Here is a 55,978-nt window from a genome sequence, read left to right as displayed (position 1 = left end):
GCAGGCGGGCCCCCGCAGGGGCCCGCCGGTAGAGCGGGGCGATCAGAAGCTCAGGCGAACCCCGACCTGGGCGCCACGATCCAGCGTACGGTTACCGTGGCGGTTGTCGAAGTCGGCTGCCGCCTGGCGCAGGCCGACGTAGCCGTCGACGTTGGGCGTGAAGGCATAGCGAGCCCGCACCCCCACCTCGTAGCCATCGTCGAGGTCTCCGCTGGTCACCACGCTGGGCGTATAGAAGCCGTAGCCGCCCAGCGAAACCGCAGGCGCCTGGGGCAGGTAGACATAGCCGTAGCCGCCCAGGCCCAGGCCGCCGCCGTTGCCGTAGTCGGTGTCGAACTGGGTCCAGCGGGCGCCGATACCGACGTCGCGCTCGCGGTTGCGCTGCACACCCAGCAGCTGAGCGTGGTAGATGGTAGCGTCTTCGCGATAGTCGCTGTGGATGACGCCGCCACCCAAGGCCACACCATGGGTGATCTCACCAGCCGCCTCGAACTGCACGGCGTCCGGGCCCAGGTTGAGGTCGAGGCTGCCGGCCGCATGAGCGCCGGCCGCGACCAACAGCGCACCGCCCGCCAGGGCGGTCTTGGCAATGTGACTGATGAGAGACTTCATCGACTTGCTCCTTTTACATGCGTTCACGCATTCACCCTTACGAATCTCGGTCGCTACTCACGCCATAGCGCGCCCGATAGTCACGGATCGCCTCGGCGTGCCGCGCGAAGGCCTCACCGCCCCGCTCCTCGAGATAGGTCAACACCATGTCGAGCGTGACGATGCTGATGACCGGCATGCCGTAGCGGGACTCGACTTCCTGGATGGCGCTCTGGCTTTTCATTTCACCGTCGGCCTGGCCGCGCTCCTGTCGGTCCAGTGCGATCACCACACCCGCCGCCTCGGCGTCGGCGGCCTCGATCAGTGCCATCACTTCGCGAATGGCAGTGCCCGCGGTAATCACGTCATCGATGATCAGGATGCGTCCGGCAAGCTCGGCGCCGACGATATTGCCACCTTCGCCGTGATCCTTCGCCTCCTTGCGGTTGAAGGCGAAGGGCAGGTCGCGCCCGTGGTGGTCGGCCAGCGCCACCGCGGTGGTGGCCGCCAGGGGAATGCCCTTGTAGGCCGGGCCGAACAGCACGTCGAAAGGCAAGCCACTCGCCTCGATGGCATCGGCGTAGAAGCGGCCGAGACGCGCCAGGGCGCTGCCGCTGCGAAACAGGCCGGCATTGAAGAAATAGGGGCTGACCCGACCCGACTTGAGGGTGAACTCGCCGAACTTCAGCACGCCCTGTTCGATTGCGAACTCGATGAATTCCCGCTGATAGGCTTGCATGCTGGCCGTCACGCCGCTCCCCCTGCTATCCATAAGCCCTATGGCATGGAATCCAGGTGTATTAACACGAATATCCATGCGGGCCATTTACCCAAACGTCGAAACGTCGGGTATCATACACGCGCGACGTCAAAGGGACCATGTATGAAAATTGCCACCATCAATGTCAACGGAATCCGCGAGGCCGTCGGGCGAGGTTTTCTCGACTGGCTGGCCGAACAGGACGCCGATGTCATCTGCGTCCAGAATCTCAAGGCCAAGAGCTTCGAGCTGGACGACAGCATTCTTTACCCGGAAGGCTACGAAGCCTACTTCCTGGACGCCGAGGAAGACGGCTTCTCCGGCGTGGGTATCTACTGCCGCAAGATTCCCAAGGCGATCATGTACGGCCTCGGCTTTCCGCAGTGCGACCACGAGGCGCGCTTCCTCCAGGCCGATTACGACCGCTTCAGCATCGCCAGCTTCCTGATGCCCGACGGCAGCGACTACGCCGCCAAGCAGGCGTTCATGGCCCAGTATCAGGAATACCTGAACAAGATGGCCCGCAAGCGTCGCGAGTACATCATCTGCGGCACCTGGCACATCGCCCACAAGACCGTCGACCTGGAGAACTGGGCCGACAACCAGACCACGCCGGGCTTCAAGCCGGAAGAGCGCGCCTGGATGGATCAGGTATTCGGTCCCACCGGCTTCATCGATACCTTCCGCGAGATCAACCGCGACGCCGGCGAGTACACCTGGTGGCCCAAGCTCGACCAGGAAGTACCGCGCTCGCGCCAGGAAGGCTGGCGGATCGACTACCAGATCGTCGGCCCCAACCTGCGCCGCCACGTGGTGGACGCCTGGATCGACTACGACGCCACCTTCAGCGAATTCGCCCCGCTGTTCGTCGAGTACGACCTGACGCTGTAAGCACGCCCCTTATCGTCGCGGCCGGGCTCTGCCCGGAATGCATTGCGTCGGCCATGGAAGGCCGGCGCAATGCGTTAGGAACACTACAGAGTGTCTCAGCGACGAATGCCCAGCGCCTCGCGCTGGTGCTCGAAGAGCTCGGCGCCGGCATTTTCGGCCAGCTCCAGCATGGCGTTGAGCTGCTCCCGCGAGAACACTCCTGCCTCGGCGGTGCCCTGCACCTCGATCAACCCACCCGATTCGGCCATCACCACGTTCATGTCGGTATCGGCGCCGCTGTCTTCCGGGTAGTCGAGATCCACCACGGCAACGCCCTTGTAGAGCCCCACCGAGACCGAGCTGACCAACTGCACGAATGGGTCGCCCTTGATCATCTTCTTGCGCTGCAGGTAGCGGATGGCATCCATCAGTGCCACGCAGCCGCCGGTGATCGAGGCGGTGCGGGTGCCGCCGTCGGCCTGGATCACGTCGCAGTCCACGGTGATGGTGAATTCACCCAGCTTCTTCAGGTTCACCGCGGCGCGCAGCGAACGACCGATCAGGCGCTGGATCTCCAGGGTACGACCGCCTTGCTTGCCGTGGGCCGCCTCACGACCACCGCGGGTATGGGTGGCGCGCGGCAGCATGCCGTACTCGGCGGTGACCCAGCCCTGGCCCTTGCCTCGCAGCCAGCGCGGCACGCCGGCCTCGACGCTGGCGTTGCACAGCACCTTGGTATCGCCGAACTCCACCAGCACCGAGCCTTCGGCATGGCGGGTATAATCGCGGGTCAAGCGAATCTCGCGGGGCTGGTCGGGGCGCCGTCCGCTGGGGCGCTTGAGGTCGGAAGCCATACTACCTCTCGAATGCAGAAACGATCTGAATGACGCCCCGACACCACAAGCCGAGCCGGCCGTGCGCGTCCAGGCGTCGAATGGCTGGCCATTCTACACGGTTGGGCCGGGGAATCGGTTAAACTCCTGTCCTACCTGTCGTCGGACAGTGCCGGCAGCGGCGTCGCCAACCGATCGAGGAGTGACCATGGTCGATCACAGCAAGGTTCACAGCATGACCGCCTTTGCTCGCCAGAGCCGTGAGGGCGACTGGGGCAGCCTGCAACTGGAGCTGCGCTCGGTGAATCAGCGCTACCTGGAACCCTTCTTCCGGCTGCCCGAGGCCCTGCGCGACCTGGAGCCCGCCTTCCGCGAGGCGCTGCGCACGCGCCTGGCACGCGGCAAGGTTGAGTGCCACCTGCGCTTCGAACCCACCGACATCAGCGAAACCCTGGCCGTCAACCACAGCCGGCTGGTCGCCCTGGCCGAGGCGCTGGGCGAGATCCGCGAGGCGCTGCCCCAGGTCGCCATGCCTGATGCCCTCTCGCTGCTCGAACACCCCGGCGTGCTCGAATCCCAGGGCGTCGACCTGGACGCGGTGAAGGCGGAGGCCACGGCGCTGTTCGAAGCCGCCCTCAACGAACTGATCGAAGCCCGCGCCCGCGAGGGCAACAAGCTCGCGGCGCTGATCCGCGAGCGCCTGGCCGGCGTGCGCGAACAGGTCGCCGAGGTGCGCCGCCTGATGCCGGAGATCCTCGAACGCCAGCGCACCCTGCTGCTGGAGCGTCTCGAAGCGGTCAAGGCGGAGCTCGACCCCCAGCGGCTCGAGGCCGAGCTGGTACTGCTCGCCCAGAAGGCCGACGTCGACGAGGAGCTCGACCGCCTCGAGACCCACGTCGGCGAGGTGGCACGCCAGCTCGACCAGAAGGGCCCCATGGGACGCCGGCTCGACTTCCTGATGCAGGAGCTCAACCGCGAGGCCAACACCCTCTCCTCCAAGTCGGCGGTAGCCAGCACCACCCGCTGCGCGGTGGAGCTCAAGGTGCTGATCGAGCAGATGAGGGAACAGATCCAGAATATCGAGTAGCACAGCGATGACGGCAAACCGGACGGAGCCCTCGAACAATCGCCTGACCGCCATGGCGCGGTGGGTGGGCTACCTGATGATGACTGCCTGCCTTGTCGTGCCCCTGCCGGGTTGGGGACAGGTCGAGGGGCCCGAGGGGGCCAGGGAAGTCATCGTCGTCGGTGGCGATCACTACCACCCGCCCTATGAGTTCCTCGACGAGGACGGCGAGCCGGCCGGCTACAACGTGGAGCTGACCCAGGCCATTGCCGAGGTGATGGGCATCGAGGTGCGCATCGAGCTGAGGCCGTGGAGCGAGGTGCGCCGCGGGCTGGAGCAGGGCGAGATCGACATCCTCCAGGGCATGTCCTTCTCCGAGGCGCGTACCGAAAGGTTCGACTTCGCACCGCCCCACGCCATCGTCCATCAGTCGATCTTCGCCCGTCGCGGCGACCCGGCGGTGGAGGTCGAGGCGCTGCGCGGCAAGGAGGTGCTCGTCCAGCGCGGCGACATCATGCACGACTACCTGATCGAGCACGACATCGGCGCGGTGGTGATCCCGGTGGATACCCATGCCGACGCGTTGCGGGCGCTGGCCGCCGGCCAGCACGACTATGCCCTGGTCGCCAACCTGCCGGCGCTCTACCTCAGTCGAGAGCTGGGCCTGACCAACCTGGTGCCGGTGGCACGGCCCTTCTCGCTGCGCTACGGCTACGCGGTGCGCCAGGGTGACGCCAACCTGCTGGCCAAGTTCAGCGAGGGGCTCGCCATCCTGAAGAACACCGGCCGCCACCAGGCGATCTACGATCGCTGGCTGGGGCCGCTGGAGGGCCGCGAGGGCATCCCGTGGCAGAAGGTCGGCCAGGTCGGCGCGGCCCTCTCCGCGCTGCTGTTGCTGGTACTGGGCGCCATCGTGATCTGGAACCGCATGCTCAAGCGCGAGGTGGCGGCACGCACCGCGGAGCTGCGCCAGCATCAGCAGCAGCTGATCCAGGCCGACAAGATGGCCTCCCTCGGCGTGCTCGTCTCCGGCGTGGCCCACGAGATCAACAATCCCAGCAGCCTGCTGCTGCTGAACCTGCCGGTGCTGCGCGACGCCTATGCCGACGCCGAGCCGATCCTCGAGGCGCACTACCGTGCCCACGGCGATTTCTCGTTCGGCGGGCTGCCCTATTCGCGCATGCGCGAGGAGCTCCCCGAGATGATCGACGACATGCAGGAGGGCACTCGCCGCATCAAGCGCATCGTCGGCGATCTCAAGGATTTTGCCCGCCAGGGCGGCGACGAACCGGGCGGAATTTTCGATCTCAATGCGGTGGTGGCCACCGCCGTACGCCTGGTCGACAACTCGATCCGCCAGGCGACGAACCACTTCGAGGCGCACTACGCCGACGACCTGCCGCCCCTCGCGGGCAACGCGCAACGGATTGAGCAGGTGGTGATCAACCTGGTGTTGAATGCCTGCCAGGCGCTACAGGCCCCGACGCAGGGCATCCGCCTGACGACGCGCTATGATCGCGCCGCGGGCAGGGCCGTGCTGGAGGTTCGCGACGAGGGGCGGGGCATCGAGCCCGAAGCGATGAGCCGGCTGACCGACCCCTTCTTCACCACCCGACGCGAATGCGGCGGCACCGGGCTGGGACTCTCCGTCTCCGCCGGCATCGTGCACGAGCACCAGGGCAGCCTGGCCTTCGACTCGCGCCCCGGCCAGGGCACCCGCGTGACCCTGGCGCTGCCGGCGGCCGTGAAAGCCGCCGAGACGCCACCGGGCGACGGGCGCCTCGAGAGCGGTACGCACCGGCACAAGGAACAGGACACGCCATGAGTCAGAGCCTCTATCCCGCCTTCGGACTGTTGCTGGTCGACGACGAGCCGGCCTTCCTGCGCAGCCTGAGCATTGCCCTGGAGCGCAGCGGCGGCATCAATCACATCCACCGCTGCCAGGACAGCCGTGAGGTGATGGGGATCCTGGCGCGGGAGGAGATCGGCCTGGTGACGCTCGACCTGACCATGCCCCATGTGTCGGGCGAGCAGCTGCTGGCGCGCATCGTCGAGGAGTATCCCGATGTCGGCGTCATCGTGGTGAGCGGCTTGAACCAGGTGGAGACCGCGGTCAACTGCATCAAGCTCGGCGCCTTCGACTACTTCGTCAAGACCGACGAGGAGAGCCGGATGGTGGAGGGCATCCGTCGCGCCATCCGGCTGCAGGAGCTACGCCAGGAGAACCAGGCGCTGCGCAACCGCTTCCTCAACGACACCCTGGAGAATCCCGAAGCCTTCGCCCATATCGTCACCGCCGACAAGGGCATGCGTTCGGTGTTCCAGTACCTGGAGTCGGTGGCGCGGACCCAGCAGCCGATCCTGATCACCGGCGAGAGCGGCGTGGGCAAGGAACTGATCGCACGGGCGGCCCATACCCTGAGCGGCCGGCAGGGCCCGCTGGTATGCGTCAACGTGGCGGGCCTGGACGACAACGTCTTCGCCGATACGCTGTTCGGCCATCAGCGCGGTGCCTTCACCGGCGCCGAGCAACCACGGGCCGGCATGATCGAGCAGGCCGCGGGCGGCACCCTGCTGCTCGACGAGATCGGCGACCTCAGCCTGGCGTCCCAGGTGAAGCTGCTACGCCTGCTTCAGGAGGGCGAGTACTACCCGCTGGGCAGCGACCGGCCCAAGCGCATCCAGGCCCGCGTGGTGGTGGCAACCCACCGAGACCTGGGCGAGAAGCAGCAGGAAGGGAGCTTTCGCAAGGACCTCTATTACCGCCTGCGCACCCACCAGGTACACATTCCCCCTCTGCGCCAGCGCAAGCAGGACATCGCGCTGCTGCTGGACCACTTCCTCGCCGAGGCGGCCGAGGAACTCGGCAAGAGCAAGCCGAGCTATCCTCCCGAGCTGGCAGTGCTGTTGGGTAACTACGCCTTCCCCGGCAACGTGCGCGAACTGCGTGCCATGGCGTTCGATGCCATGAGCCAGCACCGCAGCCGCACGCTTTCCATGGAGGCCTTCAAGCGTGCCATCGACCAGGCAGGCGGTGGCGATCCGCCCTCGTCCCATCATCGCCAGCGCGCCGTGTTCGCACCCGACGAGCCGCTGCCCACGCTGGACGAAGTCGCCGACCTGCTGGTGGAGGAAGCACTGCAGCGCGCCGAGGGCAACCAGTCCATGGCCTCTCGCTGGCTGGGCATCTCGCAGCCGGCCCTGAGCAAGCGGCTGAAGAAGCGGCGCAACGAAGGGCTATAACCTGGGTTATAGCGATAACCCAGGTTATACGCTTAGTAGCCTTTTGAAAAATCTATATTTTTTCTATTCTAACCGTATCGAGGTGTGCCGAGGGTTATACCGCTTGGTTTTTACCAGCTCGAAAAATCCCCTTTAAACTCCTTAAAAACAATAACTTAAATAAAACCTTATACTGGCATGGACCTTGCGTTGATACTCCGACCCGCTCTGCGGGCATGTCGACAAACGCAAGCAAGAGGTTCACCCCCATGCCAAGAACAATGACTCCCGCAGCCACCGTACGGCCTGCACCGCTTACCACCCCGCTCGCCATCGACCGGGGGAACCTGTGATGCTGGAATTGATCAACGACTTCCTCTGGAGCAAGGTGCTCATCGCCCTGTTGATCGCGGTCGGTGTCGGCTTCACCGTGAGATCCCGCTTCGTCCAGTTTCGCTATTTCACCCGCATGTTCCGCATTCTCGGCGCCAGCCAGGCATTCAAGCGCGACAAGCACGGCCACCTGAGCTCCTTCCAGGCCCTGCTGCTCTCGGTGGCAGGTCGTGTCGGCGGCGGCAACATCGCCGGTGTCGCGGTGGCGATCACCCTGGGCGGACCCGGTGCGATCTTCTGGATGTGGGTAGTGGGCCTGATGGGCATGGCCACCAGCTTCCTCGAGTGCACACTGGCCCAGGCCTACAAGACGGCACAGCCGGACGGCACCTATCGCGGCGGCCCGGCCTATTACATCGCCCACGGCCTCGGCCGCCGCTGGAAGTGGCTCGCCGGCGTCTACTCGGTGCTGCTGCTGGTCACCTTCGGCTTCGGCTTCACGGCGCTGCAGTCCTATGCCGTGGCGACCTCCTTCGATGATGCCTTCGGCGTCCCGGTTCTCTACACCGGCCTGGGCATGGCCGTGATCGTCGGCCTGATCATCTTCGGCGGCATCAAGCGCATCGCCCGTGTCACCGAGGTGCTGGTGCCGGTAATGGCCATCGGCTACCTGTTGATCGCCATCGTGGTCCTGGGCATGAACCTGCCGCGTATCCCCGAAGTCATTATGCTGATCGTCAACAGCGCCTTCGGGCTCGAGCAAGCCGTGGGCGGCGGTATCGGCGCCGCCATCATGATGGGCGTCAAGCGCGGGCTGTTCTCCAACGAGGCGGGGCTCGGCAGCGCACCCAACGTGGCCGCGGTGGCCTATGTGCCGCATCCCGCCAACCAAGGCATCGTCCAGGCCTTCTCGGTGTTCATCGACACCCTGATCCTGTGCTCCTGCACGGCCTTCATCATCCTGCTCAGCGGCGCCTGGGACCCGGCCGGAGGTGCCGAGATCGGCGGCGTGGCACTGACCCAGGTCTCCCTGGCCGACCACGTGGGCGAGTGGGGCCGCAGCTTCGTCAGCATCGCACTGCTGCTGTTCGGCTTCAGCACCATCCTCTACAACTACTACCTGGGCGAGAACAGCCTCAACTTCTTCAGCGAAAGCAACCTCACGCTGTTCAACGTCTTCCGCGTCGCTGTCATCGGCCTGTGCGGCTGGGGCGCGATGACCGATCTGGGCACGGTGTTCGCCTTCGCCGACGTGACCATGGGCTTCCTGGCCCTGGCCAACCTGATCGCCCTGCTCATGCTGTTCAAGCCGGGCCTGCGCATCCTGCGCGACTTCGACGACCAGATCCGCGCCGGTATCCGCCACCCCGTGTTCAATGCCGAGAAGTTCGCCGATCTGGATATCGACCCCGCCGCCTGGGAGATCGAGCCCGAGGATCTGCAGCGACTCAAGCAGTACGGCGAGGCATCGGCGGCCTCCGGCCAGCCGGTGAAGTAACGGTGCGACACCCTGTGTCACAGCCTGCGGCCGGCCCCGATGCTTCGGGGCCGGCCGTTGGGGCTCAGGCCGTGCGAACCCTGTCGGCAAGGGAAGACATGCAGAGCTGGGTAGATAGCATCCACGCACGGGCGCGAACACGGCTCGGCAGCGGACGCGTCGCCAGCTACATCCCGGCACTGGCCCAGCAGGATCCCGAACGACTCGGCATTGCCGTGTATACCAACGCCGGCGAGCTGTATTCCGCCGGCGACGCCGGGGTCCCCTTCTCGATTCAGAGCATCGCCAAGGTGCTGCTGCTCACCCTTGCCCTGCGTACCCACGGCGAGGCGCTGTGGCAGCGGGTGGGCCTGAATCCGTCGGGCATGCCGTTCAACTCCCTGGCCCAACTCGAGGCCGAACGTGGCAAGCCGCGCAACCCTTTCATCAACGCCGGCGCCATCGTGGTCACGGATCGCCTGGTCGGCTCATTCGCCACGCCGGACAAGCACCTCCAGGACGTCGCCAGGCGGCTGTCGGGCAACGTCTCGATCCTGATCGACGCCGAGGTACTGGCCTCGGAGTGGCAACATCGCTCACGCAATGCCGCTGCCGCCTACCTGATGAAGGCATTCGGCAACCTCGACAACGAGGTCGACGAAGTGCTGCGCACCTACTTCTCCTGCTGTGCTCTCTCCATGAGCTGCTCGGATCTGTCCGTCGCCCTGAACTTCCTCGCCGCCGACGGCCACGCTCGGGCCACGGGCGAGCGCTTCGTCTCGCCGGGAATGACGCGCCGGATCAACTCGATCATGTCGACCTGTGGCCTATACGACGCTGCCGGCGACTTCGCCTACCGCGTCGGTTTGCCGGCCAAGAGCGGTGTCGGCGGCGGCATCGTCGCGGTCGTACCGGGCAGGATGACGGTCTGCGCCTGGTCGCCGGCGCTCGACGAGAGCGGCAATTCGGTCGCCGCCCAGTATGCCCTGGAGCTGTTCGCCGAGGAGCTCGACGCCCACCCGCAGGAGGCGTGAAGCCCCCAGCCCGCTTCGTCGACCACGGCCCATGACGCACCCACGGCCGGACGGGTATACTAGCCCGCTCGAACGCGCAGCCATGGCGCTCACCCCCTTCCGTTGCATGCGGCCGGGGGTATTTGCGATCCGGAGCCCGATATGTCCCAAGGTACGCTTTTCATCGTTTCCGCGCCCTCCGGCGCCGGCAAGACCACACTGGTGCGCGAGCTGATCGAGAGTCTCGATGGCATTCAGGTCTCGGTGTCGCATACCACCCGGGGCCAGCGCCGTGGCGAGGTGAACGGCGTCAACTACCACTTCGTCGAGATCGCCGAGTTCGAGGCGATGATCGAGCGCGGCGAGTTCTTCGAGTACGCCCGGGTCTTCGACAACTTCTACGGCACCTCGCGGCCGGCGGTGAAGGCTCTGCTCGAAGCCGGCCAGGACGTGATCCTGGAGATCGACTGGCAAGGTGCGCGCCAGGTCCGCGAACGGATGCCCGACGCGGTATCGATCTTCATCCTGCCGCCCTCGCGCGACGAGCTGGAGCGCCGCCTGGCCAGCCGCGGCACCGACGAGCACGCCACCATCGCCCGGCGCATGCGCGATGCGGTCAGCGAGATGTCGCACTACGACGAGTACGACTACCTGGTGATCAACGACGACTTCACCACCGCCCTGCGCGAGCTGCAGTCGCTGGTGATCAGCCGGCGCCTGAGCCTGGCCCGGGTGCAGGAGTCGCATGGCCCGCTGTTGGCGGCGCTTTTGTCTTAACAGCCGCGGCGCTTGTCATGATAGTCGCGGGTGTTCGTCCCGACTCCCGGCCTCAGGCGCTTGTCACAGCCGCCGGGCGTCGAGTAATCTAGTCTGTCCAGTTCCATTTCGGTGCTCCGGCCCTAGGCGGAGCCCTCACTGTTTCGGGAAGTACCCAATTATGGCGCGTGTCACCGTCGAAGATTGTCTGGAAAATGTCGAAAACCGCTTCAAGCTGGTGATGATCTCCACCCAGCGCGCGCGTCAGCTGTCGCGCGGTTCGCGCGACGCCCAGCTGCCGTGGGAGAACGACAAGCCTACCGTGATGGCGCTGCGCGAGATTGCCGCCGGCCTGGTCGATCACACCGTGCTTGACGAGCCGATCGAGGCACCTGTCAGGATTCGTCGCGAAAGCGATTCTGGCATGTCCTTCGAGGAGTAAGGCTGTCACCCAAGGCGCGCTAATGTTCACCATCGACGACCTGGCCGACAGACTCGGCGGCTACCTTCCTCCCGACGAGATCCAGCAGGTCAAGCGCGCCTTCTACTACGCCGAGCAGGCCCATGACGGCCAGCGCCGGCGCTCCGGCGAACCCTATGTGACCCATCCGCTCGCCGTGGCCAACATCCTCGCCAACATGCACATGGACCATCAGAGCCTGATGTCGGCCATGCTGCACGACGTAATCGAGGACACCGGCGTGTCCAAGGAAGCGCTTGCCGAGCAGTTCGGCAAGCCGGTAGCGGAGCTGGTCGACGGCGTCTCGAAGCTGACCCAGATCACCTTCGAGGACAAGGCGGTCGCCCAGGCCGAGAATTTCCAGAAGATGGTGCTGGCAATGTCCAAGGACATTCGCGTCATCATCGTCAAGCTCGCCGATCGCCTGCACAACATGCGCACCCTGGGGGCTCTACGCCCCGAGAAGAAACGCCGCATCGCCCGCGAGACGCTGGAGATCTATGCCCGCATCGCCAGCCGCCTGGGTATCAATACCATTCGCGTGGAACTCGAGGACCTGTCGTTCCAGGCGCTGCACCCGATGCGCGCCGAACGCATCAAGCGCGCCGTCTCCAGCGCCCGCGGCCACCGCCGTTCGGCGATTCGCCAGGTCCAGAGCACGCTGCAGAAGAGCCTCGACGACGACGGCCTGCCCGGCACCGTGGTCGGCCGCCAGAAGCACCTGCTGTCGATCTACAAGAAGATGCGCGACCAGCGCAAGCCGTTCGCCGAGATCATGGACGTGTTCGGCTTTCGCATCATCACCGAGGACGTCGACAGCTGCTATCGCATTCTCGGCGTGGTCCACAACCTCTACAAGCCGGTCCCGGGGCGTTTCAAGGACTACATTGCCATTCCCAAGGCCAACGGCTACCAGAGCCTGCACACCACCCTGTTCGGCAGCGGCGGCATGCCCATCGAGGTACAGATCCGCACCCGTGAGATGGAGGCCATGGCCAACAACGGCATCGCCGCCCACTGGCTCTACAAGGCCGGCCAGACCGACCATCCCATCGCCGAGGGCAGCCACGCCCGCGCCCGGGAGTGGGTCAAGGGCCTGCTCGAGATGCAGCGCCACGCCGGCGACTCGCTGGAGTTCATCGAACACGTCAAGAACGACCTGTTCCCCGACGACATCTATGTGTTCACGCCCCGCGGCGACATCATGGAGCTGCCCCAGGGCGCCACGGTGATCGACTTCGCCTATACGGTGCACACCGACATCGGCAACAGCTGTATCGCCTGTCGCATCGACCGTCACCTGGCGCCGCTCTCCACCCGCCTGGAGAGCGGCCAGACGCTGGAGATCATCACCGCGCCCGGGGCACGCCCCAACCTGGCCTGGCTTAACTTCGTGGTCACCGCCAAGGCGCGCTCGGCGATCCGCCACGCGCTCAAGCACCAGCAGCATACCGAGGCGGTGCAACTCGGCCGGCGCCTGCTCAACAAGGCCCTGGCCGATTTCGAGACCAGCCTGGAGGAGCTGCCGGAGAGCGTGGTACCGGAGTTACTCGAGGAGTTGTCACTGAAGGGTGACGAAAGCCTGCTCGAATCGATCGGACTCGGCACCCGGGTGGCCCACGTGGTGGCGCGGCGCCTGGTCGACCTGATGCACGGAGACATGGCCGATGCCGGCGAGCGGACTCTCGCCCCCCAGGGCGGTCCCATCGTGATCAGCGGCGCCGAGGGTATGGTCATCAAGTTCGCCCGCTGCTGCCACCCGCTACCGGGCGACCCGGTGGTCGGCCACCTGTCGGTGGGCAAGGGCATCGTGGTGCACCGTACCGAATGTCGCAATCTCGACGAACTCCAGGGCGACCCCGACAAGCTGTTCGCCTTGGAGTGGTCCGACGAGATTAGCGAAGACTTCCCGGTGGCCCTGCGCATCGAGATCGAGAGCCGCCGCGGGCTGGTAGCCGAACTCGCCAGCCTGGTCACCGACGCCGATGCCAACATCGAGCGGGTCGGCATCGAGGAGCGCGACGCCAGGCTCTCCATCGTGCACCTGACCCTGGCGGTGCGCGATCGCGTGCACCTGGCACGCATCATCAAACGCATCCGCAATCTGTCACACGTCGGCAAGATCACCCGCGTCGGCAATTGAACCCGTTTTGGCCCGTTCGCCGCCGACCGCGGCGAACGGGCCTTTCATTGACCCTTGCCATGCAGTACATGAACACCACAAGGAGATCCTCATGAGCAACAAGGCCGTCATCAATACCGACAAGGCGCCCGCCGCCATCGGCCCCTACTCCCAGGCCATCAAGGCCGGCAACACCGTCTATCTTTCCGGCCAGATCCCCCTCGACCCGGCTACCATGGAGCTGGTTTCCGACGACTTCGAGGCCCAGGCCCGCCAGGTCTTCACCAACCTCAAGGCGGTATGCGAGGAAGCGGCCGGCTCGCTCGGCGAGATCGTCAAGCTCAACCTCTACCTGGTCGACCTGGGCAATTTCGCCATCGTCAACCAGGTCATGGAGGAGTTCTTCGATAAGCCCTATCCGGCCCGCGCCGCGGTGGGCGTCAAGGCGCTGCCCAAGGGTGCCCAGTTTGAGGCCGAAGCTGTAATGGTCATCGGCGACTAAGAGCCATGAGGCTCTTCCTGGCACTGACCCCACCGCCCGAGCTGCGAGAGCGGCTCGGCGAGCTGGCGGATGTCGCCCACGCCCGCTGCGGCGGGCGGCGTATGCCCGATGAGAGCCTGCATTTGACCTTGGCCTTCCTCGGCGAAGTGGAGGAGGTCAAAGCGACCGAGCTGGTCGAGTGGGCACAGTGCCTGACCATCGAACCTGGCAGGTGGCACATCGAGCGCTGGGGCAGCTTTCGGCGGCCCGGTATCGTCTGGGTCGGTGGGAGCAAACCCGACCCGGCACTGGAGCGTCTGCAGGGCAGGGTCTGGGGTGACCTCGAATCATTCGGGTTGGGCACTCGCCCTGCCAGCTTCATCCCCCACGTCACCCTGCTGCGACACGCCGTCACACTCGACTTGGCAGGTTTTGCCGCCATCGACCTGGCGTGGTCTTATAATCAGTTAGAGCTGATTGAATCGATCATCGATGAGCGGGGCGCTCACTACCGGTCCCTGGCTGTCTCGCAGGGCTGAGCTTCAAGGACGAAGGCGCACCAAGATGATGACCGCATGAACTTTTGGTGCACAAGCAAGGTGGAGGGCAAGGTGCTTCGTGTAAAGACCGCCATGATCGGCCTACTCGCCTGTGTGGCCATGGCAAGTGGCCAGCCCAGCCTGGCCGACCTTTATCTCGAGGGTGGCATCACCAGTGAGACCGCCGCCGCCGCCCGCATCGAACTCGATACCTTGATTGGCCTCGATCGCCTGCATCCGCAGCTCGACCTGCGTCTGGCTACCGGTCTGTTGCTGCTGCAAGGCCAGCAAGAGGACTACAACGCCGCCTGGCTGGCGACACCGGCGCTGCGCTGGACCTTCGGCGAGAGCGGAAAAGTCTTCGTCGAAGGTGGCATCGGCGCGGCGCTGATGCTTCATACACGACATGAATCACGCGAACTCGGCAGCGCCTTCCAGTTTCAGGATCGCCTGGCACTGGGCACATTGCTGGGAGCGGGCGAGCTGATACTGAGCCTCACCCACTACTCCAACGCCGGTATCAAGCGACCCAACGACGGCTTCGAACTTCTCGGCCTGGGCTATCGCCTGCCGCTCTAGGTGCGCCCGCTGCTCATATCCAACCCAGCTCGATACCGCGTAGTACGGCACGCACGCGGTCGCGCACGCCGAGCTTGGAAAGAATGCTGGAGACCTGGTTCTTCACCGTGCCTTCGGCGGTCCCCAGCGCCTGCGCCACTTCGCGATTGTTGCAGCCGCTGGCCATGAGGCGCAGGATTTCGCTCTCCCGAGAGGTCAATTGGCAAGGTAGGTCGAGGCAGTCGAAACCCGCCCCCGTTTCCTTCACTCCCTGGGTTACTCGCTCCGTGATCGTTGGCCGTATTGCCAGACCGCCATCGGCGACCTGCCGAATATCGGCCGCCAGCCGCTCCAGCGAGACATCCTTGAGCAGGAAGCCGCGGGCACCGGCACGAATGCCGGCAAGAAGTGCGTCGTCATCGTCGAAAGTGGTGAGCAGGATGGTCGGTGGCAAGCGCCCCTCCTCGTGCAAGCGGCTCAGGACCGCAACGCCGCCGAGCCCCGGCATGCGCACGTCGAGCAGCATCACGTCGGGCTCCCGTTCGCCAACCAGGGCGATCGCCTCCTCCCCGCTCGCGGCCTCGCCGACCACCTCGATGTCCGGCGTCAGGCCGAGCAGGCCGGCAATACCGCTGCGTACCAGGTGCTGGTCATCTACCAACAGCACACGAATCATTTTTCCCCCCATGGTCCGGTAACCACAACCCAACCTGATAGCCGCTGCCCGGGCGTGTTTCGATCACCAGGCTACCGCCGGCCTCCTCGATCCGTTCGCGCATACCGGAAAGACCATTGCCGGGCACGACCCTGGCGGCCCCCCTGCCGTCGTCGACGATGGCCACATGAATGCCTCCGGCCTTGCACGCTACGGTAACTTCGACCCTGCTGGCCTGCGCATGACGAATGGCATTGGAGAGCGCCTCCTGTACACCGCGAAAGATGGCATGCGCCGTTGACGGGTCACGTACCCGGCAACGAGGGTCGTAATTGAGCTCGACACGCGGCCCAGGCATGCCCGCACAAAGCGTCTTCAGGGTGTTGAAGAGATCGACCGGCGCTTCGAGGCGCTCACGCTCGACGGCCGTCCTGACTTCCCGGTACAGCTCCTTGGCAATGGTCCGAGCCGTTTCCAACGAAGACGCCGCTCGCTCCGGCTGACGGGCGGCAAGATCCAAATGCAGGTTCAGTGCCGCCAGGTGATGACCGAAGCCGTCGTGCAGGTCACGCGAAATGCGTAGGCGCTCGCTGGCGCGGGCACTGTCCGCCAGCAGTTGGCGTGTGGCCGAGAGTTCGGCGTGGGCCTTGGCCAGCCTGACGCGCTGCCGGCGCTCGGCCATGGCAATGCAGCCGAGACAGAAGGCGAACAGCTGCCAGATGAAGAACATCAGGATCGCCACCACCAGCAGGCTCGCCAGGCTGATCGACGGCAGATCAACGCCCGTCATCTCGGCCGCCGCCATGGCAGCTTCCATCGGGTCTGCCATCAGCAGGATCACGCCCCACACCAGCGACTTGAGGGCCGCCTGGGCCAGCAGCCAGGTGAATGCCTTGGGCAGGGAATAGAGGAAGGGCAACTCGGCGGCCACGATCAGCAGCAGCTCTTCATTGACCAGCAGGCCTATCGCAATCTGGGTGACCAGCAACCAGTGCGTGCGAGCATGGCGATAGGCATGGGGCGCCGTCGCCAGGCAGAACGCTACGGCAAAGACGACGAAACCGGCCATCACCAGCGCCTCGCTGAACAGCAGCGCCGCCACGGCATCACCGAACCACTGGCGCACCAGGGTCTCGCCGCTCAGCACGAGGGTCGTATCGTCTTCCGTGGCCAGCTCTTCGTGTACCCGATGCATCACGTAGATCGCCGCACAAGCGATCAGGCATATGGCCCGAAACAGCCCGGTAGGCGAGACGAAGAAACGCATCAGGGCCTCTCGCCCTCGCAGGATCCCATCCCGCCAGTCCGATACCGATGCTCCGGCCGCCATTCACCAACTCTCCTGAATTCGTGGCATCGCAGCTCACCTGACGGGGCACCAACGATGCTGATGCCCGGCAGCATATCAGGCCCGCCCAACGGCAGCGTATGCGAATCGTCACATGACCGGCGCCTGACCGCGGGGACATGTGGGTAGCTTGTGCCGGGCCTATCGTGGTGCCTCGTCGTGGCCGGTCAAAAGATCGGCCCATCATCGAGGAGACACGCATGAAGAAATTCATGGTTGCAGCGGCCTGGCTAGCCGCCATGGCGTCTGCCGGCGCCATGGCGTCTGCCGGCGCCATGGCGCAGGAGCAAGCCGAGGGATCGGGCGTTTTCGTCTACAGCAAGCTCGGCACCTTCGGACTGGGCGCCGGCATCGGCTATGCCATAGACCGCCAACTGGCCCTGCGTCTGGGCATCAACGGCGAGTCCGAATTCAAGGACGATCGCACGCTGGAGGGCGTCGAGTACGAACTCAAGCGCAAGCAGCGCAACGCCGTCGAGGCGCTGGTCGACTGGTACCCCCTGGCGGGCAGCGGCTTTCGCGTGAGCGGAGGATTGCTGTTCGCCAACCCGGAGACCCGCCTTGAAGGCAAGCGCGACAACCAAGGCGGCTACCTCATCAACGGCACGCGTTACTCCGCAGCGGAAGTGGGCGATCTCAAGGGCAAGGTAGAGCACAACCGCGTCGCGCCCTACGTGGGCCTGGGCTGGGAGTCATCACCGGCCTGGCAGCCAGGCTGGCGCTTCATCAGCGACCTGGGCGTCGCCTACTACGGCAGCCGCAGCCCCTCGCTGGAAGCCTCGCGAAGCAGTGGAAACACCGACCTGCGTGCTGACCTTCGCGCCGAACGCGATCGGCTCTCGCTGAAGAAGCAGGACGAGTTCGGCCTGGGCATGTCGATCGGCGTCGCCTACACCTTCTGAACGGCGCCATCCTGCCAGACGACAACGCGGGCGTGGCCCGCGTTGTCGTTCTGGCCCTCGTCAGACCGTCTCTGGCAGGAAACCACCCTCCTGCATCACGTGGGCGTAACCTTCGCGATAGCTGGGGTAGCGGAAGACATAGCCCGTCTCGCGCAGGCGTGTGTTGTCGCAGCGCTTGCTGGAGCGCTTGCGCAGCGGTGCCTGGATCACCTCGGTGGGCTCCACCTTGAGCTGTGCGGCGAGCCATAGCATGACGTCGTGCAGCGGCTCCGCCGCACAGTCGCTGGCCAGGTAGAGGTCGTCGAGCGGCTTGCCTGCCACATCCAGGCCGATCAGGTGAGCCAGCACGCCGGCGCAGTCGTCGCGATGGATGCGATTGGAGTACATGGGCGGGGTCTTCGGTGCAATGCGACCTTCCTGCACCTGGCGGATCAGGCGATCCCGACCCGGCCCGTAGATGCCGGCAAAACGTACCGTGGTGCCGGCCAGTGAGCTCTCGAGCAGAGCCTGCTCGGCCTCGCGCATCACCGTCCCGGAGAAGCCAGCCGCTTCCGCGGGGCTCTCCTCGTCGACCAGCTCGCCCTCCTTCTGCGCGTATACGCTGGTGGAAGAGACGAAGAACAAGCGTTGCGGTGCCGCCTCGCGCCCCTCGTAGGTGCGCAGCACCGCCTTGAGGCCATCGCAATAGGCAGCCCGGTAGGCGGCCTCGTCGAAGCGGTCGGCGCTGAGGATATAGACCACGTAGTCGGCCTCGGGCAGCTCGGCCAAGGCGGTTTCATCGACCAGGTCGAGCGGCAACGGCTCGATGCCGCTTCCTTCAAGCGCCGCCGCGCTGCGGCGCGCCCCGATCACCCGATGTCCGGCCTCCAGCAGCTGCCTGCCCAGCACCATTCCGATGTCGCCACAACCCAGAATCAGTATCGTCTTCTTCAATTTTCTCTCGCCCCCTGATAAAAAGTCCCTATTGAAAGTCATCTATCGCCCGAGAGGATGCCCATGGGGCACCAGACATGACTCTAACAGAACTTCGGTACATCGTAACCTTGGCGCAGGAACGCCACTTCGGCAGGGCGGCTGAACGCTGCTTCGTCTCCCAGCCCACGCTGTCGGTGGCCGTCAAGAAACTCGAGGAAGAACTTGGCGTGGCGCTGTTCGAGCGCTCCAAGTCGACCGTTCAGGTGACGCCGCTGGGCGAGAAGATCGTCGAGCAGGCCCAGCGCGTGCTGGAGCAGAGCAGCGTGATCAAGGAACTGGCCAACTCCGGCAAGGACCAGTTGGCCAGCCCGCTGCGCATCGGTGCCATCTACACCATCGGCCCCTACCTGTTCCCGCACCTGGTGCCCGCGCTGACGCGCAGTGCCCCACAGATGCCGCTGTACATCGAGGAGGGCTTCACCGCCAACCTGCGGCGCAAGCTGCGCAGCGGCGAGCTGGACGCCATTCTCATCGCGCTGCCGTTCACCGAGACCGACGTGGTCACCAAGCCCCTCTACGAAGAGGAGTTCGAGGTGCTGATGCCGGCCGACCACGCCTGGGCCCAGCGCGAATTCATCAACAAGGAAGATCTGCTCAAGGAGCGCCTGTTGCTGCTCGGTGAGGGCCACTGCTTTCGCGACCAGATCCTCGAGGCCTGCCCCGCCATCAGCCATCAGCTCAACAGCCCGAACAATACCCTGACCGCCGAAGGCGGTTCGCTGGAGACGATTCGTCACATGGTCGCTTCCAAGCTCGGCATCACCGTGTTGCCGCGTTCGGCCATCGGCACCGTGCACTATGAAACCGGGCTGCTGATCAGCCGCCCGTTCAAGTCGCCGGCGCCCTCACGCACCGTGGCAATCGCCTGGCGCGCCAGCTTTCCGCGACCCAAGGCAATCGACGCGGTCACCGACGCCATCCAGCAGTGTCACGAGGCGCTTCCCGAATCAGCATGAGCGCAGACACTGACGTTCTCGACGCGCCGGTCACCTCCCTGAAGGGCGTCGGGGAAGCGGTCGCAGTGAAGCTGGCCAGGCTGCGCGTGGAGAGCGTGGCCGACCTGCTGTTTCATTTGCCGCTGCGCTACCAGGACCGCACCCGGATCACGCCGATCGGCACCCTGCGTGCCGGACACGAGGCGGTGGTGGAGGGGGAGGTCTCGGCCAGCGACGTGGTCAAGGGACGCCGACGCAGCCTGCTGGTGCGCCTGCGCGACGGTTCGGGCATCCTCAGCCTGCGCTTCTTCCACTTCTCCCCGGCCCAACAGCAGCAGTTCCGCCCCGGCACCCGGGTACGCTGCTTCGGCGAGGCCCGCGCCGGCGCTACGGGGCTCGAAATCTATCATCCCGAGTATCGCCTGCTCAGCGCCGATGCACCGCCGGTGGAAGATCACCTGACGCCGATCTACCCCACTACCGAGGGGCTCCACCAGGCGCGGCTGCGTTCACTGATCGAGCAGGCCCTGGCCCGACTCGCCGAGGCCCCCGGGGCGCTGCCCGACTGGATCGGCGAGGCGCTGCGCACGCGCTTCGGCCTGCCGGAGCTGCACCACTGCCTGCACGTACTGCACCAGCCGCCCCCCGATGCCGACCCTGAGCGGCTCTCCGACGGCAAGCATCCCGCCACCCGACGCCTGGCGCTGGAGGAGCTGCTCGCTCATCGCCTGAGCCTGCAGCAGGTACGCCAGCAGATCCAGCAGGACGGTGCCCCGGCGCTGCCCAGCGGGCGCGGCCTGCAGGCACGCTTCCTCACCCAGTTGCCGTTCTCGCTGACCGGTGCCCAGCGCCGCGTGCTCGACGAGATCAGTGCGGATCTGGCCCGCGAGGTGCCCATGCTGCGCCTGGTGCAGGGCGACGTGGGTTCGGGCAAGACGGTGGTGGCCGCCATGGCGGCGCTCTCAGCCATCGCCGGCGACTGCCAGGCGGCCATGATGGCGCCCACCGAGATACTCGCCGAGCAGCACTATCGCACGCTCAAGGCGTGGTTCGCCCCGCTCGGCATCGAAGTGGCGTGGCTGTCCGGCAAGCTCAAGGGCAAGACGCGCCTCGACACCAAGGCGGCTATCCTGGACGGCCGCGCGCGCATGGTGGTGGGCACCCACGCGTTGTTTCAGGGTGACGTGCATTTCCAGCGCCTGGGGCTCGCCATCATCGACGAGCAGCACCGCTTCGGCGTGCACCAGCGCCTGGCGCTGCGCGAAAAGGGCGAAGCCGGCGGCCTGACGCCCCATCAGCTGGTGATGACCGCCACGCCGATACCGCGCACCCTGGCGATGAGCGCCTATGCCGACCTCGACGTCTCGATCATCGACGAGCTGCCGCCCGGGCGCACCCCGGTGAAAACGGTGGTGGTACCCGATGAGCGCCGCCCCGAAGTGGTCGCGCGCATTCGCCACGCCTGTGCCGAGGGCCGCCAGGCCTACTGGGTCTGCACCCTGATCGAAGAGTCCGACGCACTGCAGTGCCAGGCCGCCGAGGCGACCCGCGACGAGCTCACCGAGGCGTTGCCGGAGCTTGCCATCGGCCTGGTGCACGGGCGCATGAAGCCCGCTGAGAAGGCCACGGTAATGGAGAATTTCAAGGCCGGCGAACTCGACCTGCTGGTGGCCACCACGGTGATCGAGGTCGGCGTCGACGTACCCAACGCCAGCCTGATGATCATCGAGAACCCGGAACGCCTGGGGCTTTCGCAGCTGCACCAGCTGCGTGGCCGGGTCGGCCGCGGCAAGAGCGAGAGCTTCTGCGTGCTGCTCTACCATGGGCCACTGTCGGCCCACTCCCGCGAACGCCTGGCGGTGATGCGCGAGACCACCGACGGCTTCCGCATCGCCGAGAAGGATCTTGAGCTGCGTGGCCCCGGTGAAGTGCTGGGAACCCGCCAGACCGGGCTGGCGCAGATGAAGATCGCCGACCTGGAGCGCGACACCGACCTCTTGGAACGGGTCGCGCCCTTGGCCGAGGCGCTGCTGGCCAGCCAACCCGAGGCCAGCCGGCCGCTGATCCGCCGCTGGCTGGGTGAGGAAGCGGGCCGCTACGGGCAGGTGTAGCCAGACTCAGCCGGCGCCCACCGCGGCAGCGGTTTCACCTCGCTCGTCGCGCACCGCAATCAGGCGCTCGGCGGCTTCGGTCAGCGGCTCGAGCTGTTGGGTGATCAACAGCAATTGCGTATGCATGGGCCGGTAGCCCTCCTCCTCCCACTCCGGCGGCTTGCCTTCGAGCCGCGCCACCAATGCCTCTCGCGCTTCCTCCAGCCCGGCGGTCGGTACGCGTCGAGTCAGATGATCCGCCAGCATCGCCAGGTAGTCGGCGATGCGCTGCCCCTCGGGCAGCAGCCGGGCATCGTGCGCCTCCTCGCCGAGCCGATGCCGATGGGATCCCAGCGCCGAAAGGTAGCTCAGCAGCGTATGCGACAGCACCAGGAAGCGGAAGCCGTCATCGGCGACACGCTTGCGGTAGGGCTCGGGCTCCTGCAGCACATTGGCCAGCAGGGTCGACAGCGCCGCATCGGCGTTGTGCGCATTGCGCCGTGCCAGGCGGTAAGCGAGATCATCCTGCTTGCCGCTGGCGTACTGGTGCAGGATCTCTTCCAGATAGCGACGATTGGCCCCGAGCGCGTTGGCCGCCTCGCGATGCAAGCGTCGCCCCTGCCAATCGGGCAGGATGAAGAACACCGCCACGCCGGCGATCAGCGCGCCGATCAGGGTATCGAACAGCCGTGGCCAGATCAGGTCGAAGCCGTCGCCAACCTGATTGAAGCTGCAAAGCACCAGCAGGGTGATGGCGGCGGTGGCAATGACGTAGTGCTTCTCACGGGTGGCGAAGAAGGTCACGCCGGCGATCACCGCGATCAGGATCTGCAACAGGGCACTTGGGAACAGCGTGATCGACGCCCAGCCGACCAGCAGCCCCAGCACGGTACCGGCGATGCGCTGGGTCATGAAGCGCCGGGTGGCGGCGAAGTTTGGGCGGCAGACGAACAGCGTGGTGAGCAGGATCCAGAAACCTTGGGTGGGATGGATCAGCTGGAGCAGGCCGTATCCCGCCAGCAGCGCAACGGGCAAGCGAATGGCATGACGAAAGGTGGGCGAGCCTACCGTCAGGTTGAGGCGCACCCGCTCCCAGGCCTCCGTCACGCTTTCGGGCGATCGGTTGAACAGCGCCGCATCGCTCGGGTCGTCGCCGGCATCGGGGTTGTATCCCGTGGCCAGCCGCTCTTCGAGGGTGGCGAGGTTGTCAGCCAAGGCGTTGAGCGGATACATCAGCTCCCGCCATGCCGGATTGCGCATGGCCCGCAGGTGGTCGATGGAGGCACGCAGGTCGGCGAGTGCCTGCTCGCTCTGGTCGTGCTCGAAGGGCCGGTTGAGCAGCAGTGCCTTGCCCAGCCGCTTGCACGCTTGTCCTTGCTGGTCGAGCAAGCGCTGACAGCGAAACAGCACGTCGTGGTGGAAGAAGGCCTCGGTCAGCCGGGCATAGGGGTAGTGCGTGGAGCTGGCGCGCTCGTGGATCTCCTGGGCAATGAAGTAGATGCGCAGGTAGCGATTGAGCTTACCCTCGCCGCGCTGCCCCTCGAGCCGGCGGAAGATCATCTCCTTGGCCTGGTTGAGCGCCGTCACTACCCTGCCGTTCTGCCGTGCCAGCGCCAGGCGGCGCGCCTCGATATCGATGCCGCGCAGCGGTTCGAACAGCGTCGCCTTGAGGATCAGATACTTACCCAGCTCGCGATAGAGCTGGGCCATGCTCTGCTTGACCGGCTGGCGCGAGAAGAGCGCGCACCAGATCACCGAGATCGCGCCGTACCAGGCCGCCCCCGAAAGGATCAGCAAGGTCTGGCCCCAATCGCCCGCCTGTGGCACGCCGCCGTGGTGCTCGATATTGATCATGGTATAGATCGACAGAATCAAGGTGCCGGAGGCGATGGTGGCGTAGCGCTGCCCTACGGCCCCGAGCATGATCAGCACGAAGGTCGCCACGCCCAGCCCCAGGGCGAACAGCCACGGCCAGGGAAACAGCCAGCGCACCACGAGCGCCGCCGTGGCGAAGCAGACCAGCGTGACAGCGAGCGCCTGCAGGCGGCCCTGCCAGCTGTCATCGGTTTCCGACAGCGCGCTGGCAATGATGCCCAGGAACAGCGGAATCACCAGGGTGATGTCGGCCAGCGCCCAGCTCAGCAGCAGTGCCCCGCTGAAGGCGAGGAAGACCCGCAGGCTGTAGGCGAACTTGTCCAGCGTCCACAGACGCCGCAGTGAAAGCGATAGCGAGGTCGGCATAGGGCTCGTGGGCGTTATTGTTGGTGAAGTGCCATTCTACCTCATTAGACTTTCGTATAAATCAACGATGCCGTGCGGTGCGTGTCGCCTCTTCAGCACTGTAACCGCAGCGTGTAGCAATAATGAGAACATGCAGCGCCTACCATTGGAACACGCTCCTTTTCGATACTCGAAGCGTCCCATACCACGACAAGGACAAACCAATGGACATGAAACTGCTGCTCGACTGGCGCCTGCACCTGACGGTGGTCCTGGCGTCGCTGCTTGCCGAGTGGATCGGCATATTGCGCATACCCCTGGGCCCCGGCACCTTGTTGCTGCTGCCGCTGTTCTACGCCTTCATCGTCGGCGTGCTGTTCAACCCGCACCTGTTCTCCGGCATGCAGCGGATCATTCCCAAACGGGTCAGCAATGCTGCCGGCCCGCTGATCATGATCTCCATCCTGCCCTTCATCGCCAAGTTCGGTTCCACCATCGGCCCGGCCATCGAACAGATCATTGCCGCCGGACCGGCGCTGATCCTGCAGGAGCTCGGCAACCTCGGCACCATGCTGCTGGCGCTGCCTTTCGCCGTGCTGGTACTGCGCATGGGCCGCGAGGCCATCGGTGCCACCTACTCCATCGCCCGCGAACCCAACATCGCCATCATCTCCGACAAGTACGGCCTGAGAAGCCCCGAGGGCATCGGCATCATGGGCGTCTACGTGGTAGGCACCATGTTCGGCACCCTCTACTTCGCGCTGATGGCCGGCTACCTCGCCTCGCTGGATATCCTCGATATCCGTGCCCTGGCCATGGCCTGCGGCGTGGGCAGCGGCAGTATGGTAGCGGCCTGTTCCGGCGCCCTGGCCGAGGCGGCTCCCCACCTGCGCGACGAATTGCTCGCCTTCTCCGGTGCCAGCAACCTGTTGACGTACGCCACCGGCCTCTACGTCTCCCTGTTCATCGCCCTTCCCGTTGCCGAATGGCTCTACAAGCGCCTGGGTGGCGCCATGCTCAAGGAGGCCCGCCATGAAAAGCTCTGATACCGCCACACCGACCGGCGGTTTCGACGCCGCCACACTGCAGGAACTGCGCCCCGAGCAGCAGCTCGGCAAGACCGCCCTGCTGCTGGCCGTGGTATGCGTGGCCGCCTGGATTGCCAACATGGTCAATGGCGCCCCGCTGCTTCAGGCGCTGCCCGGTATGGTCATCCTCTACGGCATGGTCATCATCGGCATGGTCATTGGCCGCTTCGCGCCGTTCTACCTGCCCAGCGTAGCCTGGGTCTCGCTGGTCAGCATCATCATGACGCTGCCCTTCTTCCCCGGCAGCGCCTGGGTCGTCGAGCGCCTCGCCCACGTCAACTTCCTGGCCGTGGTGACCCCGGTGCTGGCCTATGCCGGCCTGGCGCTGACCGGACGCGAATTCACCATGTTCCGGCAGACCGGCTGGAAGCTGGTCATCGTCTCGCTGCTGGTGTTCACCGGCACCTTCGTCTCTTCGGCGTTCATCGCCCACCTGATCCTCTGAGGAGCCCATTCATGGATGACAACCTGCTGCCGACCCAGGAGCGCCTCACGGCCTGGCGCCACGATTTCCATCGCCACCCGGAAACCGCCTTCGAGGAGCATCGCACCGCCGGGCGCATCACCGATCTCCTGCGCCAAGCCGGCCTCGAAGTCGTCACCGGCCTGGCTGGCGGCACGGGTGTCGTGGCGATGCTCGACGGCAGGCGCGGCCCCGGACGCGCCATCGGCCTACGCGCCGATATCGATGCCCTCGACGTCGAGGAGGCCAACGATTTCGCCCATGCCTCCAACACGCCGGGCAAGATGCACGCCTGCGGCCACGACGGCCACACCACCATGCTGCTGGGAGCGGCCTGTGCGCTGGCCGCCGACCCCGATTTCGCCGGGCGGGTCTACTTCATCTTCCAACCGGCTGAAGAGAGCGAGGGTGGCGGCCGCGTGATGGTCGAGGAAGGGCTCTTCGAGCGCTTCCCCATGGACGCCGTGTATGGCCTGCACAACTGGCCGGGGCTGGCCGTGGGCGAGGCGGCAGTACACGACGGTGCGGTGATGGCGGCCTTCGATGTCTTCACCCTTCGGCTCAGCGGGCACGGCTGCCATGCCGCCATGCCACACCTGGGCAGCGACACCCTCCTGGCCGCCTGCCAGCTCGTCACCCAACTGCAGGGGCTGATCAGCCGCGAGACACCGCCGCACCAGAGTGCGGTGCTCAGCGTCACCCAGTTCCACGCCGGCGACGCCTTCAACGTGATCCCGGAAACGGTGGAGCTGCGCGGCACCCTGCGCTGCTTCGATGCCGAGCTGCGCGCCCATCTGCAGCAACGCTTCCGCGAGGCCGTAGAGGCGGTGGCCGGCTTCCACGGCCTCAGGGTCGAGCTCGCCTACGAGCCGCGCTATCCCGCCACGATCAACGCGCCAGAGCATGCGGCGCGCTGCGCCGAGGTGCTCGAGGCGCTGCCGGGCATCACCCGCGTGCATCGCGACCTGCCGCCGAGCATGGCCTCGGAGGACTTCGCCTTCATGCTGGAAGCGTGCCCCGGCGCCTACATCTGGCTCGGCAACGGCGTATGGAGCGCGGCACTGCACAACCCGCACTACGACTTCAACGACGCCATCGCCCCGCTCGGCGTGGCCTATTGGCAGGCCCTGGTCAGGACTCTGCTCAACGACTGACGGCGGTACTCCCCGCCCTGTTCGAGTAGGCCGCTGCCCCGCTGCGGCCCGGACACGCGCACGCGCCAAACGACACCTACCGTCTTCAGAGGAACGGCAATGAAAATCTGTGTTATCGGCCTCGGCCAGATGGGCGGCAACATGGCCCTCACCCTCAAAGCCGCCGGCTTCGATGTCACCGGCAGCGATCTGTTCGAGAGTACCCGCCAGGGTCTGGCCGCTCGGGGGCTTGCCGTGGCCGCACCTGACGAACTCCCGTCCAGCGACGTCTACCTGCTGTCGCTGCCCACCTCGGCCCAGGTCAGGGAGGTGATCGAGACCGCCCCGGGGCTGCTCGGCCTGGCGCCAAAGGGCAGCGTGATCGTCGATACCTCCACCTCCGACCCGGCGGTCAGCCGAGAGCTGGCCGCCAAGGTGCAGGCCGCCGGCCTCGAGTGGCTCGATGCCCCGGTCAGCGGTGGCCCCAAGGGGGCAGCCAACGGCAAGCTAGGCATGCTGCTCGGCGGCGAAGCGGACACCATCGAGCGCCTGGCGCCGATGCTCGAGGCGATGTCGGCCAGATATACCCACGTCGGCGGGCCAGGCAGCGGCCATGTGGTCAAGCTGGCCAACAACTACCTCTGCGCCGCGCACCTGCTGACCACCGCCGAGGCGGTGGCTATGGCCGCCCGCGCAGGGGTCGACCCCACGGCCTGCCTGGCCGGGCTCAACAGCGGTTCGGGGCGCAGCGCGGTCAGCGAGGTCAACTTCCCCGAGTGGATTCTCTCGGGCCGCTTCGACTCCGGCTTCACCACCGGCCTGATGCGCAAGGACCTGCGCCTGGCTCGTGACGCCGCCGAGCGCCTGGGCATGGCGCCTGGGTTGCTCGCCGCCGTGGTCGAGGCGTGGCACACCAACCCGGAGCGTCCCGCCGACGGCGACGACTTCAATCGTATCGTCAGTGCACTGCTGGACACCGTCAGCCCAACCGAGGAGGCCGAACAATGAACCGACTCACACGCCAGGCCCGCGAACGCCTCGACGCCCTGCTCGATCGCTTCGGCTTGAACGGCAAGGTACCGCTCTCCAACTGGATCGACGCCGCACCCTGCCCGGGCGAGGGCGAGACGATCACGCTGATCGACCCCGCCACCGGCGAGGCGCTGCTCGATTATCTCGATGCCGCCCCCGCCCTGGTCGAGCAAGCCATCGAGGCTGCCACCCGGGCGCAAGCGGCATGGATGACCCTAACCGCCAGTGAGCGCGGCCGGCGCATGAACGCGGCCGTGAGCGGCCTGATGGGCCATGAGGAGGCCCTGGCCCAGCTCGAGAGCGTCATCGCCGGCAAGCCGATCCGCGACTGTCGCGGCGAGGTGGGCAAAGTCCGCGAGATGTTCGAGTACTACGCCGGCTGGTGCGACAAGCAGCACGGCGAGGTGATTCCGGTGCCCACCACGCACCTCAACTACGTGCGCCATGTGCCCTACGGCGTGGTCGGCCAGATCACGCCGTGGAACGCGCCGATGTTCACCTGCGCCTGGCAGCTCGCCCCGGCCATCGCCGCCGGCAACGGCGTGGTGCTCAAGCCCTCCGAACTCACGCCATTCACCTCGGTGGTGATCGCCAGGCTGCTGGAACGGGGCGGCTTGCCCCGCGGCTTGATCAACATCGTCAACGGGCTGGGCCCGACTACCGGTGCGGCGCTCACCGGCAACGAAGGCATCGGCAAGCTGGTGTTCGTCGGCTCGCCCCAGAGCGGGCGGCTGATCGCCGAGGCCGGCGCGCGCCGCCTGGTGCCAAGCGTCCTGGAGCTGGGTGGCAAATCGGCCAACATCGTCTTCGCCGATGCCAGGCTCGACGCCGCCGTGGCCGGCGCCCAGGCGGCGATCTTCGCCGCGGCGGGGCAGAGCTGCGTGGCCGGTTCGCGGCTTCTCATCCAGCGAGAGGTATTCGAAGAGGTAACCGAGCGGCTAGCTCGCGCCGCCGCCGAGATCGAAGTCGGGCTGCCCGACGACGAGGCGACGCGCATGGGGCCGCTGCAGAATGCCCGCCAGTATGCCCACGTGATGCGCATGATTGAAGATGCCGTGGCCGCCGGAGCGCGGGTGATAGTCGGCGGCGGCCGCCCCGCGAGCCTGCCCGAGGAGGCACGGGGCTACTTCCTGGCCCCCACCGTGCTGGTCGACGTCACGCCCGAGATGGAGATCGCCCGTGAGGAGGTGTTCGGCCCAGTGCTGGTGGCGATGCCGTTCGATGACGAGGAGGATGCCGTACGCCTGGCCAACGACACCCGCTTCGGCCTCGCCGGCGCAGTGTGGACCCAGGACCCTGCTCGCGCTCACCGCGTGGCCGCCCGCCTGCGTGCCGGCACGGTGTGGATCAACGGCTACAAGGCGATCAGCGTGATGTCACCCTTCGGCGGCTTCGGCGACAGCGGCTTCGGCCGCTCCAGCGGCATCGATGGCCTGCGCGAGTACACGCTACCCCAGAGCGTCTGGGTAGAAACCGGCGCCGAGGCCAGCGTGGCGATGGGTTACGGCAGCGGCATAGGCTAGAACCCGCCGCGTCAGGGCGCCTTGGTAGATGCCCCGACGCCCTGAAACGCCTGCATCCAGTGTTGCAGATGGCGCAGCAGCAGCACGCTGGCCTTGGGCTGCTGGCGCCCGATGCGAGTGACCATGTGCGCCTGGGAGCGCTGGAACAAGGGGTCGTCGACACTGCGTGCCACCAGGCGCCCCTCGGCCAGGTCTCCAGCGACGGCGAAGGCCGGCAGCAGGGTGATGCCCATGCCGCTGCGCACGTATTGGGCGAGAATCGCCATGGAGTTGGTGTTCATGGCCATGCGCGGCCGCAGCCGCGCCTGCTGGAACGCCTCATCCACCATCTGGCGCACTTGGTGGCTGGGATCCCACATCGCCATCGGCTCTTCGCTCAGTTGGGCCAGGGTGAGGGGCTCGGCCTGTGAGGCCAGCGCATGGTTGGGCGGCAGGATGGCCATCAACGGCTGCGGGCTCGACACCCAGAAGCGCAGCTGGTGGTGAGTGCGCTCATGGAACATCAGGCCGATATGGGCCTGCTCGTCGACGATTGCCTCGATGATGCCCGAGGTACCGGCCAGGTGGATGTCGATCTGGATCCCGGTATAGCGTTCGGTGAACTCGCGCAGCGGCTTGGCCACCAGATCACCGACGAAGCCCTCTCCCACCACCAGCGACACGGTGCCGGTCTCCAGCCGCTGGTAGGCTTCGAGCGAGGCAATGAAGCTCTCGTCCAGGGCGCCGCGGCGCTCGCAGTACTCCAGCAGCATCTCGCCGACTGGCGTGGGCCGGATGCCGGTGCGATTGCGCTCCAGCAGCGTGGCTCCCAGCGCGTCTTCCAGCAGATTGAGCTGTCGGCTCACCGCCGACGGTGCAATGTCGAGACGGGCGGCGGCCTGACGCACCGAGCCCGATTCCAGGGTGACTCTGAAGTAGACCAGCCGCTGGTGAGGGATATCCACGTCGTGTCATGCCATCAAGAAAGGCTTGGGTCGAAGGTTGGTGCGAGGCGGAGAATCAAAGCTGCTTGAGCAGTTTCTGCAGCTTCTTCAGGTCGCCCGAGTCACCGACCAGGCGCACCTTGCCGGCCATCATGCCGTCGAGAAAGGCCTGTTGGGTCGGCTTGCGCAGTACACGAATGGCAGTGGTTTCATCGTCGAAGCGCAGCTCCAGGTCGAGGTCCACCGGTAGCCCTGGGCCAACCTCGATGCCCTCGGGCGACATGCGGAAATGACGCGCGATGGATAGGTCCTCGGTGGCGATGCCCCAATCGAGGCGGTGCGTCTCGGAGAGCGCCTGGCGGAAACCCGGCTTGCGGCGCAGGGCACGCTTGAGCATCAAACCCAGCAGCCACAGCATCAGTCGCAGCTTCATGTCGAGTCCGATTCGAGCGAGGAGAAGAGGTACCGCGGCCTGACTGACAGGCCGCGCCACGAGAGGATCCGTCGTTCCGAATCAGCCCTTGCCGACGGCGTCCTTGAGACCCTTGCCCGGCTTGAAGGCAACGGTCTTGCTGGCCGGAATGGCCAGCGGCTGGCCGGTCTGGGGGTTCTTGCCGGTGCGGGCGGCACGCTCACGCACGGTGAAGGTACCAAACCCGATCAGTGATACATCCTGCCCTTGGGCCACGCTGCCGGTGATCTCGTCGAGGATGACGTTGAGCACCTGGCTGGCCTTGTCTTTCGAAAGTTCCGCACGCTCGGCAATCGCCGCAGCTAGTTCTGGCTTACGCATACTACAGCCCTCCTGGTATTGGCTATTTCCCCGGCAACGTTGCCGGTAAGTTGTTATTCATCAATGGTGAAGCTCGAGCCGCCTGCCACTTCCCCGGGAGAGCCCGTTCCCCTTGCGTGGGTTCGTCCCTTGCTCTTGAAGCGTCAAGCACGATGACCGCCGAAACCGAATCGATAAACCGGCCGGAACGGTGACGTCACTAGCCTAGCAACGGCGGCGCCGCTCGCGCCAGCTCAACTTTCCGCTTCACGCAGGCTCCTGTCAACGCAAAGCCGATCAAACGTTCGTCTTGATCTTCGGCGAAAGCGGCCAGATCGGAGCCTTCGCCCTCGATTCGCCAGCGGGCCGGTACCGACAGCGGCGGTAGCGCTACCACCGGCAGCAGCGGTGTTTTCACCAGGACCGGCCAGGCGCCGTAGCTCACTTCGGTGGGCATTCCGTGGAGCGTGCGTGCCAGTGCCTTGGCGCTGGCCTGCAGCGGCTGGACGTACATGGCGTTGACCCCGGCCACGCAGGCCACGTCGCCCAGGGCATGGATGCCGGGAGCCGACGTGGCCAGGTAGCGATCGACCTGGATCCCCGCGGCATCCACCTCCAGCCCTGCCGTCAAGGCCAGCTCGCTACGCGGGCGCAAGCCCGTGGCCACCAGGACCAGATCGGCCTCGATCCTCTCGCCGTCATCGAGCGTCACGCCGATATCGCTGCCAGCCGCCTCCAGTCGCTTCAGGCCACGCCCCAGGTACAGAACCATACCCGCCTCGCTGAATGCCTCGCCCAGCGCCCGACCCAGCGGCTCCGGCAGCAGCCGCGGCAAGGGCGCATGCTCCGGCGCCACCAGGCTTACCGCATGGCCACCCGCTATCAGATCATTGGCGAATTCGCAGCCCACCAGGCCCGCACCGACGATCACCACCCGGGCCCGCCGACCGAGCGCTTCCAAGGCAGCATGAAAGGCGCGGTAGTCGTCGAGATCGTTGATGGTGAAGACGCGGCCGGCAAGCGCTTCGGGAATTGCAAAAGGCACGGCGGGGGCAGCACCGGTGGCCAGCACCAGCTCTCCCCATGCCAGGCGCTCCTCGCCGATGTGCAGGCAGCGTCCAGCCGGGTCGATGGCATCGACTCGGGTATGGGTGCGCACCACCGCACCCAACTGGTCGGCCACTTCCAGTGCCGAACGTGCCGCCAGCCGCTCCGGGGGGAGGTGCTTGGCAAAGCCGGTGGAAAGCAGCGGCTTGGAGTAGTCGTCACCGCTATCGCCAGTGATCAAGGTGATGGGGCGTTCGGCATCCAGCCCACGCAGTTGCTTGAGCAGGCCGATGCCCGCCATGCCGGAGCCGATGATGGTAAGAGGTGCGGTCATGGAACTCCTCGCCGATGGCTGGGCCGTGACCAAATGGCGCGACCCAGCACGGGGAATCGTGTCAGAACCGCATGTTACACTATGCGCCCCTAGTTCGACCCGGAGAGTGCCGGTGGCCCGGAACCACGCGGAGCGCCATGCCAATACCTGTCTTTCTGCCCCTTGGCGCCCCCTGGCTGCGGGCCGACCGGCGATGAGTCCGGCCTGGTGGGCCTGGGTAGCCACGCAGGATTCACTCACTGCGCGACTGATCGAGGCCGGTGCCGGCCGCTCTTTCCGCGTGCGCCTGCTCGACCAGCGCCTGGGCAAACCGCAACGCGACGAAGCCCAGGCCTTGGGGCTTCCCTTCGACCGCCTCGCCTGGCTGCGGGAAGTGGCGCTGTGCCTCGGCGAGCGGCCCTGGGTGGTGGCCCGTTCGGTGGCACCGCTGGCGCAGATGCGCGGCCAGCGGCTCGAGCGGCTCGGCGAGCGTTCACTGGGCAGTTGGCTGTTCCGCCAGCCCGACCTGGTGCGCAGCCCCATCGAGGTCACGGCCGCCCCTGCGCCCTTCCATTGCCTAACCGGCCCCTGGGGGCGGCGTTCGGTGTTCCGCCACGGCCGCTTCGCCGTGCTGGTGCAGGAATTCTTCCTTGATGAGATGGCGGATGAATTGGGTTTGCCATCGCGCTAGGATGATCGCCATCGAATGAGGAGACACCGATGGATCGCTCTCTGATGCGCCCCAAGGGGCTCGCCCGCCTGCCTGACTTCCTGCACCTGATGCGGCTGGACCGCCCCATCGGTACCTGGCTGTTGATGTGGCCGACGCTATGGGCGCTGTGGGTGGCCTCGGCGGGGCTTCCCGAGCGACACCTACTGCTGATCTTCGTGGCCGGGGTCTACCTGATGCGCGCGGCGGGCTGCGTGATCAACGACTACGCCGACCGCCACTTCGACGGCCATGTCGAACGTACCAGGAATCGACCGCTGGCGACCGGGCGCATCAGCGAGTACGAGGCCAAGTTCCTGTTCGCCAGCCTGGTCGCGGCGGCCTTCGTGCTGGTGCTGTTCACCAACCTGTTCACCATCCTGCTCTCCCTGGTGGGCGTGGTCTTGGCCTTCATCTATCCGTTCATGAAGCGCTACACCCACCTGCCGCAAGCCTTCCTCGGCGCGGCCTTCTCGTGGGCGATCCCCATGGCCTTCGGTGCCGTGCTCGGCCATGTGCCGCTGGAGGCCTGGCTGCTGTTCGCCGCCAACGTGGCCTGGACGGTGGCCTACGATACCGAGTACGCCATGGTCGACCGCGACGACGATCTCAAGATCGGCATCAAGTCCACCGCGGTGCTGCTGGGCCGCGCCGACCGCGCCGCCATCGGCCTGCTGCAACTGGTCACGCTAGGGCTGCTGGGCTGGGTCGGGCTTCGCCTGGGGCTCGGCGTGTTCTTCTGGCTGGGCCTGACGGGCATGGCCGCCACCTTCGTTCATCAGCAGTTCCTGATACGTGAGCGCAAGCGCGAACGCTGCTTCCAGGCCTTCCTCAACAACCACTGGTCGGGGCTGCTGGTGTTCGCCGGCATCGCCCTGAACCTGTGGCCCGTCACCAGCGCCTGAAGCCGCTGGCGACGGTGTCATCCAACTGTCATGATGGCGTGGTGAGATCGTCACCGACCCGTCACTGACCGCGAGGCTTCGGGATGACCGCCAAGACCGTACTGATCGTCGATGACGAAGCGCCGATCCGCGAGATGATCGCGGTGGCGTTGGAGATGGCCGACTATCGCGTGCTGGAGGCTGCCAACGCGCAGAGCGCCCACAGCATGATCGTCGACAACCAACCCGACCTGCTGCTGCTCGACTGGATGATGCCCGGCACCAGCGGCATCGAGCTGGCGCGCCGGCTGAAGCGCGAGGAAGCCACTCGTGAGCTGCCGATCATCATGCTCACCGCCAAGAGCGAGGAGGACAACAAGATCCAGGGCCTCGAGGCGGGTGCCGACGACTATATCACCAAGCCCTTCTCGCCCCGCGAGCTGGTGGCCCGGCTCAAGGCGGTGCTGCGCCGCACGACCCCCAGGGGTGTCGAGGAGCCGGTGGAAGTGGATGGCTTGATGCTCGACCCGGTCAGCCATCGCGTCAGCGCCGATGGCAAGGCCTTGGAGATGGGTCCCACCGAGTACCGCCTGCTGCAATTCTTCATGACCCATCAGGAGCGCGCCTACACCCGCAGCCAGTTGCTCGATCAGGTGTGGGGCGGCAACGTCTACGTCGAGGAACGCACCGTGGATGTGCACATCCGCCGCCTGCGCAAGGCGCTGGGCGACGCCCACCAGCACCTGGTCCAGACCGTGCGCGGCACCGGCTACCGCTTCTCCAACAAGGGCTGACATGCGTCCTTGGAGCCATGAACTCTGGCGCCTCGGGCTGCTCGCCGTTGCCGGCAGCCTGATCGGCTGGATGTTTTCGGCCCCGGGGCTCGGGCTCGCCGCAGGGATCGCCCTGCGCCTGGTCTATCATCTACGCCAGCTGCACGCCCTGCGTCGCTGGCTGACCCGCAATCCCCACAGCGAACCACCCGCGGCGACCGGCCTGTGGGGCGAGCTGTTCGACCGCCTCTATCGTTACCAGAAGGGCCAGCGACACACCCAGCACCGCCTGCAGGCGACTCTCAAGCGCATCCAGGAATCCTCCGAGGCGATGCGCGACAGCGTGGTAATGCTCGACCCACACGGCGACCTGGAGTGGTGGAACAGCGCCGCCGAGCGCATGCTGGGACTCAAGGCCGCCCACGACCGCGGCCAGCACATCACCAACCTGGTGCGTGACCCGCGCTTCGTCGCCTACTTCAACGCCCGTGATTACCGCGAGCCACTGACGTTGACCTCACCGGTCGACGAACGCAAGGTGCTGCAGTTCCAGATCACCCTCTACGGCGACGACGAGCGCCTGGTGATGGCGCGCGACATCACCCGCCTGCACCGCCTGGAAGAAATGCGCCGCGATTTCGTCGCCAACGTCTCCCACGAGTTGAGAACCCCGCTGACCGTACTGGCGGGCTATCTCGAGACTTATTCCACTTATGCCGAGCAGCTACCATCGCGCCTGGCCCAGGGGTTGATCCGTATGCAGGAGCAGACCACCCGCATGCAGAGCCTGGTCAACGACCTGCTGCTGCTGTCGCGGCTGGAGATCGACCAGGGCGGCGAGGATCACCTGCCTTTGGCCGTGCCGGCGCTGCTCGAGGAGGTGCGCCAGGACGCCGAGGCGCTGGCGGCGGGACGCCAGCAGGTCCGCGTCGAGGTCGAGGAGGAGCGGTATCTGCTCGGCAGCGATGCGGAGATCCACAGCGCGCTGTCCAACCTGGCCTCCAATGCGGTGCGCTACACCGCCGAGGGCAGCCAAATCGTGCTGCGCTGGAAACCGCATCCCAAGGGCGCCTGCCTGGAAGTAGAGGACAACGGCGAGGGCGTCGACCCGGTTCACATTCCCCGACTCACCGAGCGCTTCTACCGGGTCGACAAGGGGCGCAGCAGCGAAAGCGGCGGCACCGGGCTGGGGCTCGCCATCGTCAAGCACGTGCTGCTGCGCCACGACGCCTATCTAGAGATCGAATCCCACCCCGGCCACGGCGCCCTGTTCCGCTGCGTGTTCCCCGCTTCCCGCCTGGCGGCGGCGGAAATGGCCGCTGGCTGAGCCATACCGGCACCAGACGCAACCGCGAGGCTTGAAGCACGACTGTCGCTGCGTCTCATTCTTGTGTATGCTCCGTATTAGTAGATTGTTTTTTAACCATTTTTATCGTATCAGCCCCGCCGCACAGACTTCGACAACGACACGGCACGGGCACTGCAAGGGACTCCTGAATGGCAAGGAAACAGGACGAGATCAGGCGTCAGAACAGGGAAAGTATCTTGCTTGCCGCCGAGTGCGTCTTCGCGGAAAAAGGCTATGCAGGGGCCTCGATGGGCGACATCGCCAAGCTCGCCGAACTGCCTAAGTCCAATGTGCATTACTACTTTTCCACCAAGGAGGAGCTCTATCGCGAGGTGCTGCTGGAGCTGCTCGAGGTGTGGAAACAGGATGCACTCTGCTTCGAGCTCTACGACGATCCGCGCATCGTTCTCGCTACCTATATTCGGGCCAAGATGCAGCACTCACGCAGCCGTGCTCACGGCTCCAAGGTCTGGGCAGCGGAGGTGATGCATGGCGCCCCCATGCTCAAGGAGGAGCTACGCGAGAATCTCTACGAGTGGGCCAAGCTCAAGGAAGCCAAGATTCGCGAATGGATCGAGAACGACCGCATCCTGCCGGTGGAGCCCTCCTACCTGCTCTACATGATCTGGGCCTCGACCCAGCACTACGCCGATTTCGATTATCAGATCGCCCTGCTCAACGACGACCACCCCCTCGATGACCTGCAGTTCGAGAAGGCGGTACAGTCGGTCACCGGGGTGATCCTGCGCGGAATCGGCCTCTCTCCCTGAGGGCCGCAGGAACGGCGACACCTCCCGAAGAGGTGTCGCCGACGACGCTACAGGGCACTGGCGGCACTTTTACGGAACGGGTTGCGCGGATCCTCCTCCCAGCTCATGTAGGGCTTGCCCGTTTGCTGCGGCAGCATGCTGATACAGTCCTGCACCGGGCAGGTGATCTGGCACAGGTTGCAGCCCACGCACTCCTCCTCGATCACTTCGTAGCGCCGCGCACCGCTGGCATCGACCAGCTTGGCGATGGACTGGTGCGAGGTGTCCTCGCAGGCGATGTAGCAGCGCCCGCACTGGATGCACTTGTCCTGGTCGATATGCGCGATGGTCTTGAAGTTCATGTCGAGGTGCTTCCAGTCGGTGGTGTTGGCCACCGCCCGGCCGGAGAACGCTGCGATCGAGCCGTAACCCTTCTCCGCCATCCAGCGCGACAGGCCGTCCTTCATCTCCTCGACGATACGAAAGCCATGCAGCATGGCGGCGGTACACACCTGCACGCTGCCGGCCCCCAGCGCGATGAACTCCGCCGCGTCGCGCCAGTTGGACACCCCCCCGATACCGGAAATCGGCAGGTCGCGAGTCGCAGCGTCGCGGGCGATCTCGGCGACCATGTTCATGGCGATGGGCTTGACCGCGCTGCCGCAGTAGCCGCCGTGGGTGCTCTGGCTGCCGACGGTGGGGCGGGCCACCATGGCATCCAGGTCGAGGCTGGTGATGGAGTTGATGGTGTTGATCAGCGATACCGCATCGGCGCCACCGCGCAGGGCGGCCTGGGCCGGGGCACGAATGTCGGTGATGTTGGGGGTCAGCTTCACGATCACCGGCCTGGAGTAGTACTGCTTGCACCAGCGGGTGACCTGCTCGATCAGATCCGGATTCTGCCCCACGGCGGCGCCCATGCCACGCTCCGGCATGCCGTGGGGGCAGCCCAGGTTGAGTTCGATGCCGTCGGCCCCGGTGGCCTCGACCAGTGGCAGGATGTGTCTCCACGCGGCCTCCTCGCAGGGCACCATGAGCGACACGATCAGCGCGCGGTCGGGCCAGGCCTTCTTGACCTCGGTGATCTCACGCAAATTGATGGCCAGCGAGCGGTCGGTGATCAGCTCGATGTTGTTGAACCCAAGCACTTCGCGGTTCTTGCCGAAATGGGCCGAGTAGCGTGACGAGACGTTGACCGCGGGCGGATCCTCACCGAGGGTTTTCCACACCACGCCGCCCCAGCCCGCCTCATAGGCACGCACGACGTTGTAGGCCTTGTCCGTGGGCGGGGCAGACGCCAGCCAGAAGGGGTTCGGCGCCCGGATGCCGGCGAAGTCGACGGAGAGATCGACGCCATTCACGAGCTCGCGGCTCGACTCATTGGAAAGCGCTGTCATGCGGCCTCCTGCTGAAGCATCAGGGCCTGGTGGATGGCGCGTGCGGCAAGCTTGCCGTGCTGCACCGCCTGTACGGTGAGATCCTGCCCCGGGGCGATGCAGTCGCCACCGGCATAGACGCCGGGGAGCGAGGTCTGGAAGTCGTCGCCGACCTGGATTCGCTCGCCGTCGCGAGCCAAGCCCGCCGCCAGCGGGTCGCCGAGGCTGGCGCCGTCGAAGCCCTGGCCGATGGCCTTGAAGATGGCATCGGCGGCGATATCGAAGGTCTCACCGGTGCCCGTCAGGCGGCCGGCTTCGTCGCGCGTCTTCTCGAAGCGCATGCCGGCTACCCGTCCCTCGCCATCGAGCAATACCTCCAGGGGCCTGGCCCAGGTCAGCATGCGCACGCCGTTGGCCTTGGCGATCTCCTGCTCGTGGCCGGTAGCCGACATCGCCTCGGCGCCCCGCCGATAGACCAGCGTGACCTCCTCGGCACCCAGCCGGGCCATCTGGGTCGCCATGTCGATGGCGGTATTGCCGGCGCCGATCACGACGCAACGACGCGCCAATGGCAGCTCGGCCAGATCGCCGGCCTGACGCAACTCGCGAATATAGTCGACGGCAGGCATCAGCCCCGGGGCCGATTCGCCGGTCAGGCCCAGCTCGCGGCTGGCGCCGAGCCCCAGGCCAAGGAAGACCGCATCGAAGTCGTCTCGCAGCTGCGCAAGCTCCAGCTCGCGCCCCAGCCGCTGGCCATGGCGAATCTCGATGCCACCGATGCCGAGCAGGAACTCGACCTCGCGGCGGGCGAAATCGTCGGTCATCTTGTAGCGGGCGATGCCGTACTCGTTGAGCCCGCCGGGCTTCGCCTCGGCCTCGAAGATCGTCACCCGGTGGCCGAGCATTGCCAGGCGATGGGCGCAGGAGAGCCCCGCCGGGCCGGCGCCGACCACCGCCACGTGGCGGCCGCTGTCGGCGGCACGTCGGAACGGATGCCCGTCGAAGCGCATGTGATCGGTGGCGTAGCGCTGCAGGAGCCCGATCAGCACCGGCTGGCACTCCTCATGATGATTGCGCACGCAGCTCTGCTCGCAGAGGATCTCGGTGGGGCAGACCCGCGCACAGCTGCCGCCCAGGATGTTCTGTTCGAGGATGGTATGTGCGGCACCGTTGATGTTGCCCTCGCCGATCTGACGGATGAAGCGCGGGATGTCGATGTCCGACGGACACGCCTCGATGCAGGGAGCATCGAAGCAGTACAGGCAGCGCTGGCTCTCGATCTGCGCCTGGCGTTCGCTGAGCGGCGGATGCAGATCACGGAAGCCCTCGGCGAGCCGGGTCGCGTCATAGGCCGGGGCTTCACCGACCCGGGGCAGGTGATTCAAGGAGTGGGTCACGGTCGTTACCTCGTTGTTCTTGGCTGTATGTCACCGGACTGAACGCCGCCGGTCACGGCGTCCTTAGTCGCGCTTTACCGCCTGCGGTGCGTGGAGTTCGGCGCGACGCTTGAGCAGGTCGAAGACACCTGGGTAGGCCGGGCGCTCCAGATAACGGCCGGCACCGCGTTCGGCGCGCAGCTCCCCGTCGCGCCATACCCACTTGCCCTGGCTCACGGTGTGACGGGGTATGCCGCGCACTGTCTTGCCTTCGAAGATATTGAAGTCGACGTTCTGGTGATGGGTCTCAGCCGAGATGGTGCGAGTGCCGCTGGGATCCCACACCACCAGGTCGGCATCGGCACCGACCTGTATCGAGCCCTTGCGCGGGTAGAGGTTGAAGATGCGGGCGGTGTTGGTAGAGGTCAGCGCCACGAAGTCGTGCATCGACAGCTTGCCGCTGTTGACGCCTTCATCCCACAGCACCGCCATACGGTCCTCGACGCCAGCGGTACCGTTGGGAATCTTGGTGAAGTCGTCCTTCCCGGCGGCCTTCTGTTCGGCGCAGAAGCAGCAGTGATCGGTGGCGGTGGTCTGCAGATTGCCCGACTGCAGGCCATGCCACAGCGCCTCCTGATGCCCCTTGGGGCGGAACGGCGGGCTCATCACGTGGGCCGCGGCGCGCCCCCAGTCGGTGTCCTGGTAGACGCTGTCGTCGAGCACCAGATGGCCGGTCAGACATTCGCCATAGACCGGATGGCCCTGCTGCCGCGCGTAGGCGATCTCGTCGACGGCATCGCGGGTAGAGACGTGCACCAGGTAGATGGGGGCCCCAAGGGTGCTGGCGATGCGAATGGCGCGGCTCGCCGCCTCGCCCTCGACCTGTGGCGGCCGCGAGAGTGGATGCGCCTCGGGCCCGGTCATTCCCTCGGCCAGCAGCTTCTGCTGCATGTGGTAGACCAGTTCGCCGTTCTCGGCGTGCACCGTGGGTATCGCACCAAGCTCCAGGCAGCGCGAGAAGCTCTGCACCAGAATATCGTCGGTGGCCATGATGGCGCCTTTATACGCCATGAAGTGCTTGAAACTGTTGACGCCGTGCTCTCGCACCAGGGTGCCCATCTCCTCGCTCACGCTGTCGTCCCACCAGGTGATGGCGACATGGAAGGCGTAGTCGGCGGCAGCCTTCTCGGCCCAGCCGCGCCAGGTCTCGAAGGCCTCCATCAGCGACTGGCCGGGGTTGGGAATCACGAAGTCGATGATCGAGGTAGTACCGCCGGCCAGCGCCGCGGCAGTGCCGGTGTAGAAGTCCTCGCTGGCGACGGTGCCCATGAAGGGCAACTGCATGTGCGTGTGCGGATCGATGCCGCCCGGCATGACGTACATGCCGTCGGCGTCGATCACCTCGCCGCCCGCGGGAGCGTCGAGCCCAAGGCCGATGGCCTGGATCTTGCCGTCGGCACACAGGATGTCGGCCCGGTAACTATCGCTATGGGTGACCACGGTTCCGCCACGAATCAAGAGGCTCATGTCGCGTTTCTCCTTTCGTTGTTGTCTTCATTCGCCGTCGGTGAGACGCCCATAGGCCTCCGGGCGACGGTCGCGGAAAAACTGCCAGTTGTTGCGTATCTCACGAACCATCGCGAGATCGATCTCATGGACCAGCAACTCGTCCGCCTTGTCGCTGGCCTGCGCCTCGATCTGCCCGCGCGGATTGACGATGTAGGAACTGCCGTAGAACTCGCCGATGTTCCACGGCGCCTCGGTGCCGACACGGTTGATGGCGGCAATGAAGCAGCCGTTGGCGGCGGCGGAAGCGGGCTGCTCAAGCTCCCAGAGGTACTGGGAGAGCCCGGCCACGGTAGCCGAGGGATTGAAGATCACTTCGGCACCGTTGAGCGCCAGCGCCCGCCAGCCCTCGGGGAAATGACGGTCGTAGCAGATGTAGACGCCGATCTTGCCGTAGGCGGTATCGAAAACCGGCCAGTCCGACTTGCCCGGCTTGAAGAAGTACTTCTCCCAGAAGCCGGCAACTTGGGGAATGTGGGTCTTGTGATACTTGCCCAGGTAACTGCCATCGGCATCGAACACGGCAGCGGTGTTGTAGTAGATGCCGGTCACGGTCTCCTCATAGATCGGCACGATCATCACCATGCGATGCTCGGCGGCAAGCTTCTGCATCATTCGGCAGGTGGGGCCGTCCGGTACCCGTTCGGCGGCCGCATACCACTTCGGGTCCTGGCTGGGACAGAAATAGGGCTGGTTGAACATTTCCTGAAAGCAGAGCACCTGCACGCCGGCCTGGGCGGCCTGCTCGATCAGCGGCAGGTGTGCCTCGTTCATGGCATCGCGGATCGCCGTGGGTTCCAGGTCGGTGCTGGTCTTGAGGCCCATCTGGATCAGGCCGATCGTCATCTTCTGCATGGAGTTCGATCCCTTTGTGATTGTTTTTCAGCCTGCGCCTTCCACACAGGCAAGGGAAAAGAAAAAGCTGACTCAACAGACAGCTTTTTGAAATTAGATGCTTGCCTGCAGGATATCAAGGTTCAATCGTTCAATTTTTCACCGACTTTCTCAAGCTCTTGTAGAACAAGGAAATTATCGTTACATCTTTTACTTTTCACCAAAATGGTGGATGCTCGCACCATCAATGGCGACATGGATATTTTTAAATTTTTATTTAAATATCAGTAAGTTAATTGAAAGCATCCGAATGTAACATTAGCCTGTTAAGAAATCTTGAACCAATCTGGAAAGTGTCTAGTCTGTCATGTGGCGATCCCTGCCGGGAGCTGAAGCACTCCTCAGCAGCCTTTTAACAGCTCGCTCTGCATATTGTTGTCGAATAAGTCAGCTTTAAAAACACATGCTTAGCATTCGGAAGAATGTCTCGAGCTTGGATAATTCGGCGCGGGAGCCAGCCGACCAAATGGTAATGGGCACAGTTATTGCTTCTTACCGACAAGACCAACACAACAATAAGCTTTGCACCTAGTGACGGAGAACAACAAAATGACCCAGTCATCGAGGATGTTGGACAGGAAGGGCCTGATCGAACTCGAGGTAGGCGACGACTTGCGCAACAGCCCACGGTTCAACGACGACATTGCACCCACCAAGGCCAGCGAAAGGACCTGGTCGAAATGGAACATCGCCGCACTCTGGGTCGGGATGTCGATCTGCGTGCCCACCTATACCCTTGGCGGTGTTCTGACCGCCTATTTCGGGCTCAGCGTGGGCGAAGCCCTGTTGGCGATACTGCTCGCCAACGTGATCGTGCTGATTCCGCTGACGCTGAACGCCTTTCCCGGGACCAAGTTCGGCATTCCCTTCCCGGTGGTGTTGCGCTCTTCGTTCGGCATCCTGGGTTCCAACGTACCCTGCCTGATTCGCGCTCTGGTCGGCTGCGGCTGGTTCGGTATCCAGACCATGTTCGGCGGCCTGGCCATCCATCTGCTTCTGGCAGCGCTCTTCCCGCCCTGGCAGGCGCTGGGGGGCGTTGGCGAAGTCATCGGCTTCTTCGTCTTCGGGGCGATGAACCTCTACGTGGTGATCCGCGGGGCGGAGTCGATCAAGTGGCTGGAGACGCTGGCCGCCCCCCTGCTGCTGGCGGTTGGCATCGGGCTGATGTTCTGGGCCTGGCCGCACATGTCGATGACCGAACTGCTGGCACAGCCTCCTTCGCGTCCGGAAGGCGCTTCGGTCGTTGGCTACTTCCTTGCCGGCCTGACGGCCATGGTGGGCTTCTGGGCCACGCTGTCGCTCAACATTCCCGACTTCAGTCGTTTCGCCAGAAGCCAGAAGGATCAGATCGTAGGACAGGTGCTGGGCCTGCCCCTGACCATGTTCTTCTTCGCTGCCCTCGGCGTGGTGATGACGGCCGCCTCGGAGTCCCTGGTCGGTCGAACCATCGCAGACCCGGTCAATCTCATCGGCATGATCGACAACCCGTTCTGGGTCGGCATCGCGATGGTGCTGATCATAGTGGCCACGATCTCGACCAACACGGCGGCCAACATCGTCTCTCCCACCAACGATTTTCAGAACGTTGCGCCCAAGTTGATCGACCATACCCGCGGCGTGCTGATCACAGGTCTGGTGGGCGTGCTGCTGATGGGCTACGACTTGCTGCAAAAGTTGGGCGTGATCGGTGCCGGCGTCTCGCTGGAGCAGATGTACTCGAACTGGCTGCTGGGATATTCCAGCCTGCTGGGTCCCATCGCGGGTGTCATGGCGGTGGACTACTTCCTGATCAAGCGCCAGCGGCTCGACGTGCCGAGCCTCTACCAGGATGGCCGGGCCTACCCCGCCTTCAACCTGGCCGGTTTCATCGCCTTCGGCATTCCCGTTTCCCTGACCCTGCTGTCGCTGGCCACCGGCACCATGTACTGGTTCTACGACTACGGCTGGTTCACCGGTTCGCTGCTTGGCGCCGTACTCTACTACGTCACCAGCCTGATGCTGACTCCCGCCGGTCGAGCCGTACCTGTGACCGCCATCGATATGGAGCGCCACCTGTGAGGCGAGCCGAATGATAAAGCTCGGCTAGAGCGCCCTTCAAATCGCGGCGATATCACGCTCGCCGCGATAGTGGCGGTCCCACATCAGCACGGCGCCGGCCACGGCGCCGGGCAGCAGGAACAGGTTGGCCAGCGGGATCCAGGTGATCAGCGTCACCCAGCCGCCGAAGGTGAGGGTCTGCCAGGCGTGCGAGGAGAGCCGGCGGCGCATGCTGGCGAAGCTCACCTTGTTGTTGTCCATGGGGTAGTCGAGGTAGGTGATCGCCATGATCCAGGCCGAGAACAGAACCCACAGGAAGGGGGCGACGACATTGAGCGCGGGTATCCAACTGATGACGAACAGCGCCAGCGCTCGCGGCAGGATGTAGCCGAGCTTGACCAGCTCGCGCCCCATGGCATCCACCGCGGTGCGCGCCAGGCCGCGGTCGTCGAGGGGTGGCCTGCCGGTAACCTGCACCTCCACCTTGGCCGCCAGGAAGCCGTAGAAGGGCGCGGCGATCAGGTGGGTCACCAGGGTGAAGGTGAAGAATACGATCAGCACCAGGCTCGCCACGAACAGCGGCCAGATCAGCCACTCCAGCCAGCCGAGCCAGGCCGGTACCATGGCCATCCAGCTATCCAGCCAGCCGCCGAAGTGGCTGACCACGTAGTAGAGCATGGCCGAATAGACCACCAGGTTGACGGCGATCGGAGCGTAGACGTAGCGGCGCAGGCCGCGGCTGTAGACCAGCCGCGTGCCGCGGTTGAGGGCCGTGAAGGCGTCCAGCATCGGTATCCTCTGAGTGGATTATTCCTTGCGCGTCAGGGCGTTCTCGTCGATCTGGGCCGTGTCCATGTGGCGGATATCGAGCCCCTTGACCAGATAGATGACGTATTCGGCGAGATTGTCGGCATGATCGCCGACCCGCTCCAGCGCGCGCAAGATCCACATCACATTGAGTACCGGGCCGATGGCTCGACTGTCCTCCATCATGAAGGTCATCAGCGAGCGCATGGCGCTGCCGTACTCATCGTCCACCGAGTCGTCCTCGTGCACTACCTGCAGGGCCAGCTCGGTGTCGAAGCGGGCGAATGCCGTCAGCGCATCGCGCAGCATGCGCCGCACGTGCTCGCTGATATGGCGTACTTCGACCAGGCCGCGCACGTTGTTGCCGCCGTCGATCAAGGTCAGGGCGTTGCGTGCGATCTTGCTCGCCTCGTCGCCGATCCGCTCCAGGTCGGCGGTGGCACGGATCACCGCCAGCACCAGTCGCAGGTCGGAGGCCGCCGGCTGGCGCCGCGCCAGCACCCGCGTGCACTCGTCGTCGATCTTGAGCTGCATGGCGTTGACGTCGCGATCGCGGTCGCGCACCTTCTCGGCCAGGCGGCTGTCGCCCTCGAGCAACGCTTGGATCGCCTCCTGGACCTGCTGCTCGACCAGCCCGCCCATGGTCATCAGTTGGGTCTTGAGCGCCTCCAACTCCTGGTTGAACTGGCGGGAGATGTGCTGGCTATGGGTATCGCTGGTAATGTCCATTGTTTTCTCCTCGGGCGGCCTCGGTCAGGCCATGCGGCCGGTGATGTAGTTCTCGGTACGACGCAGGCTGGGGTTGGTGAACAGGGTGTCGGTGGGGGCGTACTCCACCAGTTCGCCGTCCTGCAGGAAGGCGGTATAGTCGGAGACCCGCGCCGCCTGCTGCATGTTGTGGGTCACGAGTATCAGCGTCAGCTGCGACTTCAGGCCGCGAATCAGCTCTTCGATCTTGAGCGTCGAGATCGGGTCCAGCGCCGAGGCCGGCTCGTCGAGCAGCAGCACCTCGGGGCGAACCGCCAGTGAGCGGGCAATCACCAGGCGCTGCTGCTGGCCGCCGGAGAGCGACCAGGCCGAGGCGCGCAGACGATCCTTCACCTCGTCCCACAGTGCCGCGGCGTTCAGCGCCCATTCGACGATGTCGTCCATGCGCCGACGCGTCAGCCCGCCCTGCAGGCGCAAACCGAAGGCCACGTTCTCGTAGATCGACATGGGAAACGGGTTGGGCACCTGGAACACCATACCGACGCGTCGGCGCAGCTCGTCTACGGCCACCTCGGGCGCGTGGATGTTCTCGCCTTCGAGCAGGATCCTGCCCTCGTGGCTTACTTCCTCGTTGAGATCGTGCAGCCGGTTGAGCGCACGCAGCAGGGTCGACTTGCCACACCCCGACGGGCCGATGAAGGCCGTGACCCGGTGCCGGGGCACCCGCAGAGAGACCCCCCGCAGCGCCGGCTTGCCGCCATAGGCCAGGCCCAGGCCCTCGATCTGGAAACAGCTGGCCTCAGGGGGAAAATCGATGATCGAACCCGAGACGGGTTGGAAGCGGGACGGCAAGGTCATCGGTGAGTGTTACCTCTTCATGGACGCGGCTGCACACCGTGACGCACGCGAAAATAGTGCCGCAGAAATATGGCAGTCAGGTTAAGCACCAGGATGACCAGCACCAAGAGCAGCGCCGTGGCATACACGAGTGGCATGGCCGCCTGCACGTCGCTGCCGTGAAACGCCGTATCGTAGATGTGGTAGCCCAGGTGCATGAACTTGCGTTCAAGATGGAGGAAGGGGAACTCGCCGTCCACCGGCACCTGGGGCGCCAGCTTGGCGACGCCCACCAGCAGCAGCGGTGCCACCTCCCCGGCGGCCCTGGCCACCGCCAGGATCACTCCGGTCAACATGGCCGGCACCGCCATCGGCAGAACCACCCGGGACAATGTCTCGAAGCGGGTGGCACCCAGCGCCAGGGCGCCTTCGCGCTGCTCGACGGGGATCCGCGCCAGTCCCTCCTCGGTGGCAACGATCACGACTGGCAGGGTCAGCAGCGCCAGGGTCAACGACGCCCACAGCAGCCCCCCGGTGCCGAAGGTGGGCGAAGGCAAGGTATCGCTGAAGAACCACTCGTCGAGCGAGCCGCCGATGCCGTAGACGAACACCCCCAGACCGAAAACACCGTAGACAATGGAAGGCACGCCCGCCAGGTTGCGCACCGAGATGCGCACCAGGTTCGTCAGCCTCCCCTGGTGGGCCACCTCGTTGAGATAGACCGCCGCCAGCACACCAAAGGGCGTGACCAGCAGCGACATGAGCATCACCATCAGCACGGTACCGAAGATTGCCGGCCACACTCCACCTGCGGTATTGCCGTCACGCGGACCCTCGGCGAGAAAACGCCAGACACCGCCGGCCCAGGCAGCCAGCTTCTGCGGCAGCGACATGGCATTGGGCTGCCAAGCGCGCAATATCTCGTCGAGCGGCTGGAGCAGGCGTTGCCCATCGACGCTCTCGAGCACAGCAAACTCGCCGCGCATCGCTTCCTGCAAAGCGCGCACGCGCTCGTTGGCCTCGGCCAGCGCCCGCCGGGCATCGGTATCACCTGGGTTGGCATCGAGTCGCCGAATCAACGGCCTGACCACCTCCCGGCGCAACCGTTCGCGCTCGCTGCGCAACTGCTCCAGCGCCGCCAACCGTGCCTGGAGACTGTCCCAAGCGGCCTGTTGAGGCTCATGATTCGGTGTCACCCCGGCATCTGCCACCGCGATCAGTCGGCCGATGAACTGGCCGTGGCGGCGACGCTCCAACACCACCAGGTCTGGTGGGCGCTCGCTCGCGACGATGGCATCGACCGGCAGCCAGTGCCAGACATGGCCGTCGAGGTCACGGTTGGCGGTGAAATAGAGCCGCTCTCGTCCTTCACCCCGTTCCAGCGGCAGCTCGCGCACCGCCTGGCCAGCCACTACCCGGCCGTCGTCCAGCTCGATCTGCAGCATCGATGCCGGCCAGAAGTGTGCCAGGCCGCGCACGGCGATAAGCAGCAGCAACCCGCCCAGTACCAGCACAGACAGTGCCACGCTGCTGGCGGCGAGCCAGGCCCAGGGCCCCTCCGAGCGGGCCAGGTGGCGCTTGCCGAGCTTCACGCGCACCTCCTCATGGCGAACCGCCGAGCCAGCGGTAGCGACGCCGGAGCCGGCTTCTCACCAGCTCGGCCAGGGTATTGACCAGGAAGGTGAACAGGAACAGCAGCAGCGCCGCCAGCATCAGCAGCAGATAGGCCTCGCTGCCGGGGACGGCCTCGGGCAGCTCGACGGCTATACCTGCCGCCATGGTCCGCATGCCCTCGAAGGGGCTGAGGCTCATCAGGGCGGTGTTGCCGCTGGCCATCAGCACGATCATGGTCTCGCCCACGGCACGGCCGGCGCCGATCATCACCGCGGCGAAGATACCGGGCGCGGCGGCAGGCAGCACCACCCGCCATAGGGTCTGCCAGCGCGTCGCACCCAGCGCGTGCGCGCCCTCTCCTAGTCGGCCCGGCACGCCGGAAAGGGCGTCCTCGGCCAGGGCATAGACGCTCGGCATCACCGCGAAACCCATTGCCAGCCCGACGATCATGGCGTTGCGCGTGGCGTAGTCGAGCCCCAGCTCGGCATCCAGCCAGCCGCGCAGGTCGCCGCCGAACAGCAGCGACTCCAGCTCGGGCGAGAGGAGAAAGGTGAGCGACACCAGCAGGGCCAGCCACGGCACCAGCCACAGCCCGGCCCGGGCCAGCGACAGCCGGCGACGTCCTGCCGAAGGCAGGCGCCGCCATACCGCGGCGGCCAGCAACACGCCCAGCGGCAACACCAGCAGTAGCGCCAGCGAACCCGCCAGGTGGCGCTCCACCCAGGGGGCCAATACCAGGCCGGCAACGAAACCGATCACCACCCCGGGCAGCGCTTCCATCATCTCCAGGGTGGGCTTCACGCGGCTGCGCAAGCGCTGGGACATGAACAGCGCCGAATGGACCGCAGCACCCAGCGCCAGGGGAATGGCAAAGGCCATCGCCCAGAAGGCCGCCTTAAGCGTACCCCAGGCCATGGGCGTCAACGTCATGTGGATTCGCACCGAATCGAGGGCGCCACCCAGCAGCGCCGGCATGACCTCCATCACCAGGAACACACCGATGGCCAGCACCGCCACGATCACCCCGATGCCTCCGGCCGTGATCAGGGCGGTAGCCAGCCGATCGCGCTGCCTGCGCCACAAGGGCCGGGAAGAGGAGGAAACGGGAGAGGGCTCTATCATGATCGGCAGCGTATAACGGCTTGATGACAGTTGGATGACAGCATCACGGCAGCGAACCGTTCAACCCCAGCCGCTCACGCTGGAATTCCAAAGCCGACTCCGACAGCGCCACGAAACCCAGCTCGGTGACCGCCTGCTGGCCCTCGGCCGAGAGGATGAGCTCCAGCAGCGCCCGCTCCGGACCTGCAAGGGTCTCGCCCGGGGGCAGGTTGGCATAGAGGTAGAGTGCCCGACTCAGCGGATAGTCACCCTGGCGAACCTGCTCGGCTTCAGGGAAACTCAGCCGGCCCTCGGCATCTTCCAGGGCCAGGGGCTTGACCCCGGGCGTCAGATGGTTGAGGCCGACATAGCCGATCGCCTCGCGGCTCTCCGTCACCGCCGCCACGATGGCAGCCGAACCGGGGTGCTCGTTGAGACGCCGGCGATATTCGCCTCCGCACAGGGCGCGCTGGCGAAACAGACCATAGCTGCCCGATGCGGGATTGCGGCCATGCAGCTCGATGCGCCCGCCCCGGTCCTCGAAGCCAAGCTGCTCCCAGCGCGTGATCTCGCTTTCGCCGCCACAGCGACGGGTGCGTGAGAAGATGGCATCGACCTCTGCCAGGCGCAGCGATTCCAGCGCATGGTGGCGATGAACGATGACCGCCAGCGCATCCCGGGCCACCTCCACTTCCACCGGCGCATAGCCATGGCGTTGAATGAAGGCCTCACGTTCCTGCTCGCTCATCGGGCGCGACATGGGGCCTAGCCGGGTGGTGCCGGCCGCCAGGGCGGGAGGGGCGCTGGACGAGCCACTGGCCTGCAGTTGCAGGCGGATGCCCGGGTGGCGCTCGCCAAGCTGCTCGCCCCAGCGCAGCATCAGCCCGGCCATGGTGTCGGAGCCGACGATGCCCAGAGTGCCGACCGGCTCGCTCGCAGGGGCCATGGGCATCACGAGCGACAGCACCGCGGCAAGGCAGGCCTGTCGCAGCCTGCGGCCACGACCTTGAGGAAGGGAGATCATGCGGGGCTCCTCGATACGGGGAAACGAGCGGGTCTGACAGGTTGTCGCAGCGCTGGTTAGGGTTGGCCTTGGCGTATAAGATGGCGCACTGAAGCCGCTGCGATGCAATATCGCCACCCACAACAACAAGCCGAGCTTACGACATTCCATGACCGACCTCGACGACGTGCCCGCCCCGCAGGGCCAACTGACCCTCAAGTTACTGGCCAATCGCCAGGATACCAACCTCTACGGTGACATTCCGGGTGGCTGGCTGGTACGCCACATGGACCAGGCCGCCGAGCTGGCCGCGGGCCGTGAAGCGCATGGCCGCACCGCCACCGTGGCCATCGAAACCATGGACTTCCTGTGCCCGGTGCGTGTCGGCTCGATGGTCAACATCTTCACCGCCGTGCGCGAGATCGGCCACAGCTCGATCAAGATCGACGTGGAGGTATGGATCCGCCAGCCCCACGAACGTGAGAGCAGCGAGCTGCACAAGGTTACCGAGGCCCGCTTCGTGATGGTGGCACTCGACGACAAGGGCCGCATCCGCGCCGTTCGCCAGACCGGCTGAGCATACCCTTGAATGCGACGAGGGCGCCGCCTGGCGCCCTCGTCGTGCGGTTGCGTCGAACTATCAGGCGCCGACGTTCTCGCGGGACTTGAGATAGGTGAACTCTCCTACGTCGCTGAACGGCCGCACCAGCTTCTGGAAAGCCAGATAGGATTCGTAGACCTTGGCCGAATCGGGGTCGCTCTCCACCTGCTGCTGGATGACCTGCTGCGAGGACTCGTAGAGGGCCTCCATGACGTCATCGGGGAAGGTGCGCAGCTGCACGCCGTGCTCTTCCACCAGGGTCGCCAGCGCCTGGGCGTTGCGATAGGCGAACTCGCTGATCATCGCCAGGTTGGAGGCACGAGCCGCCTCGGTCACCACTGCCTTGAGATCGTCGGGCAGAGCGTTCCAGGCGTCGAGGTTGACAGTACCTTCCAGCACCGCGGAGGGCTCGTTCCACGGCGAGGTGTAGTAGTAATCCGCCACTTGGTGCAGGCCGAAAGCCATGTCGTTGTAGGGGCCGACCCAGTCGGCGGCGTCGAGCACACCGGTCTGCATCGAGGTGAAGATCTCGCCGCCGGGCATGTTGACGGTGGTTACGCCGATGCCGTTCATGGCTTCACCGGCCAGGCCCGGCAGGCGCAGCTTGAGCCCCTGCATGTCCTGAAGGGAGTTGATCTCCTTCTTGAACCAGCCGGCCATCTGGGCGCCGGTGTTGCCGACGGCGAACGGCTTGAGGTTGTGCTTGCCGTACACCTCGTCCCACAGCTCCTGACCACCGCCGTGATAGAGCCAGGCGTTGGTTTCGGTGGTGTTCATGCCGAAGGGCACGGCAGTGAAGAACTGCGAAGCGGCGACCTTGCCACGCCAGTAGTAAGCGGCGGAGTGGCCCATCTCGGCCGTGCCTGCGGCAACGGCATCGAAGACTTCCATGGCAGGCACCAGTTCGCCGGCGCCATGCACGCGAACGCGCATGCGGCCGTTGGAGAGCTGTTCGATGCGCTGGGCGAACTCATTGGCACCGGTGCCCAAGGCCGGGAAGTTGGTCGGCCAGGAGGTGACCATGTCCCAGGTGATGGTTTCCTGCGCCTTGGCGGTGGAAACGAAAGGCGCGGCGACGACGCCGGCGGCACCGAGGCCGACGGTCTTGATGAAATTGCGGCGTTGCATGGCGAGCATGACTCCGGGTGGTTGTTCTGAGTCGCGTCTAATCAAGCGCGATGTGTCCGTCTGTGAGTATGCTTAATGCCAATTTGGGCAGCAAGGCCGCCTTTTGACGTAGACGTCAACGTACAACTGATACGCTGATTTACGTCGTGAGCGAAGCAGTAAAGCGGCGTATCCCTACAGGGGAGTGAGCTTGGCAAATCCAAGCACCAGCCACTTGTCGCCCTCGCCCTCGAAGCTGACCTGTACCCGGGCACGCGCACCCTCGCCCTCGGCATTGAGGATCACGCCTTCACCGAAGACCGGATGCTGTACCCGCTGGCCGAGGCTCAGGCTGGGCAGGTCGCCACCAGGGTCGACCGTGGTCTGGCGCGATAGCCCCACCGCCGGGCGCATGGCCGTCACCGGCCGTGAGATCTGGCCGCGCAGGCGCACCTCTTCCAGGTGCTCCGCGGGAATTTCGCGCAGGAAGCGCGACGGCCGCTGGAAAGTCTCCTTGCCGTGCAGCCGGCGGATCTCCGAATGCGTCAGGTAGAGCTTGCGCATGGCGCGGGTCAGGCCGACATAGCAGAGTCTGCGCTCCTCTTCGAGGCGACCGGGCTCTTCCAGCGACATCTTGTGCGGGAACAGCCCCTCTTCGACCCCGGCGATGAACACCACCGGGAACTCGAGTCCCTTGGCCGAGTGCAGGGTCATCAGCTGCACGCTGTCTTCGAACTCATCGGCCTCGTGTTCGCCGGCATTGAGGGCCGCCTCGGCAAGGAAGGCTTCCAGTGCCACGACCCCTTCGCCGGCCTCGGGCGGGTCGAAGGACTCGCCCTGGGTGAAGGCCCTGGCGGCATTGATCAGCTCTTCCAGGTTCTCGACCCGGGCCTGGCCCTTCTCGCCCTTCTCGTTACGGTGATGCTCGATCAGGCCGGACACCTCGTTCACATGGGTGATGATCTCGTGCAGCGCCATGCCGGAGGTGTCGTTGTCGAGCCCATCGATGAGATCGGTGAAGGCCTGCAGCGCCGCACCGGCACGCCCTTTCAGCGAACCGTCGGCCAGGCCGTCGTGCAGCGCCTGCCACAGCGACACACCGACGAGGCGAGCGCGCTCGCGCAGTTGCTCCACGGTGCGGGTGCCGATGCCACGGGGCGGCACGTTGACGATGCGCTCGAGCGAAGCGTCATCGTCACGATTGAGCAGCAGCCGCAGATAGGCCAGGGCGTTCTTGATCTCCAGGCGCTCGTAGAAGCGATGGCCACCATAGATCCGATAGGGCATGCCCTGGCGGATCAGAATCTCCTCGAGCACTCGAGACTGGGCGTTGGAGCGGTAGAGAATGGCTACATCACGACGGCGATATCCCTCGTCGACCTTCTCCTTGATGGTGTCGACGATGAAACGCGCCTCGTCGAGGTCATTGAAGCCGGCATATACCGAGATCGGCTCGCCGCGGGCACCGGCCGTCCACAGCTCCTTGCCCATGCGCTCGGCGTTGTGGCTGATCAGCGCATTGGCGGCATCGAGGATGGCGCTGGTGGAGCGGTAGTTCTGCTCCAGCCGCACCGTCTTCGTCTCGGTGAATTCCCGCTCGAAGCGACGGATGTTCTCGATCCGCGCCCCGCGCCAGCCGTAGATCGACTGGTCGTCGTCGCCGACCACTGTCATCGGCGTCTTCATGCCGGTGAGCAGCTTGAGCCAGGCGTACTGCAGGGTATTGGTGTCCTGGAACTCGTCGACCAGCACGTGGGCGAAGCGCTCCTGGTAGTGGGCCAGCAGCGCCGGATTGTCGCGTAGCAGCTCCAGGCTGCGCAGCAGCAGCTCGCCGAAGTCGACCAACCCACCACGCTCACAGGTGAGCTGGTAGCGCTCGTAGAGCTCGACCATCTGGGCCATGTAGGCGTCGCCGTGAACGTCGACCTGATGTGGACGCAGCCCCTCTTCCTTGCAACCTGAGATGAAATACTGCACCTGGCGCGGCGGGAAGCGCTCGTCGTCGACCTGATGCTCCTTGAGCAGGCGCTTGACCAGGCGCAGTTGGTCGTCGGAGTCGATGATCTGGAAATGCTGCGGCAGCCGCGCATCCTGCCAGTGGGTGCGCAGCAGGCGATGAGAGATGGAGTGGAAAGTGCCGACCCAGACGTTGCGCAGCGACAATCCCAGCAGCGCTTCGAGGCGGGTGCGCATCTCGCGCGCCGCCTTGTTGGTGAAGGTCACCGCCAGCACGGCATAGGGCGACAGGCCCTCTGCCTGCATCAGCCAGGCGATGCGATGCACCAGCACCCGGGTCTTGCCCGAGCCGGCGCCGGCCAGCACCAGCATATTGCCCTGGGGCGCGCTTACCGCCTCGCGCTGAGCCGGGTTCAACTGATCGAGAATCGCCGTGACGTCATCCATGGAAGGGGTCTGCCGCTGGAAAATTGATCGCCCAGCTTAGCATATCCGCCCGCCCTATCCTTGGCGCGGGCGCCGCTCACTTCAAGGCTTGCCTTCCTGCTCTGGAAACCTCAACGGCGTCAGGCTCTTCTTCACCGCCTTGAGCTGCTCGGCGAGCCGAGGCCCGCGGGTCTTGGCCACTCCCACGGCGAGCACGTCAACCAGCACCAGATGGGCAATGCGCGAACTCATCGGCGTATAGATCTCGGTGTCCTCGTGCACGTCGATATACAACGGCAGGGAGACCTCCTCGGCCAGCGGCGAGCCGCTGGGGCACAGGCCGATCACCGTGGCACCCGCCTCGCGGGCCAGGCGCACGCTGGCCACCAGGGCGCGGGTGCGGCCGGTCTGGGAGATCGCCACTACGACATCACCCTCCTTGAGCGTCACCGCCGACATGTTCTGCATGTGCGGGTCGGCATAGGCGGCGGTGGATATCTGCAGACGGAAGAACTTGTGCTGGGCGTCGAAGGCCACCGCACCGGAGGCACCGAAGCCGTAGAACTCGACACGATTGGCCATCGCCAGGGCCTGGATCGCCCGGCTCAGGGCCTCATTGTCGAGGCGGTCACGCACCGACAGCAGAGTACCGACGGTGGAATCGAAGATGCTTTGGGAGAACTCGGCGACGGAGTCGTCGTCGTTCATCGAGAACTGGGCGAACTGGCTTCCCGACGCCAGCATCTGCGCCAGCTTGAGCTTGAAGTCCTGAAAACCGTTGCAGCCCAGCGCCCGGCAGAAACGTACCACGGTTGGCTCGCTGACCTTGGCTTCGGTGGCCAGATCGACGATGCGCATGTGGATAACTTCATCGGGATTGCGAAGCACGAAGCGCGCCACTTTCTGCTCGGAGCGGCGGAAGTGCTCCATGCGGCGTCTCATTTCATCGAACAGGGCGCGGCTCACGCTGAACTCCTTGGTAGACGTACGCAGAGGTTCAGTATGCCTGAACCGACTCGCTTGGGGGAATTTCCGTGAAAGCGTGAAATGGCCCACTTCGTCATGAAACTGTCAAGTAGGGTATAGTAAAGATGCTGTGATTTTGATCTTGCTGCACTGAAGAAGATAAGGCACAGAAGAAGAAGGGAGAGTCGATCATGAGTAAGGTCGAACGGGTTACTTCCGTCAAGAACGAACTTCTCGATATCTTCATGAGCATCAACGTCGCCGAACACGAGAAGCGCTCCCGCAGTGCCGCCCAGCGCAACCTGCGTGCCCGGCGCGGCATCGAGCTGCATCAGGAGTTCAAGCAGCTGGAGCGTGATATCGCCGATCTGGTCGACGACGAGAGGCACTGAAACGGCCGCTTGACGCGGCCGTAATGCAAGCGCTCCAAGCCCCGCAACCCGGGGCTTGGAGGCGATCGTCACCCCAGCAGGGAGTGGACGAATACCGCTATCACGCCAAGCGGTGCAACGTAGCGCGCCACCACGTGCCACAGCTGCTCAGTGCCGCCCGCCAGGTTCAATTCGGCCGCCACGCTGCGGCGCTCCAGGCACCATCCAACGAAGATGATTGCTCCGAGCCCGGTCAGCGGCAGCAGGAT

53 protein-coding genes (1 of these 53 only partly in view) are annotated in these 55,978 nt (G+C 65.4%); 28 read left to right on the top strand and 25 right to left on the bottom strand.

All coding sequences use genetic code 11. The features are described from left to right. Positions 1–42: 42 nt before the first annotated feature. Both SPH52_RS13750 and pyrE read right to left on the bottom strand, forming a co-directional pair. Complete coding sequence (locus tag SPH52_RS13750) at positions 43–612, bottom strand: YfaZ family outer membrane protein (RefSeq protein WP_411795596.1); 570 nt, start codon at positions 610–612, stop codon at positions 43–45. A 37-nt stretch (positions 613–649) separates the two neighbouring features. Next, positions 650–1,330 carry an orotate phosphoribosyltransferase gene (gene pyrE, locus SPH52_RS13745; RefSeq protein ID WP_411795702.1) on the bottom strand — a complete coding sequence of 227 codons (681 nt, stop codon included), beginning with the start codon at positions 1,328–1,330 and terminating at the stop codon, positions 650–652. 144 nt (positions 1,331–1,474) lie between these two features. Between pyrE and SPH52_RS13740 the strand changes: the two genes are divergently transcribed. Next, positions 1,475–2,242, top strand: coding sequence for an exodeoxyribonuclease III (locus tag SPH52_RS13740; protein WP_411795595.1), 768 nt, complete (start codon positions 1,475–1,477; stop codon positions 2,240–2,242). A 95-nt stretch (positions 2,243–2,337) separates the two neighbouring features. Here the strand turns inward: SPH52_RS13740 and rph are convergent, their stop codons facing one another. Next, the gene (gene rph, locus SPH52_RS13735; protein ID WP_411795594.1) at positions 2,338–3,075 is read right to left on the bottom strand and encodes a ribonuclease PH; all 738 of its coding nucleotides are present in this window, start codon (positions 3,073–3,075) and stop codon (positions 2,338–2,340) included. A 187-nt stretch (positions 3,076–3,262) separates the two neighbouring features. Here rph and SPH52_RS13730 point away from each other — a divergent pair, with 187 nt between their 5' ends. From SPH52_RS13730 to SPH52_RS13680, 11 genes are all read left to right on the top strand, one after another. Further along, positions 3,263–4,141: a YicC/YloC family endoribonuclease gene (locus SPH52_RS13730; protein WP_411795593.1), complete on the top strand. Its 879-nt coding sequence runs from the start codon at positions 3,263–3,265 to the stop codon at positions 4,139–4,141. Positions 4,142–4,148: 7 nt separating this feature from the next. Beyond that, positions 4,149–5,945, top strand: coding sequence for a transporter substrate-binding domain-containing protein (locus SPH52_RS13725; protein ID WP_411795592.1), 1,797 nt, complete (start codon positions 4,149–4,151; stop codon positions 5,943–5,945). Beyond that, positions 5,942–7,363: a sigma-54-dependent transcriptional regulator gene (locus SPH52_RS13720; protein WP_411795591.1), complete on the top strand. Its 1,422-nt coding sequence runs from the start codon at positions 5,942–5,944 to the stop codon at positions 7,361–7,363. Before SPH52_RS13725 ends, SPH52_RS13720 begins: the two co-directional genes overlap by 4 nt. Before the next feature lie 331 nt (positions 7,364–7,694). Beyond that, positions 7,695–9,173, top strand: coding sequence for an alanine/glycine:cation symporter family protein (locus tag SPH52_RS13715; protein WP_411795590.1), 1,479 nt, complete (start codon positions 7,695–7,697; stop codon positions 9,171–9,173). Positions 9,174–9,271: 98 nt separating this feature from the next. After that, positions 9,272–10,186: a glutaminase B gene (gene glsB, locus SPH52_RS13710; RefSeq protein ID WP_411795589.1), complete on the top strand. Its 915-nt coding sequence runs from the start codon at positions 9,272–9,274 to the stop codon at positions 10,184–10,186. A 141-nt stretch (positions 10,187–10,327) separates the two neighbouring features. Continuing rightward, complete coding sequence (gene gmk / locus SPH52_RS13705) at positions 10,328–10,942, top strand: guanylate kinase (protein ID WP_411795588.1); 615 nt, start codon at positions 10,328–10,330, stop codon at positions 10,940–10,942. 160 nt (positions 10,943–11,102) lie between these two features. Further along, the gene (rpoZ, locus tag SPH52_RS13700) at positions 11,103–11,363 is read left to right on the top strand and encodes a DNA-directed RNA polymerase subunit omega (protein WP_411795587.1); all 261 of its coding nucleotides are present in this window, start codon (positions 11,103–11,105) and stop codon (positions 11,361–11,363) included. A 22-nt stretch (positions 11,364–11,385) separates the two neighbouring features. Further along, a complete protein-coding gene (locus tag SPH52_RS13695; RefSeq protein ID WP_411795586.1) occupies positions 11,386–13,524 on the top strand; it encodes a RelA/SpoT family protein in 2,139 nt (712 codons plus the stop codon). 91 nt (positions 13,525–13,615) lie between these two features. Further along, entirely contained in the window at positions 13,616–14,005 is a 390-nt protein-coding gene (locus SPH52_RS13690) for a RidA family protein (RefSeq protein ID WP_234289248.1), read from the top strand. Between the two features lie 5 nt (positions 14,006–14,010). Next, positions 14,011–14,523: an RNA 2',3'-cyclic phosphodiesterase gene (gene thpR / locus SPH52_RS13685; RefSeq protein ID WP_411795585.1), complete on the top strand. Its 513-nt coding sequence runs from the start codon at positions 14,011–14,013 to the stop codon at positions 14,521–14,523. Between the two features lie 72 nt (positions 14,524–14,595). After that, the gene (locus SPH52_RS13680; RefSeq protein WP_411795584.1) at positions 14,596–15,102 is read left to right on the top strand and encodes an acyloxyacyl hydrolase; all 507 of its coding nucleotides are present in this window, start codon (positions 14,596–14,598) and stop codon (positions 15,100–15,102) included. 13 nt (positions 15,103–15,115) lie between these two features. Here the strand turns inward: SPH52_RS13680 and SPH52_RS13675 are convergent, their stop codons facing one another. Together SPH52_RS13675 and SPH52_RS13670 are read right to left on the bottom strand one after the other, a co-directional pair. Further along, a complete protein-coding gene (locus SPH52_RS13675) occupies positions 15,116–15,757 on the bottom strand; it encodes a response regulator (protein ID WP_411795583.1) in 642 nt (213 codons plus the stop codon). Then, positions 15,732–17,066 (bottom strand): sensor histidine kinase, encoded by a 1,335-nt coding sequence (locus SPH52_RS13670; protein WP_411795582.1) that lies wholly within the window; start codon positions 17,064–17,066, stop codon positions 15,732–15,734. The genes SPH52_RS13675 and SPH52_RS13670 overlap by 26 nt, the downstream gene beginning before the upstream one ends. Positions 17,067–17,284: 218 nt before the next feature. Between SPH52_RS13670 and SPH52_RS13665 the strand changes: the two genes are divergently transcribed. Then, positions 17,285–17,986: a hypothetical protein gene (locus SPH52_RS13665; RefSeq protein ID WP_411795581.1), complete on the top strand. Its 702-nt coding sequence runs from the start codon at positions 17,285–17,287 to the stop codon at positions 17,984–17,986. A 60-nt stretch (positions 17,987–18,046) separates the two neighbouring features. Here SPH52_RS13665 and SPH52_RS13660 read toward each other — a convergent pair whose 3' ends face one another. Next, positions 18,047–18,919, bottom strand: coding sequence for an NAD(P)H-binding protein (locus tag SPH52_RS13660; RefSeq protein WP_411795580.1), 873 nt, complete (start codon positions 18,917–18,919; stop codon positions 18,047–18,049). 77 nt (positions 18,920–18,996) lie between these two features. Between SPH52_RS13660 and SPH52_RS13655 the strand changes: the two genes are divergently transcribed. Then, the gene (locus tag SPH52_RS13655) at positions 18,997–19,917 is read left to right on the top strand and encodes a hydrogen peroxide-inducible genes activator (protein ID WP_411795579.1); all 921 of its coding nucleotides are present in this window, start codon (positions 18,997–18,999) and stop codon (positions 19,915–19,917) included. Next, on the top strand, positions 19,827–22,007 hold the full coding sequence (gene recG / locus SPH52_RS13650; RefSeq protein ID WP_411795701.1) for an ATP-dependent DNA helicase RecG: 2,181 nt from the start codon (positions 19,827–19,829) through the stop codon (positions 22,005–22,007). Before SPH52_RS13655 ends, recG begins: the two co-directional genes overlap by 91 nt. Before the next feature lie 6 nt (positions 22,008–22,013). Here recG and yccS read toward each other — a convergent pair whose 3' ends face one another. Continuing rightward, positions 22,014–24,227: a YccS family putative transporter gene (yccS, locus tag SPH52_RS13645; protein WP_411795578.1), complete on the bottom strand. Its 2,214-nt coding sequence runs from the start codon at positions 24,225–24,227 to the stop codon at positions 22,014–22,016. A gap of 203 nt (positions 24,228–24,430) precedes the next feature. Between yccS and SPH52_RS13640 the strand changes: the two genes are divergently transcribed. The 5 genes from SPH52_RS13640 to SPH52_RS13620 all read left to right on the top strand — a co-directional run bounded on the left by SPH52_RS13640 (position 24,431) and on the right by SPH52_RS13620 (position 29,445). Next, positions 24,431–25,252 (top strand): DUF3100 domain-containing protein, encoded by an 822-nt coding sequence (locus SPH52_RS13640; RefSeq protein ID WP_411795577.1) that lies wholly within the window; start codon positions 24,431–24,433, stop codon positions 25,250–25,252. Next, positions 25,239–25,739: a hypothetical protein gene (locus tag SPH52_RS13635; protein WP_411795576.1), complete on the top strand. Its 501-nt coding sequence runs from the start codon at positions 25,239–25,241 to the stop codon at positions 25,737–25,739. The genes SPH52_RS13640 and SPH52_RS13635 overlap by 14 nt, the downstream gene beginning before the upstream one ends. Positions 25,740–25,750: 11 nt before the next feature. After that, a complete protein-coding gene (locus SPH52_RS13630) occupies positions 25,751–26,911 on the top strand; it encodes a M20 aminoacylase family protein (RefSeq protein WP_411795575.1) in 1,161 nt (386 codons plus the stop codon). Between the two features lie 99 nt (positions 26,912–27,010). Continuing rightward, the gene (locus SPH52_RS13625) at positions 27,011–27,898 is read left to right on the top strand and encodes an NAD(P)-dependent oxidoreductase (protein ID WP_411795574.1); all 888 of its coding nucleotides are present in this window, start codon (positions 27,011–27,013) and stop codon (positions 27,896–27,898) included. After that, complete coding sequence (locus SPH52_RS13620) at positions 27,895–29,445, top strand: aldehyde dehydrogenase family protein (RefSeq protein WP_411795573.1); 1,551 nt, start codon at positions 27,895–27,897, stop codon at positions 29,443–29,445. Before SPH52_RS13625 ends, SPH52_RS13620 begins: the two co-directional genes overlap by 4 nt. Positions 29,446–29,456: 11 nt before the next feature. On the opposite strand, the gene SPH52_RS13615 is transcribed toward SPH52_RS13620, so the two are convergent. The 4 genes from SPH52_RS13615 to SPH52_RS13600 form a co-directional block, all read right to left on the bottom strand. Continuing rightward, positions 29,457–30,389 (bottom strand): LysR family transcriptional regulator, encoded by a 933-nt coding sequence (locus SPH52_RS13615; RefSeq protein WP_411795572.1) that lies wholly within the window; start codon positions 30,387–30,389, stop codon positions 29,457–29,459. A 55-nt stretch (positions 30,390–30,444) separates the two neighbouring features. After that, positions 30,445–30,801, bottom strand: coding sequence for a hypothetical protein (locus SPH52_RS13610; RefSeq protein ID WP_411795571.1), 357 nt, complete (start codon positions 30,799–30,801; stop codon positions 30,445–30,447). Positions 30,802–30,882: 81 nt separating this feature from the next. Then, positions 30,883–31,161 carry an HU family DNA-binding protein gene (locus SPH52_RS13605; protein WP_010625919.1) on the bottom strand — a complete coding sequence of 93 codons (279 nt, stop codon included), beginning with the start codon at positions 31,159–31,161 and terminating at the stop codon, positions 30,883–30,885. 199 nt (positions 31,162–31,360) lie between these two features. Further along, a complete protein-coding gene (locus tag SPH52_RS13600; protein WP_411795570.1) occupies positions 31,361–32,521 on the bottom strand; it encodes an FAD-dependent oxidoreductase in 1,161 nt (386 codons plus the stop codon). A gap of 112 nt (positions 32,522–32,633) precedes the next feature. On the opposite strand from SPH52_RS13600, the gene SPH52_RS13595 reads away from it, so the two are divergent. The 5 genes from SPH52_RS13595 (at position 32,634) to SPH52_RS13575 (ending at position 36,984) form a co-directional block, all read left to right on the top strand. Further along, the gene (locus tag SPH52_RS13595; protein WP_411795569.1) at positions 32,634–33,191 is read left to right on the top strand and encodes a chorismate--pyruvate lyase family protein; all 558 of its coding nucleotides are present in this window, start codon (positions 32,634–32,636) and stop codon (positions 33,189–33,191) included. 29 nt (positions 33,192–33,220) lie between these two features. After that, positions 33,221–34,114: a 4-hydroxybenzoate octaprenyltransferase gene (ubiA, locus tag SPH52_RS13590; protein WP_411795568.1), complete on the top strand. Its 894-nt coding sequence runs from the start codon at positions 33,221–33,223 to the stop codon at positions 34,112–34,114. Positions 34,115–34,197: 83 nt separating this feature from the next. Continuing rightward, positions 34,198–34,887: a phosphate regulon transcriptional regulator PhoB gene (gene phoB, locus SPH52_RS13585; protein ID WP_411795567.1), complete on the top strand. Its 690-nt coding sequence runs from the start codon at positions 34,198–34,200 to the stop codon at positions 34,885–34,887. 1 nt (position 34,888) lies between these two features. Next, positions 34,889–36,193 (top strand): phosphate regulon sensor histidine kinase PhoR, encoded by a 1,305-nt coding sequence (gene phoR / locus SPH52_RS13580; RefSeq protein WP_411795566.1) that lies wholly within the window; start codon positions 34,889–34,891, stop codon positions 36,191–36,193. A 170-nt stretch (positions 36,194–36,363) separates the two neighbouring features. Continuing rightward, complete coding sequence (locus tag SPH52_RS13575) at positions 36,364–36,984, top strand: TetR family transcriptional regulator C-terminal domain-containing protein (RefSeq protein ID WP_411795565.1); 621 nt, start codon at positions 36,364–36,366, stop codon at positions 36,982–36,984. Between the two features lie 47 nt (positions 36,985–37,031). Here the strand turns inward: SPH52_RS13575 and preA are convergent, their stop codons facing one another. The 4 genes from preA to SPH52_RS13555 form a co-directional block, all read right to left on the bottom strand. Then, positions 37,032–38,360 (bottom strand): NAD-dependent dihydropyrimidine dehydrogenase subunit PreA, encoded by a 1,329-nt coding sequence (gene preA / locus SPH52_RS13570; protein WP_411795564.1) that lies wholly within the window; start codon positions 38,358–38,360, stop codon positions 37,032–37,034. After that, positions 38,357–39,736: an NAD(P)-dependent oxidoreductase gene (locus SPH52_RS13565; protein ID WP_411795563.1), complete on the bottom strand. Its 1,380-nt coding sequence runs from the start codon at positions 39,734–39,736 to the stop codon at positions 38,357–38,359. The genes preA and SPH52_RS13565 overlap by 4 nt, the downstream gene beginning before the upstream one ends. Positions 39,737–39,799: 63 nt before the next feature. Further along, positions 39,800–41,242, bottom strand: coding sequence for a dihydropyrimidinase (hydA, locus tag SPH52_RS13560; protein ID WP_411795562.1), 1,443 nt, complete (start codon positions 41,240–41,242; stop codon positions 39,800–39,802). Between the two features lie 27 nt (positions 41,243–41,269). Next, the gene (locus SPH52_RS13555; RefSeq protein WP_411795561.1) at positions 41,270–42,136 is read right to left on the bottom strand and encodes a nitrilase-related carbon-nitrogen hydrolase; all 867 of its coding nucleotides are present in this window, start codon (positions 42,134–42,136) and stop codon (positions 41,270–41,272) included. 588 nt (positions 42,137–42,724) lie between these two features. Here SPH52_RS13555 and SPH52_RS13550 point away from each other — a divergent pair. Beyond that, positions 42,725–44,233, top strand: coding sequence for an NCS1 family nucleobase:cation symporter-1 (locus SPH52_RS13550; RefSeq protein ID WP_411795560.1), 1,509 nt, complete (start codon positions 42,725–42,727; stop codon positions 44,231–44,233). Between the two features lie 36 nt (positions 44,234–44,269). Here SPH52_RS13550 and cysZ read toward each other — a convergent pair whose 3' ends face one another. The 6 genes from cysZ to SPH52_RS13520 all read right to left on the bottom strand — a co-directional run bounded on the left by cysZ (position 44,270) and on the right by SPH52_RS13520 (position 50,303). Continuing rightward, entirely contained in the window at positions 44,270–45,001 is a 732-nt protein-coding gene (gene cysZ, locus SPH52_RS13545) for a sulfate transporter CysZ (RefSeq protein ID WP_411795559.1), read from the bottom strand. Between the two features lie 18 nt (positions 45,002–45,019). Beyond that, the gene (gene phoU, locus SPH52_RS13540; RefSeq protein ID WP_411795558.1) at positions 45,020–45,748 is read right to left on the bottom strand and encodes a phosphate signaling complex protein PhoU; all 729 of its coding nucleotides are present in this window, start codon (positions 45,746–45,748) and stop codon (positions 45,020–45,022) included. A 24-nt stretch (positions 45,749–45,772) separates the two neighbouring features. Beyond that, entirely contained in the window at positions 45,773–46,585 is an 813-nt protein-coding gene (gene pstB / locus SPH52_RS13535; protein WP_411795557.1) for a phosphate ABC transporter ATP-binding protein PstB, read from the bottom strand. Positions 46,586–46,602: 17 nt separating this feature from the next. Next, positions 46,603–48,009: a phosphate ABC transporter permease PstA gene (pstA, locus tag SPH52_RS13530; protein ID WP_411795700.1), complete on the bottom strand. Its 1,407-nt coding sequence runs from the start codon at positions 48,007–48,009 to the stop codon at positions 46,603–46,605. A gap of 157 nt (positions 48,010–48,166) precedes the next feature. Beyond that, positions 48,167–49,300, bottom strand: a complete 1,134-nt coding sequence (locus tag SPH52_RS13525) for an ABC transporter permease subunit (RefSeq protein ID WP_411795556.1) — start codon at positions 49,298–49,300, stop codon at positions 48,167–48,169. A gap of 43 nt (positions 49,301–49,343) precedes the next feature. Further along, the gene (locus SPH52_RS13520) at positions 49,344–50,303 is read right to left on the bottom strand and encodes a PstS family phosphate ABC transporter substrate-binding protein (RefSeq protein ID WP_411795555.1); all 960 of its coding nucleotides are present in this window, start codon (positions 50,301–50,303) and stop codon (positions 49,344–49,346) included. A 148-nt stretch (positions 50,304–50,451) separates the two neighbouring features. Between SPH52_RS13520 and SPH52_RS13515 the strand changes: the two genes are divergently transcribed. Beyond that, entirely contained in the window at positions 50,452–50,859 is a 408-nt protein-coding gene (locus SPH52_RS13515) for an acyl-CoA thioesterase (RefSeq protein WP_411795554.1), read from the top strand. Between the two features lie 63 nt (positions 50,860–50,922). On the opposite strand, the gene SPH52_RS13510 is transcribed toward SPH52_RS13515, so the two are convergent. The 3 genes from SPH52_RS13510 to hexR form a co-directional block, all read right to left on the bottom strand. Further along, positions 50,923–52,011: a TRAP transporter substrate-binding protein gene (locus SPH52_RS13510; protein WP_411795553.1), complete on the bottom strand. Its 1,089-nt coding sequence runs from the start codon at positions 52,009–52,011 to the stop codon at positions 50,923–50,925. Between the two features lie 174 nt (positions 52,012–52,185). Continuing rightward, positions 52,186–54,393: a DNA helicase II gene (gene uvrD, locus SPH52_RS13505; RefSeq protein WP_411795552.1), complete on the bottom strand. Its 2,208-nt coding sequence runs from the start codon at positions 54,391–54,393 to the stop codon at positions 52,186–52,188. A gap of 81 nt (positions 54,394–54,474) precedes the next feature. Next, on the bottom strand, positions 54,475–55,338 hold the full coding sequence (gene hexR / locus SPH52_RS13500) for a transcriptional regulator HexR (protein WP_411795551.1): 864 nt from the start codon (positions 55,336–55,338) through the stop codon (positions 54,475–54,477). A 191-nt stretch (positions 55,339–55,529) separates the two neighbouring features. On the opposite strand from hexR, the gene SPH52_RS13495 reads away from it, so the two are divergent. Further along, positions 55,530–55,730, top strand: coding sequence for a PA3496 family putative envelope integrity protein (locus tag SPH52_RS13495; RefSeq protein WP_234271390.1), 201 nt, complete (start codon positions 55,530–55,532; stop codon positions 55,728–55,730). Positions 55,731–55,798: 68 nt separating this feature from the next. Here the strand turns inward: SPH52_RS13495 and SPH52_RS13490 are convergent, their stop codons facing one another. Continuing rightward, on the bottom strand, positions 55,799–55,978 hold the 3' portion of the coding sequence (locus tag SPH52_RS13490) for a sodium-dependent transporter (RefSeq protein WP_411795550.1). Its footprint extends 1,167 nt past the window's final position; 180 of the gene's 1,347 nt are visible here — the last part of the coding sequence; its start codon lies beyond the right edge, outside the window; it ends in the stop codon at positions 55,799–55,801.

Source organism: Halomonas sp. A29, assembly GCF_046723295.1.
Classification (GTDB): Bacteria; Pseudomonadota; Gammaproteobacteria; order Pseudomonadales; family Halomonadaceae; genus Halomonas.
Note: the sequence above shows the minus strand (reverse complement) of the source record. Positions and strands in the feature narration are given on the sequence as shown.

Bases quoted from the DNA above. Each gene is read 5' to 3' on its own strand.
- SPH52_RS13690 (WP_234289248.1), top strand. From the start codon at position 13,616: ATGAGCAACAAGGCCGTCATCAATACCGACAAGGCGCCCGCCGCCATC.
- SPH52_RS13625 (WP_411795574.1), top strand. From the start codon at position 27,011: ATGAAAATCTGTGTTATCGGCCTCGGCCAGATGGGCGGCAACATGGCC.
- SPH52_RS13750 (WP_411795596.1), bottom strand. From the start codon at position 612: ATGAAGTCTCTCATCAGTCACATTGCCAAGACCGCCCTGGCGGGCGGT.
- rpoZ (WP_411795587.1), top strand. From the start codon at position 11,103: ATGGCGCGTGTCACCGTCGAAGATTGTCTGGAAAATGTCGAAAACCGC.
- SPH52_RS13675 (WP_411795583.1), bottom strand. From the start codon at position 15,757: ATGATTCGTGTGCTGTTGGTAGATGACCAGCACCTGGTACGCAGCGGT.
- SPH52_RS13725 (WP_411795592.1), top strand. From the start codon at position 4,149: ATGACGGCAAACCGGACGGAGCCCTCGAACAATCGCCTGACCGCCATG.
- SPH52_RS13640 (WP_411795577.1), top strand. From the start codon at position 24,431: ATGGACATGAAACTGCTGCTCGACTGGCGCCTGCACCTGACGGTGGTC.
- SPH52_RS13495 (WP_234271390.1), top strand. From the start codon at position 55,530: ATGAGTAAGGTCGAACGGGTTACTTCCGTCAAGAACGAACTTCTCGAT.
- SPH52_RS13715 (WP_411795590.1), top strand. From the start codon at position 7,695: ATGCTGGAATTGATCAACGACTTCCTCTGGAGCAAGGTGCTCATCGCC.
- pstA (WP_411795700.1), bottom strand. From the start codon at position 48,009: ATGCTGCAGATCGAGCTGGACGACGGCCGGGTAGTGGCTGGCCAGGCG.
- ubiA (WP_411795568.1), top strand. From the start codon at position 33,221: ATGGATCGCTCTCTGATGCGCCCCAAGGGGCTCGCCCGCCTGCCTGAC.
- yccS (WP_411795578.1), bottom strand. From the start codon at position 24,227: ATGCCGACCTCGCTATCGCTTTCACTGCGGCGTCTGTGGACGCTGGAC.
- SPH52_RS13605 (WP_010625919.1), bottom strand. From the start codon at position 31,161: ATGCGTAAGCCAGAACTAGCTGCGGCGATTGCCGAGCGTGCGGAACTT.
- pyrE (WP_411795702.1), bottom strand. From the start codon at position 1,330: ATGCAAGCCTATCAGCGGGAATTCATCGAGTTCGCAATCGAACAGGGC.
- SPH52_RS13655 (WP_411795579.1), top strand. From the start codon at position 18,997: ATGACTCTAACAGAACTTCGGTACATCGTAACCTTGGCGCAGGAACGC.
- SPH52_RS13610 (WP_411795571.1), bottom strand. From the start codon at position 30,801: ATGAAGCTGCGACTGATGCTGTGGCTGCTGGGTTTGATGCTCAAGCGT.
- SPH52_RS13525 (WP_411795556.1), bottom strand. From the start codon at position 49,300: ATGATAGAGCCCTCTCCCGTTTCCTCCTCTTCCCGGCCCTTGTGGCGC.
- thpR (WP_411795585.1), top strand. From the start codon at position 14,011: ATGAGGCTCTTCCTGGCACTGACCCCACCGCCCGAGCTGCGAGAGCGG.
- SPH52_RS13740 (WP_411795595.1), top strand. From the start codon at position 1,475: ATGAAAATTGCCACCATCAATGTCAACGGAATCCGCGAGGCCGTCGGG.
- SPH52_RS13520 (WP_411795555.1), bottom strand. From the start codon at position 50,303: ATGATCTCCCTTCCTCAAGGTCGTGGCCGCAGGCTGCGACAGGCCTGC.
- SPH52_RS13630 (WP_411795575.1), top strand. From the start codon at position 25,751: ATGGATGACAACCTGCTGCCGACCCAGGAGCGCCTCACGGCCTGGCGC.
- SPH52_RS13730 (WP_411795593.1), top strand. From the start codon at position 3,263: ATGGTCGATCACAGCAAGGTTCACAGCATGACCGCCTTTGCTCGCCAG.
- SPH52_RS13620 (WP_411795573.1), top strand. From the start codon at position 27,895: ATGAACCGACTCACACGCCAGGCCCGCGAACGCCTCGACGCCCTGCTC.
- uvrD (WP_411795552.1), bottom strand. From the start codon at position 54,393: ATGGATGACGTCACGGCGATTCTCGATCAGTTGAACCCGGCTCAGCGC.
- rph (WP_411795594.1), bottom strand. From the start codon at position 3,075: ATGGCTTCCGACCTCAAGCGCCCCAGCGGACGGCGCCCCGACCAGCCC.
- phoR (WP_411795566.1), top strand. From the start codon at position 34,889: ATGCGTCCTTGGAGCCATGAACTCTGGCGCCTCGGGCTGCTCGCCGTT.
- hydA (WP_411795562.1), bottom strand. From the start codon at position 41,242: ATGAGCCTCTTGATTCGTGGCGGAACCGTGGTCACCCATAGCGATAGT.
- SPH52_RS13635 (WP_411795576.1), top strand. From the start codon at position 25,239: ATGAAAAGCTCTGATACCGCCACACCGACCGGCGGTTTCGACGCCGCC.
- SPH52_RS13695 (WP_411795586.1), top strand. From the start codon at position 11,386: ATGTTCACCATCGACGACCTGGCCGACAGACTCGGCGGCTACCTTCCT.
- SPH52_RS13575 (WP_411795565.1), top strand. From the start codon at position 36,364: ATGGCAAGGAAACAGGACGAGATCAGGCGTCAGAACAGGGAAAGTATC.
- gmk (WP_411795588.1), top strand. From the start codon at position 10,328: ATGTCCCAAGGTACGCTTTTCATCGTTTCCGCGCCCTCCGGCGCCGGC.
- SPH52_RS13720 (WP_411795591.1), top strand. From the start codon at position 5,942: ATGAGTCAGAGCCTCTATCCCGCCTTCGGACTGTTGCTGGTCGACGAC.
- phoB (WP_411795567.1), top strand. From the start codon at position 34,198: ATGACCGCCAAGACCGTACTGATCGTCGATGACGAAGCGCCGATCCGC.
- cysZ (WP_411795559.1), bottom strand. From the start codon at position 45,001: ATGCTGGACGCCTTCACGGCCCTCAACCGCGGCACGCGGCTGGTCTAC.
- preA (WP_411795564.1), bottom strand. From the start codon at position 38,360: ATGACAGCGCTTTCCAATGAGTCGAGCCGCGAGCTCGTGAATGGCGTC.
- SPH52_RS13670 (WP_411795582.1), bottom strand. From the start codon at position 17,066: ATGGCGGCCGGAGCATCGGTATCGGACTGGCGGGATGGGATCCTGCGA.
- glsB (WP_411795589.1), top strand. From the start codon at position 9,272: ATGCAGAGCTGGGTAGATAGCATCCACGCACGGGCGCGAACACGGCTC.
- SPH52_RS13555 (WP_411795561.1), bottom strand. From the start codon at position 42,136: ATGCAGAAGATGACGATCGGCCTGATCCAGATGGGCCTCAAGACCAGC.
- SPH52_RS13665 (WP_411795581.1), top strand. From the start codon at position 17,285: ATGAAGAAATTCATGGTTGCAGCGGCCTGGCTAGCCGCCATGGCGTCT.
- pstB (WP_411795557.1), bottom strand. From the start codon at position 46,585: ATGACCTTGCCGTCCCGCTTCCAACCCGTCTCGGGTTCGATCATCGAT.
- SPH52_RS13515 (WP_411795554.1), top strand. From the start codon at position 50,452: ATGACCGACCTCGACGACGTGCCCGCCCCGCAGGGCCAACTGACCCTC.
- SPH52_RS13600 (WP_411795570.1), bottom strand. From the start codon at position 32,521: ATGACCGCACCTCTTACCATCATCGGCTCCGGCATGGCGGGCATCGGC.
- SPH52_RS13550 (WP_411795560.1), top strand. From the start codon at position 42,725: ATGACCCAGTCATCGAGGATGTTGGACAGGAAGGGCCTGATCGAACTC.
- SPH52_RS13510 (WP_411795553.1), bottom strand. From the start codon at position 52,011: ATGCAACGCCGCAATTTCATCAAGACCGTCGGCCTCGGTGCCGCCGGC.
- phoU (WP_411795558.1), bottom strand. From the start codon at position 45,748: ATGGACATTACCAGCGATACCCATAGCCAGCACATCTCCCGCCAGTTC.